Source organism: Streptomyces thioluteus (genome assembly GCF_039535865.1).
The window spans coordinates 1-44,421 of record NZ_BAAAXZ010000048.1 but is presented as its reverse complement, the minus strand read 5'-3'; the positions used below and the strand labels follow the sequence as shown (position 1 = coordinate 44,421).

29 protein-coding genes and 5 pseudogenes are annotated in these 44,421 nt (G+C 74.2%); 15 read left to right on the top strand and 19 right to left on the bottom strand.

Annotated elements, in window-relative coordinates; all coding sequences use genetic code 11:
* Both cofG and ABD794_RS06545 read right to left on the bottom strand, forming a co-directional pair.
* On the bottom strand, positions 1 to 1,606 hold a 1,606-nt coding region (gene cofG / locus ABD794_RS06550; protein WP_344961473.1), incomplete at its 3' end, for a 7,8-didemethyl-8-hydroxy-5-deazariboflavin synthase CofG.
* Between the two features lie 335 nt (positions 1,607 to 1,941).
* Entirely contained in the window at positions 1,942 to 2,799 is an 858-nt protein-coding gene (locus ABD794_RS06545; RefSeq protein ID WP_344961471.1) for a TIGR03619 family F420-dependent LLM class oxidoreductase, read from the bottom strand.
* Positions 2,800 to 3,024: 225 nt separating this feature from the next.
* Here ABD794_RS06545 and ABD794_RS06540 point away from each other — a divergent pair, with 225 nt between their 5' ends.
* From ABD794_RS06540 to ABD794_RS06515, 6 genes are all read left to right on the top strand, one after another.
* Entirely contained in the window at positions 3,025 to 4,497 is a 1,473-nt protein-coding gene (locus ABD794_RS06540) for a CehA/McbA family metallohydrolase (RefSeq protein ID WP_344961469.1), read from the top strand.
* Positions 4,498 to 4,660: 163 nt separating this feature from the next.
* Positions 4,661 to 5,434, top strand: a complete 774-nt coding sequence (locus ABD794_RS06535; protein WP_344961468.1) for a YbaB/EbfC family nucleoid-associated protein — start codon at positions 4,661 to 4,663, stop codon at positions 5,432 to 5,434.
* 19 nt (positions 5,435 to 5,453) lie between these two features.
* Positions 5,454 to 5,759 (top strand): hypothetical protein, encoded by a 306-nt coding sequence (locus ABD794_RS06530; RefSeq protein WP_344961466.1) that lies wholly within the window; start codon positions 5,454 to 5,456, stop codon positions 5,757 to 5,759.
* 25 nt (positions 5,760 to 5,784) lie between these two features.
* Complete coding sequence (locus tag ABD794_RS06525; RefSeq protein ID WP_344961464.1) at positions 5,785 to 6,519, top strand: hypothetical protein; 735 nt, start codon at positions 5,785 to 5,787, stop codon at positions 6,517 to 6,519.
* 25 nt (positions 6,520 to 6,544) lie between these two features.
* Complete coding sequence (locus ABD794_RS06520; RefSeq protein WP_344961462.1) at positions 6,545 to 6,883, top strand: hypothetical protein; 339 nt, start codon at positions 6,545 to 6,547, stop codon at positions 6,881 to 6,883.
* A 122-nt stretch (positions 6,884 to 7,005) separates the two neighbouring features.
* On the top strand, positions 7,006 to 7,290 hold the full coding sequence (locus ABD794_RS06515) for a hypothetical protein (RefSeq protein ID WP_344961460.1): 285 nt from the start codon (positions 7,006 to 7,008) through the stop codon (positions 7,288 to 7,290).
* A gap of 42 nt (positions 7,291 to 7,332) precedes the next feature.
* On the opposite strand, the gene ABD794_RS06510 is transcribed toward ABD794_RS06515, so the two are convergent.
* Positions 7,333 to 8,268 carry a C40 family peptidase gene (locus tag ABD794_RS06510; protein WP_344961458.1) on the bottom strand — a complete coding sequence of 312 codons (936 nt, stop codon included), beginning with the start codon at positions 8,266 to 8,268 and terminating at the stop codon, positions 7,333 to 7,335.
* A gap of 363 nt (positions 8,269 to 8,631) precedes the next feature.
* On the opposite strand from ABD794_RS06510, the gene ABD794_RS06505 reads away from it, so the two are divergent.
* Positions 8,632 to 8,991, top strand: a complete 360-nt coding sequence (locus ABD794_RS06505; RefSeq protein ID WP_344961456.1) for a hypothetical protein — start codon at positions 8,632 to 8,634, stop codon at positions 8,989 to 8,991.
* 49 nt (positions 8,992 to 9,040) lie between these two features.
* On the opposite strand, the gene ABD794_RS06500 is transcribed toward ABD794_RS06505, so the two are convergent.
* Positions 9,041 to 10,543, bottom strand: coding sequence for an APC family permease (locus tag ABD794_RS06500; protein WP_344961454.1), 1,503 nt, complete (start codon positions 10,541 to 10,543; stop codon positions 9,041 to 9,043).
* A 652-nt stretch (positions 10,544 to 11,195) separates the two neighbouring features.
* On the opposite strand from ABD794_RS06500, the pseudogene afsR reads away from it, so the two are divergent.
* The 3 genes and pseudogenes from afsR to ABD794_RS06485 all read left to right on the top strand — a co-directional run bounded on the left by afsR (position 11,196) and on the right by ABD794_RS06485 (position 15,027).
* Positions 11,196 to 14,127 (top strand): annotated as a pseudogene (gene afsR / locus ABD794_RS06495) (SARP-family global regulator AfsR).
* 237 nt (positions 14,128 to 14,364) lie between these two features.
* The gene (locus ABD794_RS06490; protein WP_344961452.1) at positions 14,365 to 14,550 is read left to right on the top strand and encodes a hypothetical protein; all 186 of its coding nucleotides are present in this window, start codon (positions 14,365 to 14,367) and stop codon (positions 14,548 to 14,550) included.
* Positions 14,551 to 14,814: 264 nt separating this feature from the next.
* A complete protein-coding gene (locus ABD794_RS06485) occupies positions 14,815 to 15,027 on the top strand; it encodes a hypothetical protein (protein ID WP_344961450.1) in 213 nt (70 codons plus the stop codon).
* Between the two features lie 76 nt (positions 15,028 to 15,103).
* On the opposite strand, the gene ABD794_RS06480 is transcribed toward ABD794_RS06485, so the two are convergent.
* The 3 genes from ABD794_RS06480 to kbpA form a co-directional block, all read right to left on the bottom strand.
* The gene (locus ABD794_RS06480; protein WP_344961478.1) at positions 15,104 to 18,016 is read right to left on the bottom strand and encodes an AfsR/SARP family transcriptional regulator; all 2,913 of its coding nucleotides are present in this window, start codon (positions 18,014 to 18,016) and stop codon (positions 15,104 to 15,106) included.
* A 574-nt stretch (positions 18,017 to 18,590) separates the two neighbouring features.
* Entirely contained in the window at positions 18,591 to 21,035 is a 2,445-nt protein-coding gene (gene afsK / locus ABD794_RS06475; RefSeq protein WP_344961448.1) for a protein serine/threonine kinase AfsK, read from the bottom strand.
* 184 nt (positions 21,036 to 21,219) lie between these two features.
* Positions 21,220 to 22,059 carry an AfsK-binding protein KbpA gene (kbpA, locus tag ABD794_RS06470; protein ID WP_344961446.1) on the bottom strand — a complete coding sequence of 280 codons (840 nt, stop codon included), beginning with the start codon at positions 22,057 to 22,059 and terminating at the stop codon, positions 21,220 to 21,222.
* A gap of 346 nt (positions 22,060 to 22,405) precedes the next feature.
* On the opposite strand from kbpA, the gene ABD794_RS06465 reads away from it, so the two are divergent.
* Positions 22,406 to 23,053, top strand: coding sequence for a TetR family transcriptional regulator (locus tag ABD794_RS06465; protein ID WP_344961444.1), 648 nt, complete (start codon positions 22,406 to 22,408; stop codon positions 23,051 to 23,053).
* Positions 23,054 to 23,131: 78 nt separating this feature from the next.
* On the opposite strand, the gene ABD794_RS06460 is transcribed toward ABD794_RS06465, so the two are convergent.
* The 5 genes and pseudogenes from ABD794_RS06460 to ABD794_RS06440 all read right to left on the bottom strand — a co-directional run bounded on the left by ABD794_RS06460 (position 23,132) and on the right by ABD794_RS06440 (position 31,552).
* Positions 23,132 to 24,181, bottom strand: a complete 1,050-nt coding sequence (locus ABD794_RS06460) for a hypothetical protein (RefSeq protein ID WP_344961442.1) — start codon at positions 24,179 to 24,181, stop codon at positions 23,132 to 23,134.
* A gap of 536 nt (positions 24,182 to 24,717) precedes the next feature.
* Entirely contained in the window at positions 24,718 to 25,185 is a 468-nt protein-coding gene (locus tag ABD794_RS06455) for an ATP-binding protein (RefSeq protein WP_344961440.1), read from the bottom strand.
* Positions 25,186 to 25,581: 396 nt separating this feature from the next.
* Entirely contained in the window at positions 25,582 to 27,996 is a 2,415-nt protein-coding gene (locus ABD794_RS06450; protein WP_344961438.1) for a protein kinase, read from the bottom strand.
* Positions 27,997 to 28,220: 224 nt separating this feature from the next.
* Positions 28,221 to 29,447, bottom strand: a pseudogene (locus ABD794_RS06445) (serine/threonine-protein kinase); the annotation flags it as partial.
* A gap of 395 nt (positions 29,448 to 29,842) precedes the next feature.
* Positions 29,843 to 31,552 carry a glycerol-3-phosphate dehydrogenase/oxidase gene (locus tag ABD794_RS06440; RefSeq protein ID WP_344961437.1) on the bottom strand — a complete coding sequence of 570 codons (1,710 nt, stop codon included), beginning with the start codon at positions 31,550 to 31,552 and terminating at the stop codon, positions 29,843 to 29,845.
* Positions 31,553 to 31,798: 246 nt separating this feature from the next.
* Here ABD794_RS06440 and ABD794_RS06435 point away from each other — a divergent pair, with 246 nt between their 5' ends.
* A complete protein-coding gene (locus ABD794_RS06435; protein WP_344961436.1) occupies positions 31,799 to 33,070 on the top strand; it encodes a nucleotide sugar dehydrogenase in 1,272 nt (423 codons plus the stop codon).
* 20 nt (positions 33,071 to 33,090) lie between these two features.
* Here ABD794_RS06435 and ABD794_RS06430 read toward each other — a convergent pair whose 3' ends face one another.
* The 5 genes from ABD794_RS06430 to ABD794_RS06410 all read right to left on the bottom strand — a co-directional run bounded on the left by ABD794_RS06430 (position 33,091) and on the right by ABD794_RS06410 (position 39,206).
* Complete coding sequence (locus ABD794_RS06430) at positions 33,091 to 34,245, bottom strand: rod shape-determining protein (RefSeq protein WP_344961434.1); 1,155 nt, start codon at positions 34,243 to 34,245, stop codon at positions 33,091 to 33,093.
* Between the two features lie 109 nt (positions 34,246 to 34,354).
* A complete protein-coding gene (locus ABD794_RS06425; RefSeq protein WP_344961433.1) occupies positions 34,355 to 35,482 on the bottom strand; it encodes a GuaB3 family IMP dehydrogenase-related protein in 1,128 nt (375 codons plus the stop codon).
* A gap of 413 nt (positions 35,483 to 35,895) precedes the next feature.
* Positions 35,896 to 37,398, bottom strand: coding sequence for an IMP dehydrogenase (gene guaB, locus ABD794_RS06420; RefSeq protein WP_344961432.1), 1,503 nt, complete (start codon positions 37,396 to 37,398; stop codon positions 35,896 to 35,898).
* Between the two features lie 177 nt (positions 37,399 to 37,575).
* A complete protein-coding gene (locus ABD794_RS06415) occupies positions 37,576 to 38,178 on the bottom strand; it encodes a sigma-70 family RNA polymerase sigma factor (RefSeq protein WP_199892377.1) in 603 nt (200 codons plus the stop codon).
* Between the two features lie 416 nt (positions 38,179 to 38,594).
* A complete protein-coding gene (locus ABD794_RS06410) occupies positions 38,595 to 39,206 on the bottom strand; it encodes a response regulator transcription factor (RefSeq protein WP_003948568.1) in 612 nt (203 codons plus the stop codon).
* Between the two features lie 392 nt (positions 39,207 to 39,598).
* Here ABD794_RS06410 and ABD794_RS06405 point away from each other — a divergent pair, with 392 nt between their 5' ends.
* Positions 39,599 to 39,916, top strand: coding sequence for a WhiB family transcriptional regulator (locus ABD794_RS06405; RefSeq protein WP_049718716.1), 318 nt, complete (start codon positions 39,599 to 39,601; stop codon positions 39,914 to 39,916).
* Positions 39,917 to 39,933: 17 nt separating this feature from the next.
* Here the strand turns inward: ABD794_RS06405 and ABD794_RS06400 are convergent.
* Together ABD794_RS06400 and ABD794_RS06395 are read right to left on the bottom strand one after the other, a co-directional pair.
* Positions 39,934 to 40,127 (bottom strand): annotated as a pseudogene (locus ABD794_RS06400) (LysR family transcriptional regulator); the annotation flags it as partial.
* Between the two features lie 2,491 nt (positions 40,128 to 42,618).
* A pseudogene (locus ABD794_RS06395) lies at positions 42,619 to 43,384 on the bottom strand (LysR family transcriptional regulator); the annotation flags it as partial.
* A gap of 80 nt (positions 43,385 to 43,464) precedes the next feature.
* Here ABD794_RS06395 and ABD794_RS06390 point away from each other — a divergent pair.
* Together ABD794_RS06390 and ABD794_RS06385 are read left to right on the top strand one after the other, a co-directional pair.
* On the top strand, positions 43,465 to 44,169 hold the full coding sequence (locus tag ABD794_RS06390; protein WP_344961474.1) for an MOSC domain-containing protein: 705 nt from the start codon (positions 43,465 to 43,467) through the stop codon (positions 44,167 to 44,169).
* An 86-nt stretch (positions 44,170 to 44,255) separates the two neighbouring features.
* Positions 44,256 to 44,421 (top strand): annotated as a pseudogene (locus ABD794_RS06385) (SDR family NAD(P)-dependent oxidoreductase); the annotation flags it as partial.

Below are 44,421 nucleotides of genomic sequence, written 5' to 3'. Positions count from 1 at the left end.
GCGTGACGATGTAGGTGACGTCGTCGCCGACCGTCGCGCGCCGCAGGTCGTCCGCGATCCCGCACAGCGCGTCCAGGGCCGGGCCGTCGGCGTGCAGCAGGACGAGCGCCTCGGCGTCCGTCAGCCGCGTCGGGTCGTCGGCCGCCTGCTTGAGCGCCGCGCGGACGTCGCCGTCGAGCCGCTCGGGGACCATGCCCGGCGCCGCGGCCTCCCGCAGCGCCTCCCAGTCGCCGTAGACCTCGTCGAAGTCGTCGCGGCGGTCGGCGGTGCGGCCCTCGGTGTCGATGGTGCGGTGCAGTTCGGTGCGCCCGGAGGGGACGAACACCTCCTCGGGCTCCTGCCAGGGCAGCCCCTTCACCTCGGCGTCCTCGCGGGCGAGCCCGGTCTCCGGATCGGCCAGCGCCCGGACGTGCGGCAGCACGCGCGGGTCGAGCCACGGCTCGCCGCGCCGCACGAACTCCGGATAGATGGCGAGACGTTCCTTCAGGACGAATCCCTCGGCCGCGGACCGCTCGGCGAGCTCGTCGATCCGGGGCCAGGGGCGCTCGGGGTTGACGTGGTCCGGGGTGATCGGGGAGACGCCGCCCCAGTCGTCGATCCCGGCCCGGATGAGCCGCCCGAACTCCGCGTCCACCAGGTTCGGCGGGGCCTGGAGGCAGGCGGACGGGCCCATGATGTGCCGCGCGACGGCGACGGTGGCGACGAGGTCGTCCAGCTCCGCGTCCGGCATGCCGCGCATCGCGGTGTCCGGCTTGGCGCGGAAGTTCTGCAGGATGAGCTCCTGGATGCCGTGGTACGCCCGGGAGACCTTGCGCAGCGCGAACAGCGACTCCGCGCGCTCCTCGTACGTCTCCCCGATGCCCAGCAGCAGTCCGCTGGTCAGCGGCACGGAGCTGCGGCCCGCGTCCTCCAGGTGCCGCAGCCGGACGGCGGGGTCCTTGTCGGGCGAGCCGTAGTGCGGCCCGCCGGGCTCGCTCCACAGCCGGGTGGCGGTGGTCTCCAGCATCAGCCCCATGGACGGCGAGACGGGCTTGAGCCGCTGGAAGTCGGTCCAGGACATGACGCCCGGGTTGAGGTGCGGCAGGAGGCCGGTCTCCTCCAGGATCCGGACGGAGATGGCGCGGACGTACGCGAGGGTGTCGTCGTAGCCGTGCGCGTCCAGCCACTCGCGGGCCTCGGGCCAGCGCTCCTCCGGCTTGTCCCCCAGCGTGATCAGGGCTTCCTTGCAGCCCATTTCGGCCCCGCGGCGGGCGATGTCGAGGACCTCGTCCGGGGACATGAACATCCCCTGGCCGGCCCGGCGGAGCTTGCCGGGGACGGTGACGAAGGTGCAGTAGTGGCACTTGTCGCGGCAGAGGCGGGTGAGCGGGATGAAGACGCTCTTGGAGTAGGTGATGACGCCGGGCCGGCCGGCGGCCTCCAGCCCCGCGTCCCGCACCCGGGCGGCCGAGGCGCAGAGGTCCTCCAGGTCGTCCCCCCGGGCCCGGAGGAGGACGGCCGCCTCCGTGACGTCCAGCGCGACACCGTCCCGGGCCCGTTTGAGGGCCCTCCGCATGGCGTTCGCGGTCGGGGCCTCCGGTACGGGACGTGATGCGCTCGAAGTCATCTCCCGAGCATACGAGCGGGCCGAGGTGATGACAGGGCAGATCACGCCTGGTCGGTGTGCCACTGATCACGTCAAGCGGAGGACCCCTCCGGTGTCACTCCGTCCTGACCGACTGCCCGTCAGTCCCGCACGGCAGGGTCCGGAGCGCAACTCCGAAAGGGGGTCCAGGGGGCGAAGCCCCCATCCAGCCCGTCCGGCGTTTGAGGACAACCGCGCGGAGCGCGGTTTCGGGGGTGCAGGGGGCGCAGCCCCCGCCCCCACCGCGCGCAGCGCGGTGCCGGGCCGAGGGGCGGAGCCCCGGAAGAAATGGAGAAAGGGCGGGCCGGGGGCACACCTCACAGGAACTCCGCCAGCGCGTCCAGCGCCCGCAGCGCCTCCCCCTCACCCGCCGCCGGCAGCCCCACCACCACCTCCTCGATGCCCTGGTCGGCCAGATGCGCCAGCTTCCCCGCCGACGGGTGCACCGCGTACGGGATGACGACCGGTTCGCCCGGCCGCCCCGCCTCCGCCCAGGCGGCCCGCAGCTTCGGCAGCGCCTCCCCCAGCCCGCCCCCGCCGACGGGCAGCCAGCCGTCCGCGTACTCCGCGACGGCGGCGAACAGCCCCGGCCCGGCGGCCCCGCCGATCAGCGTGCGCGGCCCCGCGAGCGGCGGCGCCCCCACCCGCTCGCGCGGCGGGAGCAGCGGCTTGGGATGCGCCCAGCTGGCCCGGACGGACCCGAACTCGCCCTCGTACGCCGTCGGTTCGGCCGCCCACAGGGCCCGCATCAGCGCCATCCGGTCGCGCACCAGGGCGCGCCGGGTGCGCCACTCCACGCCGTGGTCGGCGGCCTCCTCCACGTTCCAGCCGTAGCCGATGCCGAGGGTGAACCTGCCCCCGCTGAGGTGGTCGAGCGTGGCCGCCTGTTTGGCGAGGACGATCGGGTCGTGCTGCGCGACGAGGGCGACGCCGGTGCCGACGGCGATCCGGTGGGTGACGGCCGCGGCCTGGGCGAGCGCGACGAAGGGGTCGTGGGCCCGGCCGTACTCGCGCGGCAGCTCCCCGCCCATCGGGGCGGGGGTGTCCCGGCCGACCGGGATGTGGGTGTGCTGGGGCAGGTAGAGGCCCGAGAAGCCGCGCTGTTCGAGCTCGCGGGCGAGCCGGACCGGGGTGATCGTCTCGTCCGTGAGGAAGGCCGTGGTCGCGATGCGCATGCGGGAACCTCCGTGGCAGGCGGGCGGGTGCGCCGTGCGCGCGTGCGGCGCGCGGTGCGTGCGGTACGGGGCACGTGCGACGCGTGCGGGCGCGGCAGGCTACCCAAGGTAATCCCTGGAGCGTCGCGTGTGACCCATGTCGAACAGCCGACACACAACCGTCAACCGCCGTGCGTTCCGCCGCCCGCCGACCGGGCGTACAACGGTCCCGACGAAGGAGGCCGTATGGACCGCCGGAACGTCCTGAAACTGACCGCTGTCGCCGGGGCGGCGGGTGCCCTTACGCTCGGAGGCGTGACCTCCGCCCGGGCCGGCGGCGCCGCCGGCTCCGACTCCGACGAGGTACGCCGGATCACCGGCCGGCTGCCCGCCGTCGCGCCCGACTACGTCTACCTCCCCGTGGAAGTCCCGCGCGGCGTCCGTGAGATCGCCGTCTCGTACACCTACGACAGACCCGCCGTCCCCGCCGGCGTCCCCGGCAACGCCTGCGACATCGGCGTCTTCGACGAGCGGGGCACCGTGCTGGGCGGCGCCGGGTTCCGGGGCTGGTCGGGCGGGGCCCGCACGGAGTTCTCGATCAGTGCGGAGCGGGCCACGCCGGGCTATCTGGCCGGGCCCGTCCGCCCCGGCACCTGGCACGTCGTCCTCGGCCCGTACACGGTGGCGCCGCAGGGCATGGCGTACGAGGTGACGGTCACCCTGCGGTACGGCCCGCCGGGCACCCCGGTGGCCCCCGTCTTCCCGCCGCAGCGGGCCCGGGGCCGGGGGCGGGCCTGGTACCGGGGCGACGGCCACCTCCACAGCGTCCACTCCGACGGCCGCCGCACGCCCGCCGAGATCGCGGCGGCGGCGCGGGCGGCCGGGCTCGACTGGATCGTCACCACCGAGCACAACACCACGTCCGGGCACGGCGCGTGGCAGGGCCTGTGGGGCGACGACCTGCTCGTCCTCACCGGCGAGGAGGTCACCACCCGCAACGGCCACGTCCTCGCCCTGGGCACCGACCCCGGCGTCTTCGTCGACTGGCGCTACCGCGCCCGCGACGGCGTCCTCCCGCGCTTCGCCCGCACCGTCCGCCGTGCGGGCGGACTGGTCGTCCCCGCCCACCCGTTCGCGACCTGCCCCGCCTGCAACTGGAAGTTCGGCTACGGCGAGGCGGACGCGGTGGAGGTGTGGAACGGCCCGTGGAACGCCGACGACGAGACGGCCGTCGCCGCCTGGGACGCGATGCTGGCCGCGTCCCCCCGCGACTGGCTCCCCGCCATGGGCAACAGCGACGCCCACCGCGAGCCGCAGCCCGTCGGCCTCCCGCAGACGGTCGTCCTCGCCGACGACCTCTCGCGCGCGGCCGTGCTCTCCGCCCTGCGCGCGGGACGCAGCTGGATCGCGGAGTCGTCGGCGGTGCGGCTGTCGTTCGGGGCGACGGGCTCGCGGGGGGCGCACGCGGGCATCGGGGGCCGTCTGACGGACCCGGAGGCGACGGTCCGTCTGGAGGCCGGCGGCGTACCGGCGGGCTGCACGGCCTCGTTGATCACCGACCAGGGGCCGGCGGTGACCGTTCCCCTCCCGGCGGACGGGCGGGTGGAGTGGCGGACGGCTCCGTCGCGCGCGGCGTACGTCCGGGCGGAGGTGCGGCGCGGGGACGGGACGATGGTCGCGCTCACCAATCCGGTTTTCCTGGAAAACGAACGGAGTTGATACACGGACCGCTCCCGGACGACACCGGAGCGTACAACCGGCCCAATAAGGCGTTCCACCATATGCCTTTATCTCCCCCAAGAACCCGGCAAGTCGCGCACAACACCGGGCCGTTAAGGGCGTGTTAACGTGCACCGCACGTCACCACGCGCCAGGGGGAATCATGAACGCGGATCCGCTCGCGGAACTCCGTCAATTCCAGGAGTATGTGCTCGGCGTTCAACGCCTGATGTCGGACATGCAGGAGCGAATACCCCAGGAAGTCACGGGAAGCGATCCCCAGGGCGCCGTCACCGTGCGGCTGGCCCCCGACGGCCTGCCCGTGCACATCGGCGTCGCCACCGACTGGCAGCAGCGCCAGGACCCGGCCGGCCTCGGCTCCGCCGTCGTCGCCGCGTGCGAATCCGCCCTGCGGGAGCGGATGGAGAACTGGTCGCGTTCCCTGGCCGGTTCGGACTGGGAGCGGCGGGCCGAGCAGCTCGACGCCGACTCCCCTTTCACCAACGGGACTTTCGCGAACGGGAAGGACCGCCCCTCGCCGCAGACGCCCACGGAGGAGCCGGACCTCGACCTGCGCCACGTACTCCCGAGGCAGCTCGACGAAGTGGCCGAGGAATTGCTGTCGCTGTTCGGCGTGGACGGGACGACCGACGCGGGCCCCACCGAGTCGCCGGCCGTCACCGGGAAATCCGCCACGGGGACGGTGGCGCTCACCGTCACCCAGGGGTCCCTGGCCGGCTGCTCCGTGGACCCCGCCTGGGCGGACGGCCGGTCGTCCGTGCGGCTGAACCAGGCGTTCGGCGAGGCGCTGGCCGCCGCCCGTGCCGCGCTCGACTCCGCGACCGGGCCCGGTCCCGGAATGTCCGCGCCCGAATTGGACGGCCTGTTCAAGGAAGCCATGGCCATTCTCGGCGACCCCGCGCGTTTCGCGGGCTGAATACCGGAGGTGACAACGCATGGGTGACGCCGACCTCAAGGTCATCACCGACGGCATTCGCAACGACGCCCGGATGTGGGACGCGCAGAGCACCACGCTCGGCGGAATTCACGGCACCGTGGAGGGCCTGCGCATGACCCGCCTGGAGGCGGGCCTGTTCCAGATACTGGTCTCCGCCTACACGGACGCCGTGAACCAGGTCTCCGCGCGGACCGCCGAGGGACGGGACCGCGCGAAGGAAGTGGCCGACGCGCTGGCCGTCAATGCCAAGGCGTACGACAACCACGAAGTGGACACCACGAAGAACGTCTCGCGGGCCTACTGAACCGCACCGATCCACGGGGGAATTCATGGCGTTCAACGCCGCGCAGTACACGGCGACCATCGACAAGCTCAACTCCGGGCTGACCACGATGTCGACGAAGCTCAACCAGGTCGGCCCCAAGGCGGAATCGACCGCGAACAAGTGGTACGTGCCCGGCTTCGTGGCCAAGGCGCTGATCTGGTGCGCCAAGAAGATCATCGAGATCGGCAGCTGGATCCTGAAGAAGATCGGCGAGCTGCTGAAGGGGGCGGCGGTCCCGGTCCTCGCCTTCAAGGACGCCTGGACCTGGCAGTCCACCGTGCGCGGGCAGGCCACCGACGTCGCGGGCAACGTCGCCGCCGACGCGCTCCAGGCCCCCAAGCAGTGGAAGGGCGACGGCGCCACCGCCTACACCTCCGCGGTGAAGCTCCAGCCCACCGCGGCGGCCCAGATCGCCACCAGCGCCGACAAGGTGGCCACGGCGCTGACCCTCTGCGCGGTGGCCGGCCTGGCCTTCTACGTGGCGCTGGGCGTCATCGTGGTCAAGTTCCTCGCCGCCCTCACGGCGGCGCTCGTCGGCCTGGGGTCCGTCGTCTTCTCCTGGGCCGGTGCGGCGATCATCGTGGAGGAGGCGGGCGTCAACACCGCCCTCGTCATCACCGCCGTGACGACGCTGGTCGCGGCGCTCGGCACCCAGGCCCAGCAGATGACCGCGGTGGAGGGCGAGGCGAAGGACAACAAGGCGTTCCCCGGCGGGAAGTGGCCCGTCGCCACCGCCTGACCCCCACCGACCGGAGGAACCGTCCATGCACATGCCCCGCCTGGCGCTGTGGGCAGGCGCCGCCGTCGCCTTCGTCCTGGCGGTCCTGGCCTACCGCGACCGGAGCGTCGTCGTCCTCGCGCTCTGCGTGGTGCTGGGCACCGTCCTCCTCGGAGCCGCCGAGGTGTACGCGGACCGCAGACGCAAACGCGACTGGTACGCCCGCACCTTCACGTCCTTCGAGGAGCTCCGCGCCTCCGTGGACCGTCCCGCCCTGCGCCGCGTGCGCGACGAGCGGGGGGCGGCGGCCGCGGTCCGGGTGCTCCGGGGGACGCACCCGTCCCTCCCGCTCGCCGAGGCCGCGCGGCTGGTCGAGGAGCTCTGAAGCCCGCTGGAGGACCGGGACGGGCGCGGGACCCCGCTCCCGCGCGCCCGGGACACCGGGCTTCCTACGGTGGCCTTCCGAGCCCGCCGTCGGGGCGGGCGTCACACGGGAAGGACGTTCCCATGAGACCGAATCTCTTCGTGTCGGTGGCCACCGCGGGCCTGCTGCTGGCAGGCACGGCGGGGACGGCCGTGGCGGCCACGGCCCAGGAGTCCGCCGGTGCGGCCGGCACCGTCGCCACCCGGCAGACGGGCCAGTGGCACGGCAAGTACGGCCCGTACCGCGACTACCGGTCCTGCTACAAGGCCGGCGAGCGGGGCCAACGGCACGGCGACTGGCGCACGTTCACCTGCGCCCGCGAGTACGACCGGCACCACCACGCCTACTGGTGGCTGTACACCCGGTGAAGGACGGCGGGGGAGCCCCGGGGCCCGGGGCTCCCCCGGCCGTCACCGGACGCGCGGCAGCGGGCCGCCGGGCTTGGCCCCGCCGGCTGGCAGCCGCACCGTCTCCGTCAGCGACGGGCTGCGGAGCAGGTCCCCGGGGGTGACGAAGTCCGGCTCGGCCTCCCTGGCGCGGATCTTCTCCAGGGCCTGCTCCGGAGTGCGGGCGGCCGCACCGGAATCGGCACGGTGCAGCGCGTCGCCGAACGCGACCATGGACGACAGGAGTTGCTCCTCGCCCGGGTCGCCGGGCAGCCCGGGCAGGGGCACCCTGGTGGCGGCCGCGGCGTAGGCGGAGACGAGCGGCGCGAGCGCGGCCTCGGCGGCGGCCGGGTCGAAGGGGCCCGCCGCCGGAAGGGCCGGTACGCGCGGGAGGACGGGCCGGGACCGGGCCCAGGCCAGGAGCGTCCCGTCGGAGCGGGCGCCGCCGCCGTCCGTCTTCACGACGTACGGCTCGGCCGGCTTCGCCTCGTAGTGGCAGCGGTGGACGAACTCCGAGCAGATCATGGGGTGCCGGCCCCTTTCGGCCATCGCGTTGACCGCCGCGGCCGCCTGGTCCAGCACCGTGCGCACGAGCCGCCGCCCGCCCGGCGGCAGCGGGATGCGGCGGGTGACGCAGAGGACGGCCAGCAGCACGATCTGCTGGTGGGCGTACGCGGTGCCGCCTTCCTCGACGTAGCGGCGGGCCACGGCGAGGACGGGCGCCATGTCCGCGGGCGCGGTGAGCGTGCGGCCGACGACGAGGTCGTGGCCCTCCCGGGCCCGGGCGAACGAAATCGTGTGCAGGCCCTCCCCGGTCACCTCGGCGAGGCCGTCCCCGTCGAGGACGAGCGCGGCGTGGCTGACCTCGGAGTCGTCCATGAGGCAGATCGCCTTGGAGACGGCCTCGGTGCCACGGGTGAGGACGACGTCCCCGGGCTTGATCTGCTCGGGCAGGGTCATGGGGGGCTCCCGTCGGTCGGTGGGCGCCACGGTCCGTGGGCGCCACGGGAGCTTGCGATGCCCACGCGGCGGCCCGCCCAAGCGGCCGGGCGGGACGCTTCCGCCGTACGGATGAACCGGCCCCGCGGCCGGGGCCCCGCACCCGGGCACCGCTCACCGCGGCGCACGGTCAGTCCGGACGCCTCGGCGAGGGCGCCCACTTTCCAGGTGGTGTGCATGGATCCCACCCTCCCTCCTCACGCCGCGTGAGGTTCAAGCCCGCCCGCGCGGGGCGGTCCCGGTATCCCGCTCCCGCGCGCCCGTTCCGGGGACGGCGTTCCGCACTCACCATCGGGAGCAGATGCCCAACAGAGAGGGAACCTCATGAAGTCGAGGGCATTCCGCCTCGCGCCGGCGGCGGTGGTCACCGCTGGTCTGCTGTTCGCCGGCACGGCGGGGGTGGCCGTGGCGGCCCCGTCGGACGATTCCCCGAGCCCGTCCAGCAGCGCCACGACCGGCGACCCGAGCAGTCCCCCGAGCGCACAGGAGGAGAAGCAGGCGAAGCAGGAGACCGAGCAGCTCGCCAAGGCCCACTGGGAGAAGCACGGTCCGTACTACGACGAGAAGTCCTGCCGCAAGGCCGGTGAGGAGGGCAAGCGTCAGGGAAAGTGGCATGAGTACAAGTGCAAGAAGTACTGGGACCACGACGAGTACCACTGGTACTGGTGGCTCTACACCCGGTGAGAGACCGAGGGACGGGCGGACGTGCCCTCCGGACCCCGGAGGGCACCTCCTAACGGCCGCTCCGGAAGAACGCCGGGCTCCTGCGCCGCATGATCTCCATCAGCACGCCGCCGAGCACCAGCAGCCCGACCCCGATGACGAAGACCGAGCCGACCCCGAACACCGAACTGCCCGTCCCGTAGGCCGGGTTCCACATGTCGTACAGCGTCTTGCCGAAGACGGCCGTCAGCAGCAGTCCGCCCAGGACCGGCAGGGCGCCCTTGAAGAGCGCGTCGCGCGCCGAGCGGCGCAGCTCCCCGCGGAAGAACCAGGCGCAGGCGAAGGCCGTGATCGCGTAGTAGAAGCAGATCATGAGGCCGAGCGCGTAGATGGTGTCGACGAGGACGTGGGTGCTGAGGAAGCTCATCACCGCGTAGAAGACGCCGGTGGCCGCGCCCGCCGCGACCGTCGCCCGGCCCGGGGAGCGGAAGCGCGGGTGGACGGCGGCGAAGGAGCGCGGGAGCGCGCCGTAGGTGCTCATGGCCAGCACGGTCCGGGCGACGGGCAGGAAGGTGGTCTGGAGGCTGGCCGCGGCGGAGGCGAGGACGGCGACGAAGAGCAGGGCGCCCAGGGCCCGTCCCATGACCGGTTCGGCGAGGGCGGCGAAGACGTTGTCCGAGGTCCGCGGGTCGCCGAGGTCCGTACCGGCGTACCGCTGGGCGGCGACGGCGGTGAGCAGGTACGAGCCGACGAGGACGGCCATGGCGAGCAGGGCGGCCCGGCCGGGCGTCCGGTCGCTGCCCGCCGTCTCCTCGTTGACGGTCAGGCACGCGTCCCAGCCCCAGAACATGAAGATCGAGAGCGAGAGTCCGGCGGTGAAGGAGGCGAACGACGGCACGGCGAAGGGGTTGAGCCAGTCCCAGGAGAAGTCCATGGCATGGCCCCTCGCCAGGGCCATGGCCACGAAGACGGCCAGCACGGCGAGTTGGAGCGCGACGAGCGCGTACTGCACGCCCTTGGTGGCGGTCATGCCGCGGTAACTGACCGCCGTGGCCGCGGCGATGAGGGCGAGGCAGGTGACGACGTGCACGGCCCGGTCGCCGTCGAGGGCCGCGACGGCGTCGCTGCCGGTGAGTTCGCCGAGGAGGAGGTAGAGGAAGGAGGTGGCGACGCCGGCGAGGTTGGAGAGGACGATGATCGTGGCGACGACCAGCCCCCAGCCGCACATCCAGCCGACGCGCGGGCCGAAGGCGCGTACGGACCAGGTGAAGGACGTACCGCAGTCCGGGACGGCCCTGTTGAGCTCGCGGTAGGCGAAGGCGACCAGGAGCATGGGCAGGAAGCCCGCCAGGAAGACGGCGGGCATGTGCACCCCCACCTCACCGGCGGTCGGGCCGAGGGTGGAGGTCAGGCAGTAGACCGGGGCGACGGTCGAGACGCCGATGACCGCGCTGCCGAGCAGGCCGACCGAGCCGCGGCCGAGGCCCTTGGCGCGGACGCCGCCGTTCCCGGCAGGACCCGCGGTCGTCTCCCCGCTTCGCGGAGGGCGCTCGCGCGCCGCTGCATCCGTCATGGCTGGGACGTTAAATCCTGCTGTTTCCGCGACGGGAGGATGACGTTCCCGTGAAGTCGCCTTAACTTGACGGATGTACTCGCCAGTTGGCCTGCCGAACGAAGGAGCAATCGGGGTTACGACAGGTAACAGCCAGGCGGCACACCCGTTTCGGCGGATACGGAATTCGCAGCACCACCCCTTTTGTCCCGGTTCAAAAATTTCCGCGGCCCCGGCCCGCCGGAGAGGCCCACGTCACACCCCGGAGCATCCGACGTCGTAATCCGGCCGCCTCCGCGCACCGCACAAATCGCCATGGACCCACCGGCGGCGCACGCCCGCGGCCGGTTCCGCCGCCGCCCGGAACGACCGCCCCTCGACGTCCCGCCGACGGATCCGGAGTCGTACAATGCCCGGTCCGAATAAGGCGAGTTGTGGCCGGTGGTCCTGTTCAGCCGGACAGGCGGGCTCCGCCGGCCACGGGCGCCGGTCCGGCCCGCCCCGGTGGAAGGCACCGCTCCGGGGAGGCCGGCCGGCGCCCCGCGCGGCATCGCCGTCCCGGGTCCCATACCCCCGGGAGGTGCCCCCGGAGAGGGCCGGACCGGTGCTGACGCCGGGGGCCGGAACAGGGCAGACTGACCGGTGCCACCGAGGGGACGAGCAGGGGGTCACGATGGCCGGGGACACAGGGCACGAGCAGCGGTTGCGCTTCGCCGTGCTCGGACCCGTCCGCGCGTGGCGCGGCGACGAGGCAGTGCGGACCGGCTCGCCCCAGCAGCGGGCCCTGCTCGCGGCCCTGCTGCTGCGCGGCGGGCGGACGGCCACCGCGGCCGAGCTGGTGGACGCGCTGTGGGGCGACGACCCCCCGCACGCGGCCCTGGCCGCGCTGCGCACCTACGCCTCGCGGCTGCGCAAGGCGTTCGGGCCCGACGCGGACGTGCTGGCCAGCGAGGCGGGCGGGTACGCGATGCGGACCGGCGTCGGCAGCCTGGACATCGACACCGCCGAGCGGCTGGCCGCCGAGGCGGACAAGGCCCGGGTGGGCGGCAACCGCGGCGGCGCCCGCGCCCTGATCAACGAGGCGCTGGCCGTCTGGAACGGCGAGCCGCTGGCCGGGCTCCCCGGCCCGTACGCCGAGACGCAGCGGGCCCGGCTGGAGGAGTGGCGCCTCAGCCTGCTGGAGACCCGCCTCGACCTCGACCTGGAGCTCGGCCACCACGCCGAGGCCGTCTCCGAGCTCACCGCCCTCACCGCCGCGCACCCGCTGCGCGAGCGGCTGCGCGAGCTGCTGATGCTCGCGCTCTACCGCAGCGGCCGGCAGGCCGAGGCCCTCGCCGTCTACACCGACACCCGCCGCCTCCTCCTGGACGAACTGGGCGTCGACCCCTGCCCCGAGCTCGCCGAGCTCCAGCAGCGGATCCTCGGCGGCGACGCGGACCTCAACCTGCACCTGCCCCTGGACCGGGGCGCCGCCGGCCCGACGTTCATCCGCCCGGCGCAACTCCCGGCCACCGTCGCCGACTTCACCGGCCGGGCCGCCTTCGTCGACGAACTCAGCCACCAGCTGGCCACCGCCGAGGGGCAGATCATGGCGGTGTCCGCCGTCGCGGGCATCGGGGGCGTCGGCAAGACGACGCTCGCGGTGCACGTCGCGCACGCCGCCCGCAACCACTTCCCGGACGGGCAGCTGTACGTCGACCTCCAGGGCACGGGCCCGGTCGTCGCCGACCCCGAGGCCGTCCTCGGCGCCTTCCTGCGCGCCCTCGGCACCCCGGACTCCGCGATCCCCGAGGGCCTCCAGGAGCGCTCCGCCCTCTTCCGCTCGACGCTCGACGGCCGCCGTATCCTCACGCTGCTCGACAACGCCCGGGACGCCGCCCAGGTCCGCCCGCTGCTGCCCGGGACGGAGGGCTGCGCGGCCCTGGTCACCAGCCGGACGCGGATGGTGGACCTGGCCGGCGCCCACCTCGTCGACCTGGACGTCATGAGCCCGGAAGAGGCGCTGGTCCTCTTCACCCGGATCGTGGGCGAGGAACGCGTCGGCGCCGAACGCGACGCCGCCATGGACGTCGTCGCCGCCTGCGGCTTCCTCCCGCTCGCCATCCGCATCGCCGCCTCCCGCCTGGCGGCCCGCCGCACCTGGACCGTCTCCGTCCTCGCCCGCAAGCTCGGCGACGAACGCCGCCGCCTGGACGAACTCCGGGCCGGCGACCTCGCGGTCAAGGCCACCTTCGAACTCGGCTACGGCCAGCTCGAACCCGCCCAGGCCCGCGCCTTCCGCCTCCTCGGCCTCCCCGACGGCCCCGACATCTCCCTCGCCGCCGCGGCCGCCGTCCTCGACCTGGACCCCGACGACACCGAGGAACTCCTCGAAACCCTCGTCGACACCTCCCTCCTCGAATCCGCCGCCCCCGGCCGCTACCGCTACCACGACCTGGTCCGCCTCTACGCCCGCTCCTGCGCGGAACGCGACGAACACCCGCCGGAGGAGCGGGAGGCGGCGATGTCGCGGCTGCTGGACTTCTATCTGGCGACGGCGGCGGGGGGTGTACGTGCTGGAGCGGCCGGGTGACCAGTTACTGAAACACCTCACGCCGACCCGGCATCCGGGGCTGGCCTTCACCGACCGCACGGCGGGAGCGGACTGGCTGCACACCGAGGCCGGATGCATGCTGGCATGCGCACGACGCCATGCCGCGGACACCGGGGAGCCGCTGAGGAAGGCCGTCGACCTGCTGCAGGCGCTCAACGACCTCATCGAGTCCGGCACCTACTCACGGATGTACGCGACCGCGGCGACCGATCTGCTGGCCGCCACCCGGACAGCGGGGGACGCCCGGGCGGAGGGCCGCGCGCGAACCGTCCTCGCACACGTCCACAGCCTCGCAGGGCGGTTCACGGCGGCGGACGAAGAAGCGGCGGAAGCGGTGCGTCTGGCGCACGAGTGCGGCGACGTACTCCCGCTCTGCATCGCTTCGAATTTCCGCGCCATCGTCGGTATTTACCAGCAACGGTACGAGGAGGCCGAGACGTACTGCGTCCAGGCCCTGAACTCCTTCCGCAACGACGGCAACCACAACGGTGCGGCCAGCGCGCTCAGCAACCTCTCCCGCATCCACGGGCACACCGGACGAACGGAATCCGCGGTGCGCCTTGCCGAGGAGAGCCTCGACATCTACCGCGACCTCAACGTCTCATGGCGGCTGGCCAACGGCCGCTACGCCTACGGCATGGCCCTGGCCAGCGCCGAGCAGCACGAGCGCGCCCTGGCACAGTTCTCGGAGGCCCTGTCCATTTTCCGGAGCAACCGCCAGCGGATGTGGGAAGGATGGAGCCTCTACCGCATGGCGGAGATCCACCACGCCATGGGCGACCACGCCCAGGGCGCTTCCCACGCCGAGCAGGCACTGGCCCGGCTGCGCGGCATCAGCGGAGAATGGCGGAGGGGCGACATCCTCGCCGTGCTGGGTCACTGCCTCGACCGGCTCGGACAGCGGGAGCGCGCCTACGCCTGCTGGACGGACGCGCTGTCCGTGTTCGAGCAGCTGGGGTACGAGAAGGAAGCCGCCGCGGTGCGGGGCCTGTTGAGGCTCGCCAAGGCGTAGGGTCCGCTCCGTCCGCGCCTCCGTCATGCGGTCGTTCATCATTCGTTTATCGGTCCGCGCCATCATGGGATATGTCGATCCGTCGCGTCGGGGGGCAGACGGGTCGTGTGGTGCGCCACCACTAGGGTGAACAGCCCTGAGAACACCCGTCCGGCGACCTTCGGGGGAATCGCCGGGCGGGTGTCGCAATCCCCGTCGTACTGCACGACTCGCACTTTCCGATGGAGTTGAACGACCATGAGCGAAGAGAACCAGCTCAGCCCCACTCTGCCCGCACAGCAGCAGGACGGCCAGATCGCGAACAACGCAGCAGGCATCGGTACCGCGAACGCAACGGGGGTCGGTACCGCGCAGCTGAAGCCCAAGACCCAGCAGCTCACTGATTCTCCGGACGACAACCACGCGGGTTCCGAGCCGGTCTAGCCGACCCGGTCGGCCCGGCCCGCGGGCGACAGGAGCTCCCGGCACACTCCGGGGGCTCCCCAGCCCGGACCGACCTGGCGAAACCCCAAGGCGCGGGGGAACAGGGGGCTTCGCCGACCAGCACGCAGGAAATGCCGGCATCGACGACACGGAGGGGGAGCCGTCGATGCCGGCATTTCTGTTGACCCGGAGATACCGGGCGGCTTCCGAAACGGGAAGCGGCACCGCAAGCCCCCGAACCCCCGAGCAATAAAAGGAGACTCCATGTCCCGCCACACAACAGCCCGCGCCCGGACGGCCTTAGCCGCGCTCGCCCTCACCGGCGCCGCGGTGGCCCTGAGCGCCCTGCCGGCCGCGGCCGACAACCACAGCGGATCCGTACTGAGCGTCGCCCGCGTGACGTCGGTTCCCTCCGGCGACGCCACCAGCACCACCAACGGTGCGGACGACCACCACGTGGGCAGCATGGAGCTCTGACGGTTCCCCATGCGGAGGGGCCTCTCGGGGAGCACCTGAGGGGCCCCTCCGCCGTGCGCAACGGCGTGAACGCGGCTCACTCCCGCCCGAGCATCCCCCGGATCTCGGCGAGTTCAGTGGGGTTCAGCCGACCCGGGTGTGCCAGGGCCTCCTCCCAGCACACCTGGGCCCGCCCCGGATTCCCCAGCCCGTGCAGACCCCGGCCCAGCACGGTGAGGGCGGCGCCGAGGTACACATCACCTCCCAGGTCACGCAGAACGGCCAGGGCCAGCTCCGCGTGGCGCACCGCCTCCAGGGGACGGCCGGCGGACAGGTGCGCGGCGGCAAGTCGCCACTGGGACCAGCCCGTCCACCGGAGCTGGCGGCCCTCCTGGAAGATGGCGAGTGCGTCGGTCAGGTCCCGTACCGCCTCGTCGAAGCGCCCCGACCCGGCCAGCGCCCTGCCGCGCGAATAGAGGCTGTTGGCCTGCCGCCAGGAGGGCGCGTCCGGGTCGCGGTGAATCGTCAGGGCCTGTTCGGCGAGGCGCAGGGCCTCCTCCGGGTTCCCGAGCGCGTGTTGCACTCCTGAGAGGTTGTTCAGCACGCTCGCCTCCCCGGGCCGGTCACCACAGTCCCGGAACGCCTCGAGGGCGAGCAGGAGGCTGCGCACCGCGTCCTCGTACCGGTCCTGGTACGTCGCGATGATGCCCGCGACGTTGGGTCCGTGGCAGCGCACCAGCGGGTCGCCCGAGAGGACACCGAGTCGTATCGCGGCCCCGGCGTGCTCGGCCGCTTCGTCGAGCAGCCCGCTCTGGCCGCAGTTGGTCGCGAGCGCGACCTGGATCCGGCCCTCCGCACTACGGTCCCCTGCGGACCGGGACGCTTCCAGGACCGCCGTGCAGACCTCCCGGTACAGGTGATGGGCGACCCCCGCCTCCGACACGTCCTTGATGACGAGCAACAGATCCGCCGCCCGTCGGAGCATGGCCCCGCGGGCCGCCGCTTGACGGCCCAGCGCCAGGACGCATGACGCCTCCCCGAAGAGCCAGTCCCGCGCCGACGCCCCGTCCGGGAAAGCCAGTCCCGGCACCGACACCGGCGCCAGGTGCCCCACCAACCGATCCCCCGGCCGCTCCACCGCATACGCCCCCGCCGCCGTCGCCAGATAGAAGTCCAGCAGCCGCCCCAGCGCGGCCTCCCGCTCCTCCGCCGCCTCGTCGCGCTCCGCGCGGGCACGGGCGTACAGGCGGACCAGGTCGTGGAAGCGGTAGCGCCCGACCGCCGGGGACTCCAGGAGGGAGACGTCGACCAGGGACTCCAGGAGGGACTCCGTCGCGTCGGCGGGGAGGGACAGCAGCGCCGCGGCGGCCGTGGCGGAGATGTCCGGGCCCTCGGGGAGGCCGAGGAGGCGGAAGGCGCGGGCCTGGGCGGGGTCCAGGCCCGCGTAGCCGAGGTCGAACGTGGCGGTGACGGCGAGGTCGCCGGCGTGCAGTTCGTCGAGGCGGCGGCGCTCGTCGGCCAGGCGGCGGGCCATCGTGGCGACGGACCAGGCGGGCCGCGTCGCCAGCCGGGCGGCCGCGATGCGCAGCGCGAGCGGGAGGAATCCGCAGGCGGCGACCACCTCCCGCGCGGCGCCACGCTCCGCCGCCACCCGCTCCTCCCCCACGATCCGCGCGAAGAGCGCCAGGCCCTCGTCCGGCGTCATCACGTCGAGGTCGACGAGGTGCACGCTCTCCAGGTCGACCAGCCGGTTCCGGCTGGTGACCACGGCCGCGCAGCCCCCCGCCCCCGGCAGCAGCGGCCGCACCTGCGCCGCGTCGCGCGCGTCGTCGAGCAGGACGAGGACGCGGCGGCGGGCGAGCAACGAGCGGAAGAGCGCGGCCCGTTCGCCCGTACCGGCGGGGATCGACGGGTCCGGCGTGCCCAGGGCGCGGAGGAACGCGCCGAGGACCGCCTCCGGCCGCGCGGGGGCGGGGCCCGCGCCCTGGAGGTCGGCGTAGAGCTGCCCGTCCGGGAAGTGACCGGAGACCGCCCGCGCCACGTGCACCGCGAGCGTGGACTTGCCGACGCCGCCGATCCCGGCGACGGCCCCGACGGTGACGGCGTCCCGGTCACCGGCCCCGGCGAGGCACGCGCCGAGGCCGGCGACGAGCGCGGAGCGGCCGGTGAAGTTCGCGGTGTCCGACGGAAGTTGGGCGGGGCGGACGTATTCGCCGGCGACCGGCGTCTCCTCCTCGGTCAGCGAGGGGTCCGCCGCGAGGATGCGCCGGTGCAGCTCCGCGAGCCCGGGGCCGGGGTCGATGCCCAGCTCGTCGGCGAGCAGCCGTCGCATGTCGGTGTGGACGGCGAGCGCCTCGGCCTGCCGGCCGGCGCGGTACAGGGCGAGCATCAGCAGCTCGCGGGGGCGCTCGCGCAGCGGGTGCGCGGCGGTGAGCAGGGTCAGCTCGGGAACGGCCCCGGCGTGCCGGCCGGTGCGGACGTCGAGGTCGAGACGGGTCTCCAGCAATCCCAGCCGCCACTCCTCCAGCCGGGCGCGCTGGGCCTCGGCGTACGGGCCGGGCACCCCGGCCAGGGACTCCCCGGACCATAAACCCAGGGCCTCGTCCAGCAGTTGACGGGCCCGGGGCAGATCGCCGGCGCGGCGGGCCGCCTCCGCCCGGTCGGCGCTCCGCTCGGCGCGGTCGAGGTCGAGGAGGTCGGCACCGCCCCGCAGCGCGTACCCGCCCGACTCGCCGACCAGGGCGACACCCCCCGCACCGAAGAGCCGGCGCAACCGGGACACCCGGGTGCGGACGGCCGCGAGCGCGGCGGGCGGCGGCTCGTCGCCCCACAGGTCGTCGATGATCTCGGGGGCGGTGGCGATACGGCCCCGGCGCAGCAACAGCGCGGCCAGCAAGGCGCGTTGCTGGGGCGAGCCGACGCCCAGCTGCTCGTCCCCGCGCCGGCAGCGCACGGGGCCGAGCACGGAGCAGCGGACGGGCCCGGATAACTCCGGCGCTCTTTCCGGCATTTCACCGGACGACGGAGCCCGTGCAGCACGCACGCACAGTTCCCGGCCCTTCTCCCGGAGAATCCTCCGGGCCTGCGGATCGCGTACGAGATCCTCCACGACCCGGTTCCAGAGATGGAGCGGAATCACCTTCGCCCCGGACCGGTACTCCCCCCAGCTCGTTTTGCCGATCTTGTATCGTGCGGCCAATTCCCTCAGCGTGAAGTCACGGGTGACCTCCCTTGCCAGGGACGCCAGTTCATTGGCCTCCGCACTGCGCCCCCTGGGTCCGCCCTGCGGGCGACCGGCCCTCCCCACCCTCGCCTCCCGGCGTCGTTGTCCACGGACAACCCGCATTGTCCGTCACCGGTAAACGCACCACATGCGCTTTTCCCGAAACGACGTTGATGGACAACAGGAGCGGACGAAGAGTGATCCCCCGTCGTGAGCGATCCCTCGTAGTGAGTGATCCCCCCGTCGTGAAGGAGGCGTTTATGTCCGCTCCGTGGACCGCAGGCCGGAAAAGCGACCGGCGGAGACTCCGGTCGCTCCGCCGGGGCCCCCGCTGGTTATGCGGGGACCCCGTGCGTCCGGCTCACCTGCGGGCCTGGCCCGTCCCCTTCGCCGCGTCCAGGGCGTAGACGCAGCGGTCCTTGCTGCAGGCGTACACGACGCCGCCGACGGCCAGCGGGGTGCCCGTGATCTCGCCGCCCGTGGCGAGCTTCCAGCGGAGCTGGCCGCCCGCCGCGTCCAGGGCGTACAGGCAGTGGTCGGCGGAGCCGAAGTGGACGCGGCCGTCGGCGACGGCCGGGGAGCCGACGATCTCGCCGCCGGCGGCGAAGCGCCAGCGCGGGGTGCCGGTGACGGCGTCCAGGGTGTAGAGCGCTCCCCCGCTGCCCAGGTGCACCAGGCCGTTCGCGACGAGCACGGGCGCGGTGGACTGCCGGGCCTCGGTCGCGATGCGCCAGCGCTCGTGGCCGCTCGCGGCGTCGAGGGCGTAGACGGTGCCGAGGTAGTCGGCCGCGTAGACGCCGCCGGCCGACCAGGCGGGCGGGCCGAGGAAGACCGCCGGGGCCTCGAAGCGCCAGCGCACGTCGCCGCGGGCGGCGTCGACGGCGATCAGCCGGGTGCCGGCGGCGACGTAGACGACGCCGTCGGGGGCCGAGTGCAGGCGCACCGGGACGCCGCCGCAGGACGAGGCGTCCCCCACCGGGTAGTTCCAGCGCTCGGTGCCGCTGCGGGCGTCGAGGGCGCGCAGCCGGCCGTCGGACCAGACGAAGACGGTGCCGTCGTGGACGACGGGCCCGCAGTCGGGGGTCTCGAAGTCGGTCTGCAGGCCGCCGGTCTCCCACAGCAGTTCGCCCGTGGCGGCCTCCCACGCCTGGGCGCCGCCGCCCCGGGTGCCGGTGACGACCGTGCCCCGGTCGGTGCCCAGGGAGTACACCCAGCCGTCGGTGGACAGGCGCCAGCGCTCGGTGCCGTCGGTGGCGTCGAGGGCGTAGAGCGTGGGCCCGTCGGAGGCGTGTATGCGGCCGTCGGCGACGGCCATGGCCCAGGCGACGTCCCGGGTCTTGAACTGCCGCCGCCCGCTGGCCACATCGAGGGCGTGCACCTCGAAGGAGGTGACGTACACCAGGTCGCCGGCGACGACGGGCGTGCCCCAGACGTCGTTGGACATCCGGAACCGCCAGGGGCGCCAACGGGACGGGTCCACCGTGGAGTTGGGGGGCGCCTCGGGTGCGGCGGGGGCCGCGGTGGCGCCCGGCGGGCGCACCCAGGACGCGCCGGGCGCCGTGTACGGCTCGCGGGCGTCCGCGACGCGCGGGCCCGGGCCGATCGGCACCTGGGCGCCGGGCAGCCGCACGGCGCCGCCGTCGTCGGTGACGACGGGCGCCGCGGCGTGCCGTCCCTGGGCGACCGGGGCCGGGGCCCGGTCGGGAGCGGGGGCCGGGGCGGCGATCGGGCCGCCGCGCGGGTCGGGGGTCCCGGTGCGGGGGGCGACGGGGCCGGTGGCCCGGGAGTCGGCCCAGCCGGGACCGGCGGGCGCCCTCGACGGCTCGTAGGACGGGGCGGCCGGGGGCCGCGCGGGGCGCGGCGGGGCCGCCGCGGAGCGGGCGCCGCGGGCGGGGGCGGCCGCGGGCCGGTGCCCGGCCCGGCGGTGCTCGATGAGCGAGACGGCGTCCGGGGGCAGCCAGGCCGAGGCCGTGCCGCTGTCGTCGCCCCCGCCGGAGGCGAACAGGTGCGGGCCGAGCTGCGCCTGGAGGTCCGCGGGGGTGGGCCGGTGCTCGGCCGCCATCTGCATGCAGGAGTCGATGAGCGGCCGCAGCTCGTCCGGCAGGCCGCTCAGGTCGGGGCCCTCGCGCAGCAGCATGAAGACGGTCTCGACCGGGTTGGCGCCGTGGAAGGGGGCGTGGCCGGTGCCCGCGAAGACGAGCGTGGAGCCGAGCGAGAAGACGTCGCTGGCGCCGGTGACGCTGCGGGAGTCCCGGGCCTGTTCGGGGGACATGTACGCGGGCGTGCCGACGGCGACGTTGGTCATCGTCAGCCGGGTGTTGGACACCCCGGAGGCGATACCGAAGTCGATGACGCGCGGCCCGTCCTCGACCACGAGGACGTTGGACGGCTTGAGGTCGCGGTGGACCAGTCCCGCGCTGTGGATCGACTGGAGCGCCTCGGCGATGCCGGCCGCCAGCCAGCGCACGGCCTGGGCCGGGAGCGGCCCGCACTCGTTGATGATCTCTTCCAGCGAGGGCGCCGGGACGTACGCGGTGGCCAGCCAGGGCACGGCCGCGCGCGGATCGGCGTCGACGACGGCGGCCGTGTAGAAGCCGCTGACCGCCCGCGCCGCTTCCACCTCACGGGTGAAGCGGACACGGAAGAGCTGGTCCTCCGCGAGCTCCGTGCGCACCGTCTTGATCGCCACTCGCCGGCCCGATGCCGAGCGGGCGAGATAGACCAGTCCCATGCCGCCGGCTCCGAGCCTGCCGAGCACCTCGAACGGGCCGATCCGTCTCGGGTCGTGCTGCGTAAGCTGCTCCAACTGGCCTGCCACCTCCCCGTGGGGGCTTGAAGGGTCGTTCCAGCCCCGTGCAGCGTCTCACCGCGAATTATCCCGGGGTACGCGCCCTGATTCTCCCTGGCTGGGGCACCGGTTGCGAACCCGGGTCACGCTTCGGCGTGTCCATGTCGAAAGTGCGGGTCCGCTTCCCCCCTCCCGCCGCCGGTCAGCGGCCCGCGGCCGTCCCGCGCCCCGGCGCACGCGCCGGCTCGACGACGGCGAAGTCCGCGCCCTGACTGTCGGTCAGCACCGCGAAACGCCCGTACGGGGCCTCCCGCGGCCCGCGCCGGACGCGTCCGCCCAGCCGCCCGGCGGTCTCGGCCGCGGCGTCGCAGTCGGCGACCGCGAAGTGGACGAGGAAGTGGGCGGGCATCACCTCGGGGAAGCCCTCGCCCATCACGGCCCGCCCGCCGACCGCGTCCCCCGGACCGGGCGGCAGCCCGACGGGCGTCCACAGCGCGTAGTCCGCCGTCGCGTCGCCGCCCGGCGCGTGCGCGACGAGGCCGAACACCCGCTCGTAGAAGGCATCCACGGCCGCCGCGTCCCGGGTGTACACCTCCGTCCACGCGAACGAGCCCGGCGTGCCGCGCTCCTCGAAGCCGCGGTGGCTGCCGGCCTGCCAGACGCCGAGGACGGCGCCGCCCGGGTCGGCGGCGAGCAGCATCGTGCCGAACGGGCCGACGGCGAACGGCCCGGTGACGACCTGTCCGCCCGCCTCCGTGATCCGCCCGGCGGTCGCGGCGGCGTCGGTGGAGGAGAAGTAGACGCACCACGCGGTGGGCATCCGGCCGTCGGGCTTGGGCGCGAGGGCGGCGACGGCGCGGCCGTCCCGGAACGCCTCGGTGCAGGAGCTGTATTCGGGCCCGGCGTCCCGGAAGGTCCAGCCGAAGAGCCCGCCGTAGAAGCGCTTGCCCGCCTCGACGTCCGGCAGCATGACGTCCGCCCAGCACGGTGCGGACCGCGGGCCGGCGACCGCGGCCCCGCCCGTCTCCCTGGCCTCGCCCATGGGCGCCGCCTCCTTCCGCAGCTTCGCGCGGCCGTCCCGCGGACCGGCCGGCCGCACGGGGTGCCGCAGCAGCCACGGTATCGGCGGGCCGGCGATCCCGCCCGGTCGGCGGCAGCCGGCGGAAAGCGCCGGAGAAGGAGTGCGGAAGGCCCCGGAAAGCGGGCCCGGAAAGGGCCCGGCCGAGGCGTTCCGATAAGACAATTCACCGGTACGGGCCAATCCCCGGGCGTTCTCTTTTCCGGCCGCGAAAACCCCGCTGACCTGCACAACAACCCCTTTCGGCACCCCCGTCCCCATTTGCACGCGACCGAATCGCGCTCCGATCACCCCTCGGTAAGCTGACGGCATGACAGGACAAGTACGCACCGTCGACGGCCGGGTGGCCGGCAGGCGTGGTCAGGCGACGCGGCAGAAGCTGCTCGACTGCCTCGGTGAAATGCTCAGCTCCTCTCCCTACCGCGACGTCAAGGTCATCGACGTCGCCCGGCGGGCCGGCACCTCGCCCGCGACCTTTTACCAGTACTTCCCGGACGTCGAGGGCGCCGTCCTGGAGCTCGCCGAGGAGGTGGCGACCGAGGGCGCGGGCCTGACGGAACTGGTCGCCGGGCGCTCCTGGGCCGGAAAGGCGGGCAAACAGGCCGCCGAGGAACTGGTGGACGGCTTCCTCGCCTTCTGGCGGCGCAACGACGCGATCCTGCGCGTCATCGACCTGGGCGCGGCCGAGGGCGACAAACGGTTCTACAAGATCCGCATGAAGATCCTCAACGCCGTCACCAACTCCCTGACGGAATCGGTCAAGGAACTCCAGGCCAAGAACAAGGTGGACAAGGACATCAGTCCCGGCGCCGTGGCGGGCTCGCTGGTCACGATGCTGGCGGCGGTCGCCTCGCACCAGAAGGGCTTCACCACCTGGGGCGTCAGGCAGGCCGACCTCAAGCCGAATCTCGCGCTGCTGGTGCACCTGGGCATCACCGGCAAGAAGCCGGTCAAGTAAGGGGCGGCCGTACGCACGTCCTGTCATCGCGGCGGCGGGCCGCCGGGCACGCGCCCGGCGGCCCGTCCCCGTTCCGCCTCACTTCTTCTTGTGCACGACCTTCGTCAGCACGTACCGCTTGCCGGAGCCCTGCTTCCCTATCTCGTGGAAGAGCCGCGGCTCCTTCGTCGTCCCGGTCACGCTCCAGTTCTTGCGGAACTCGCAGGAGTCGATCTGCAGCGACACCCCGACGATCTTCCCGCCGTCCTTCAGCGGCGACCAGCGGCCCGAACCGTCGCAGTCCTTCGACCGGGGCTTGCCCATGCCGTCCCAGTCGAAGTTGTCCAGGCCCTTGGCGACGGCATGTCCGCCCTTCTCCAGCGCGACGCTGCCGTTCCGGCCGTCGCTCCAGACGCCGGCGATGTCCGACTTGTGGAGCTTCGGCGGCTCGTAGACGTCGACCAGCCCCGTCCCGTAGACCGCCGCGCCCACCGCGCCGACGGCCAGCCAGGCGACGACGCCGTCGCGCGACACCCGGCGGGCGACGCTGCCGGCGCGCCCCTCGCGGACCCGGCGCGCGGCGGCGCGGGCGGCGAGGGCGGGCGGCAGCAGGCCGACGGTGAGCGCGGCCCACCAGACCAGGTACGACAGCGGGCGGGCGAGGGAGAGGCTGCCCAGGGCCGCGACGGCGCCGAAGACGGCCACCGCGGCCGCGGCGACGGCGGGGACGGCCACCACGGGCCTGGCCCCGAGGGCCCCGGCCCGCCCCGGGCGCCGGCCGGCCCGGCGGGCCAGGGCGAGCGCGGGCATGACGGCCGCGGCGGTGATGAAGCCGCTGAGCAGCACGGTCAGCAGCAGCACGCCGAGCGCCACGGCGGCGGCCAGCAGCGGAGCGGTCGGCAGCCCGTCGTGCTCCCGGGCGAGCAGGACGAGGACCCCGGCGGTGGCCGCGATCACGAACTCGGCGCAGAGGGTGGCCATGGAGGCGCAGAAGGCCGCCCCGAATCCGTCGGGGCGGTCGGGGGCGGGAGGCCCGGCGGAGGGCGGGGCGCCGTCGCGCGGCCCGGGCGCGCGTTCCGCTCCCGGCGCGGCCGACGCCGCGGCGGACTGCGCGTCCGGTATCGAGTCCGGCTCAGCTTGCTGTGTCATATCCGCCCCTCTCTCCAAGAATGATTCCCCCGGCGGCCAAGAGGTTCCGTCGGCGAGGGGTTCCGAGACGGCCCTCACGTCGCGGAGGGCGACGAGGATGCCTGGAACGGGTCATTCTTACCGAATGGTGCTTCTCGTCCCGAATGCGGGCACTCGGCGCGAAGCTTCGGCCGGAGGTGCACACGGCCCCGCGAGCGCGGGGCCGCCGCCCGGAGAGACGGAGGCGGACGGTTCCGCGGACGGCACGCGCGAGAAAATGTGGCGCGTCTCACAGATCAGGCCGATCCAGGGGCAGTTACCGGCCATCCACCCGGACCCGTCAGCGGCGGCGTACAGATGCGCACCCCGAGCACGGCACCGCACGCCGCCCACCGACTCCGGCGCCGGAAGCCCCGTCGTCGCGCCGGTTCGCGACCCGCACTCGCCAAGTCGCCCCGGGTCACCCGGACGTCTCGGCGTCCCCTCGCAACGAATCGCTGCATCCAAGAGTGATCACGTGAACACTTCACGTCAACACCTGGTCTGGACTTTGCCGCCTACGCCCCATTTGTGAGTACGCGGTGTGGCTCAAAGACGCCGCCCCACAAGGGCAATGAGGACGCGGCGCCCGGGGCGACGGGCCGGCGGTCGATCTCGCACCAGATGCTCTTGCCCGAGCCCTCGGGCCGCCAGCCCCACCGGTCGGCGAGGCCGTCCACCAGCTCCAGCCCGCGCCCGCCCGTCTCGTCGCCGCCGGCGCACCGCCGACGGGGCGGCCGGGCGCTGAAGTCGGCGACCTCGACGCGGACCGTGCCCCCGGGGAAGAACATCCGCAGCACGGCCGGACACCCCGTGTGCACCACGGCGTTGGTCACCAGCTCGGAGATCAGCAGGATCAGCGTCTCCGCGAGCGGCTCGTCCACCCCTATCCCGCAACCGGCCAGCCGCGACCTCGCCCACCTACGGGCCCGCCCCACTTCCGAGGGGTCGACCCCGACCTCCATCTGCACCTGAAGCACCTGCACCGCTCACACCATCCGAACCGGCGGACACAACGCCTCGCGTCTCCAAGGGCTCACGTCGCGTGACTCCCTTTCCCCACAACCCCGTTGACGCACAACTACCCCAACAAGCGCTTCAGACACATTCCGGAGCAAAGGAGTATGTATGCCACGCGCCATGCGGCACGCGTGCGCTCGCGAGGAGGAAGTCCGAGCCCGCACCTTACTCCGTTGCGTGACGACTTACGCGCAGAACACCACTCAACGGCAACACAGCGTGGTTATTTCCCCGGACCGACCGGGGTAATTCAGGCGAGGCGATTACATTCCGCGATTTTGTCGCTCAGAATTTCGCCCGAGCGAATTTCCGGACGATTACCGAGCGTGCGGGCAGGGATTGATCCCGTGGGTGACGTCCCGTCAATTGCCATCGGCACGATACGTGGCGGCGGCCTGGTCGAAGAACGTGTCCACGGAACGCTGCCCGTCCATCGGCCCGAGCACCTGGAGCACGTGGTACCGACCGCCCATGATCACGGCGGAGTTGCGCACATAGACCTGACGGCCGCTGCCGTCGTTCCAGTTGAACGTGCCCTCCGCGCCCGCCGTCCGCCCGACGTCCACCCGGCGCAGGCCCGAGGCGCCCGACCAGGACGAGGAGCGGTACGCCTCCAGCTCGGGCTCCTTCTCCTGCTGGTAGGCCATCGGGTCGGAGCCGAACCGGGCGACCTCGTCCCGGCCGGGCACGACGATCAACTCGAAGTCGCCGCCCGCGTAGACGACCTGGCCGCGCTCGTTGTCCCCGCGGCGCTGCCACTCACGGGCGACGGCGACGGAGAAGCCCTTCGGGTCGCGGCGCAGGGTGAACCCCTTGGCCGCGCCGCCGCTTTCGACCGTCGGTTCCTCCTGCGGATTCCCTTGCGGGGCGGCGCTCAGCGTGCCCGCCGTGCGGTCGGCGCGGTCGGCGCCCCGGCCGGCACCGGCGCTCTCGGCGGCCCGCGGCATGAACAGCAGCGCGTAGAGCACCGCCCCGACGAGCAGCAGCAGGATCAGGCCCAACAGCAGCCTGCCGAGCCGCGGGGCGGGCTGCGCCCGGACGGCGGCGTGCTGCTCCTGGAGGGGGCCCGTCGCCGCGAAGCCGGCGGCCGGCTCCGCCCTGCGGTGCCGGGCGGGCCCGGCGGGCCGGCCGCGCCGGCGGCGCACCAGCTCGCCGCGGCGGCGGGGGATCGGGAGCCGCGCGGTGCCACGGGCGGCGGTCGTCTCCGCGGAGACTCCCGGGGCGCCGGGGGCGGGGGCGAACGACGGGACCGTGACCGTACGGCTGCCGACGTCCGGCTCCGGAGCGGACCGGATCAGGGACCGCAGCCAGCCGCGCAACTCCTCGAAGTCCGGCCGCTCGTCCGGGTCCTTGCGCATCAGCGACTCGACGACGGGACGCAGCGCGCCGCACTCCTCCGCGTACGCGGGGGGCTCGGAGCAGACGACCTGGACGAGGTCGGTGGTGCTGCCCTCCGGGTACGGCGGGTGGCCCTGCACGACGCGGAACAGCAGGGCGCCCAGGGCCCAGAGGTCGGCGGCGGGGCCGACGGGCGGGGCGAGCCGCCAGTTCTCCTGGACGGGCCAGGCCTGTTCGGGCGCCCAGCGCTCGGTGACGGGGCCGACGACGAGCATGCGGGCCTGGCGCGCGCGTTCGGCGGCGAGGGCGCCGGGGGAATCGTGGGTGGCCCAGCCGGTCCCCTCGGCGGGGGGCCGCGCGGACCTCCCGACGGGGCCCACCGCGGGCGCGGCCGGCGTCGCGCCGCGGACCAGGGCGTCCGCGCTCCAGCTGCCCGGCGCGGGGGCCGTGCCGCTGGCGGCGGTGCCGCCGCCCCAGGGGGAGGAACCGGTCGGAGGGCGGGCGCCGTTGCCGTCGGCCGTGGTGCGGGCGGCCGCGGCGGCCTGGGTGCCGGCGCGATAGGCGGCGATGGCGTTGGCGCGGGGGCCGCGGCGCGGGGGGGAGGATGTGCCCCGGACCCGCCCTCTCACCATCTCCACCGGGGCAAGCCCCGGACCCGGACCGGGGGCTTCGCCCCCCGCGCCCCCACCGGGGCTCCGCCCCTGGACCCCGAAACCGCCCTCCGGGCGGCCGGGTTCGCCCTGCGCGCCGGACGCGGAGACCTCATGAGCACCCTCCGGGTGTGCGGGGCTCCGCCCCTGCGCCCCGAAGCCGGGCTCATCCCTCGCACCCTCGTCGGACGCCGCGCGAGCGGCGGACGGCACCGGGTCGTAGCCGCACAGCGCCTCCTCCGCCGCGCCCGCCGCCAGGCCCGTCAGGACGGCTCGGCCGTCTTCGCAGATCAGGACCGTGCGGGTGGTGATGTTGCGGTGGGTCCAGCCCTGGGCGTGGAGGGCCCGGAGGGCGGTGAGGACGTCGGCGGCGACCTCCGCGGCGCGGTGGGGGGAGAGGGTGCGCTCGGCGAGGACCGCGGCGAGCGGGCGGGCGGAGACCAGTTCGCTGACGATCCACAGGCTGCCCGCCTCGGCGAAGACGTGGAACACCTGGTCCAGGCGCGGATGGTCGGGGATCCGCGCCGCCGCCGTCGCCGCCTCCAGGGCGCGGCGGACCGCCGGGTCCCCGGGCCCGGCGAGCGTGCGCGGGCGGCCGGACCGGGGCCGGTCGCCGTCCTCGTCGACGAGCTCCGCGTCCACGACCTCCGGCAACGGGATCTGCCGGACCAGGACCTCCTGCCCGCTGTAGGTGTCGAACGCCCGCGTCTCCACGAGCTCGAACGCGTCGGAGGGGGGCAGCGGCAGGCGGTACCGGTCGGCGAGCACCCGGCCCGCGTAGTCATCCACGACGCCTCCCCAAAGCGCGCGATATCCCTGCATCCCCCGGGCCGGCCGGCCCGGCCCGAACGACCGTCAACGCCGGTCGCGCGGGCGTCGGTTGTGACTGCGTTCCGTCCCCGACATCTCACGATACGTGCCGGGCGCGGCCCGGAGGGCCCTTACCGCTCAGATCGTCGGACTCGATGACCGTCGGCCGGACTTCGGCGGCCGCGGACCGGCGTCGCTCAGGCTCCCTGCTTCACGGCGATGACGATCACGGTGCCGATGACGGCCAGCACGACGAAGGCGAGCACGGCGAGCAGCACCCGCCGCTGCGCCGGGACCCGCATCCGGACCAGCGTCTCGGTGTACGCGCCGTTCAGCGGCGGCTGCGGCTGGGGCTCCGCCTCGGTGCGCGCCGAGCCCGAGGGGGCGGCGTCGCGCAGCGGACGGAAGGCGGACTGGCCCTCGGTCCTCTTCGGGGCGGCGGGCTTCTGCGCGGCGGCCGCCGGACCGCCCGCCTTCGCGGACCTCGCCGGCTTCGCCGGCCCCGGCTTCTCCGCCGCCTTCGGGACGGCGATGGCCTGCGTGGCCTCCGGGTCCGCGCTCGTCCGGGACGGCGCGGGCCGCCGCTCGTCCGGCGCGTTGACGGCCTCGGTGAGCAGCGCCCGGGCGCCCGCCTCGTCGAGCCGCTTCTGGGGGTCCTTGGCGAGCAGCCCGTACATGACGCCTTCGAGCGGGCCCGCGTTCTTCGGCGGGCCGAGCGGCTCGGTCATGACGGCGGTCAGGGTGGCGATGGCCGAGCCCTTGTCGTACGGCGGCGCGCCCTCGACGGCCGCGTACAGCAGGCCGCCCAGCGACCACAGGTCGGCGGGCGGGCCGGGCTTCTGGCCGCGGGCCCGCTCGGGGGATATGTACGAGGGGGCGCCGACGAGCATGCCGGTCGAGGTGACCGAGGGGTCGCCCTCGACCTGGGCGATGCCGAAGTCGGTGAGGACGACGCGGCCGTCGTCCGCGATGAGCACGTTGGACGGCTTCACGTCGCGGTGCAGGATGCCCTGCAGGTGCGCCGCGCGCAGCACGTCGAGCACGGCCAGGCCCACCTCCGCGGCGCGCCGCCACTTCAGCGGCCCGTCCTCGCGGATGACGTCGGCGAGCGAGCGGCCCTCGATGAGCTCCATGACGATCCACGGACGGTCGTCCTCGTGGACGACGTCGTAGACGGTGACGGCACCGGCGCTGCGGATCCGGGCGATGGCCTTGGCCTCGCGCAGGGTACGGGTGATCAGCCGGCGCTTCTCGTCCTCGTCGATGTTGGCCGGGAAGCGGAGCTCCTTGACCGCGACGACACGCCCCAGGGTCTCGTCGGTGGCACGCCAGACCGTGCCCATGCCGCCCCTGCCGAGCACGTCGCCGAGGCGGTAGCGCCCGGCGAGGAGGCGCCCGGTCGTGCCCTGCGTCTGCTCCGCGTCCGACATGCGTCCCCTCTGGCATTCAGCTCTGCGACCAACCGACCCCGGCAGAGCGACCATTGTCTCTCATCCGCCGACCAGTGGAAGGCCAGGGTCCGACTGACCTTGGATGATGAGCGCATGCCGACGCGCAGTGCCTCTCGCGCGTCACGGCGGCCATGGCCGCGCTGTGCCGCACCGTCACGGCGCTGACGACGGCGTGCGATGGCGACCCTGCCCGCTCTCCTGTTCAGGACATCGTTGCACGAGGCGCGGTTCCCCGGGCCGCCGAGCCGTCACAAGATGCTCACGACGTCGCCGTGCGCCAACTCCTCGCCCACACCGGCGGGCTGTCCTCCGGCATGGATGACGACTCCGGGCATGGCCGTCCGTCAGATCGCGGCGCGTTCGTACCCGGCGGGTCAGCCCAGCGGCTGCACCTCCGGCGCGCCCAGCCGCGCCGCGTCCGCCGTGCGGTCGTCCGGCTGGAGCTGCGACTCGCGTTCCGCCTCCACCCGCTTCTCGTAGTGCTCGACCTCCTTGTCCACCTGCGCGCCGTCCCAGCCCAGCACCGGGGCCATCAGCTCGGCCGCCTCGCGGGCGCTGCGCGTACCGCGGTCGAAGGTCTCGATGGAGATCCGGGTGCGCCGGGTGAGAACGTCGTCGAGGTGGCGCGCGCCCTCGTGCGAGGCCGCGTAGACGACCTCGGCGCGCAGATAGTCCTCGGCGCCGCCGAGCGGGCGGCCCAGCGAGGGGTCGGCCGTGACGAGGTCGAGGACCTCGTCCACCAGCGAGCCGTACCGGTTGAGCAGGTGCTCCACCCGCGCCACGTGCAGCCCGGTGCGCTGCGCGAGCTGCGCCCGGGCGTTCCACAGCGCGCGGTAGCCCTCGGCGCCGACCAGCGGCACGTCCTCGGTGACGCAGTCGGCCACCCGCTGAGCCAGCCCGTGCACGGCCTCGTCCACCGCGTCCTTGGCCATCACCCGGTACGTCGTGTACTTGCCGCCCGCGACGACCACCAGCCCCGGGACCGGGTGCGCCACGGTGTGCTCGCGCGAGAGCTTGCTCGTCGCGTCCGACTCGCCGGCCAGCAGCGGGCGCAGCCCCGCGTAGACGCCCTGGACGTCGTCCCGGGTCAGCGGCACCGCGAGCACGGAGTTGACGTGCTCCAGCAGGTAGTCGATGTCGGCGCTGGACGCGGCCGGGTGCGCCTTGTCCAGGTCCCAGTCGGTGTCCGTCGTCCCGATGATCCAGTGCCGTCCCCAGGGGATGACGAAGAGCACGCTCTTCTCGGTGCGCAGGATCAGCCCGGTCGTGGAGTGGATCCGGTCCTTGGGGACGACGAGGTGGATGCCCTTGGAGGCACGGACGTGGAACTGGCCGCGCTCGGCGATGAGCTGCTGGGTGTCGTCCGTCCACACCCCCGTCGCGTTGACGATCTGCCGGGCGCGGATCTCGATGTCGCGGCCCTGTTCGAGGTCGCGCACCCGGGCGCCGACGACCCGCTCCCCCTCGCGGAGAAAGCCCACGACGCGCGTCCGGTTGGCGGCCTCGGCGCCGTACGCGACGGCGGTGCGCACCAGGGTGGTGACGTAACGGGCGTCGTCCATCTGGGCGTCGTAGTACTGCAGGGCGCCGACCAGCGCGTCCTTGCGCAGGCAGGGGGCGACCCGCAGGGCGTGCCGGCGCGTCAGGTGGCGGTGGAGGGGCAGGCCGCGGCCGTGCCCGGAGCTGACGGACATGGCGTCGTAGAGGGCCACGCCGGAACCCGCGTAGAGCCGTTCCCAGCCGCGGTGTTCGAGCGGGTAGAGGAACGGCACCGGCTTGACCAGGTGCGGGGCCAGCCGCTGGAGCAGCAGGCCGCGCTCCTTGAGCGCCTCGCGGACCAGGGCGAAGTCGAGCATCTCCAGGTACCGCAGCCCGCCGTGGATGAGCTTGCTGGAGCGGCTGGAGGTGCCGGCCGCCCAGTCCCGCGCCTCGACGAGGCCGGTCACCAGGCCGCGCGTGGCGGCGTCCAGCGCGGTTCCGGCGCCGACGACGCCGGCGCCGACCACCAGGACGTCCAGTTCCCGCTCCGCCATCCGGGCGAGCGCCGCGGTGCGCTCGGCCGGCCCGAGTGTCGCTGTCCTCACCAATGCCTCCCGCTGCTCTGCTGCCGCCGGCGGCTCCCCGTCGGGGTCTCCCTCCGATGCTGCCCCAGATCGGGCGGGGCGGCCTCCCGCGGATGAGCCGCGCTCAGGGCAACGCCCGACACGACAATGCCCGAAATATGTCGTATATCCCCTTAACCTGATCTACACCGCTCAGGGATCCCGCTCGGTGATCCCGCTCGGGGATCGGATCGGACCGTCGGTCAAGGGGAAGGACCGCGTCACCTCATGCCCGCAGACCTCGCCGTCATCGGCCTCGGCCACCTCGGCCTGCCCCTGGCCCGGGCCGCCACCGCCGCCTCCGTGGCCACCGTCGGCCACGACCCCGACCCGCGCACCGTCGCCGAGCTGCGCGCCGGGCGGCTGCCCGCCGAGGACGGCCCGGGCACCCTCACCGCCGCCGAGCTGCGCCGGATGCTCTCCGCCGGCTTCCGCCCCACCACCGAGGACGCCGAGCTCGAACGGGTCCGTACGGCCGTGATCTGCGCGCCGACCCGGCTCGACGAGGACGGCGTCCTCGACCTGCGCGCCGTCGGGGCCGCCGCCCGCGCGCTCGCGCCCCGGCTCCGTCCGCGCACCACCGTGATCCTCGAATCGGCCGTACACCCGGGCGCCACCGAGGAGTTCGTACGCCCCCTGCTGGAGGACGGCTCCGGGCTGTGCGCCGGGCGCGACTTCCACCTCGCGTACTCCCCCAGCCGGGCCGACCCCGGCCGCCGGGACCGCGACCTCGGCCGCGCCCCCCGGGTCGTCGGCGGGCTCACCCCCGCCTGCACGGAGGCGGCCGCGGCGTTCTACGGACGCCTCTGCGACAAGATCGTCCGGGCCCGGGGGCCGCGGGAGGCCGAGACGGTCCGGATGTGGGAGACCAACTACCGGCACGTCAACATCGCCCTGGCGAACGAGATGGCGGTCTTCTGCCACGACATCGGCGTCGACCTGTGGGACGTGGTCCGGTGCGCGGAGACCAAGCCGTTCGGCTTCCAGGCCTTCCGGCCCGGGCCGGGCGTCGGGGGGCACGGCACCCCCGTCGACCCCGAGCACCTGACGTACAAGGGCGTCGGACTCGGCTATCCCCTGCGGCTGGTGGGGCTGGCGCGGGACGTCAACGGGCGGATGCCGCTGTACGTCACGCAGCGGAGCGCCGCCCTCCTCAACGAGCACGGGAAGTCGGCACGGGGCGCGCGGGTGCTGCTCCTCGGCGTCGGCTACAAGGCGGACACCGGGGACCTGGAGGGCTCACCCGCCCCCGAGATCGCCTCCCGCCTGATGGAGCTGGGGGCGCAGATCAGCTACCACGATCCGTACGTACCGGGCTGGCGGGCCGGGGGGCGGACGGTGCCGCGGGTGGACTGCCTGTACGAGGCGGCGGCGGAGGCGGACCTGACGGTGCTTCTGCAGCACCACCGGACGTACGACTTGCAGGGGTTGGCGGTGAAGGCACAGCTGCTGCTGGACACGCGGGGGGCGAGCCCGGCCGGCGCGGCGCACCGGCTGTAGGGACCCCCGCGACCCCCCGGCTACAGCCGGCCGCTGGCCGGCAGCCGCGGCTGCGCGTCCAGCAGCGTGCGCAGCTTCGCGAAGTCCTCCACGCACCGCCCGGTGCCCACCGCGACGCAGTCCAGCGGATCGTCCGCGACCAGCACCGGGATGTCGAGCTCCCGGCTCAACCGCACGTCCAGGCCGCGCAGCAGCGCACCGCCGCCCGTGAGGACGATGCCCCGGTCCATGATGTCGCCGGAGAGCTCGGGCGGGGTCTCGTCGAGGGTCTGGCGCACGGCCATGACGATGGCGTCCACCGGCTCGGTCAGCGCGTGCCGGATCTCGTCGGCCGTCAGCTCCAGCGTCTTGGGCAGGCCGCTGACCTGGTCGCGGCCGCGGATCGTGAAGCGGTCGGGGGGCAGCAGCCCCTGCGTCTCCTCGGGGTCCCCGGAGTCGGCACCGGCGAGGCTCTCGTTCTTCGCCAACTGGCCCGCCATGGAGGCGAGTCCGGCGATCGACCACTTCCCCGTCGGCGCGGCCGAGCCGATGCTCAGCTTGATGTCCTCGGCGGTGCGCTCGCCGATCGCCAGCGCGTACTCCTTCTTCACGTAGGAGATGATCGCCGCGTCCATGGCGTCGCCCGCCGTCCGCACCGACCGCGCGGTGACGATGCCGCCCAGCGAGATGACCGCGACCTCGGTGGTGCCGCCGCCGATGTCGACGACCATGCAGCCGGTCGGCTCGCTGACCGGCAGGCCCGCACCGATCGCCGCCGCCATCGGCTCCTCGACCAGGTGCACCGCTCGCGCCCCGGCCTGGGAGGCGGCCTCGATCACGGCCCGGCGCTCGACGCCCGTGATGCCCGACGGCACGCAGACCACCACGCGCGGCCGGGACAGCATCCGCTTGCCGGCGACCTTCTTGATGAAGTGCCGCAGCATCCGCTCGGCCACCTCGAAGTCGGCTATGACGCCGTCGCGCATCGGGCGGATGGCCACGATGTTCGAGGGGGTGCGGCCGATGGTCTCCTTCGCCTCGGAACCCACCGACAGCACGCTGCCGTCCTCGGCGTTGACGGCGACGACCGAGGGCTCGTTGAGCACCACGCCCCTCCCCCGCACGTACACCAGCGTGTTCGCGGTGCCGAGGTCGATGCCCATGTCCCTGCCGGTGAACGACTTGCTTTGCGCCATAAGTCGCAAGTATTCACCATCACCGAACTTTTATGCGGAGTTGACGACCAGGACCGGACACGGCGAAGGCCCGGCTGCCGTGGCAACCGGGCCCGCGTCCGACGAAGCGTCAGCGATTGTCGTGCTGCGACGGCGCGACCGTCACCTCGACCCGCTGGAACTCCTTGAGCTCGCTGTACCCCGTGGTGGCCATCGCCCGGCGCAGGGCACCGAAGAAGTTCATCGACCCGTCGGGGGTGTGCGAGGGGCCGAGGAGGATCTCCTCGGTGCTCCCCACCGCGCCCAGGTTCATGCGCTTGCCGCGCGGCACGTCCTCGTGGACGGCCTCCATGCCCCAGTGGTGGCCGCGGCCCGGCGCGTCGGTGGCGCGGGCGAGCGGGGAGCCCATCATCACGGCGTCGGCACCGCAGGCGATGGCCTTGGGCAGGTCGCCCGACCAGCCCACGCCGCCGTCGGCGATGACGTGCACATAACGACCACCGGACTCGTCCATGTAGTCCCGGCGGGCGGCGGCCACATCGGCCACGGCGGTCGCCATCGGCACCTGGATGCCCAGCGTGTTACGGGTGGTGTGCGCGGCGCCGCCGCCGAAGCCCACGAGGACGCCGGCCGCGCCGGTGCGCATCAGGTGCAGGGCCGCGGTGTAGGTGGCACAGCCGCCCACGATCACCGGGACGTCGAGCTCGTAGATGAACTGCTTGAGGTTCAGCGGCTCGGCGGCACCGGAGACGTGCTCGGCCGACACCGTCGTACCGCGGATGACGAAGATGTCGACGCCCGCGTCCACGACGGCCTTGGAGAACTGCGCGGTGCGCTGCGGCGACAGCGCGGCGGCGGTCACGACACCCGAGTCGCGGACCTCCTTGATGCGCTGCCCGATCAGCTCCTCCTTGATCGGAGCGGCGTAGATCTCCTGCATGCGCTTGGTCGCGGCGTGCTCGTCCAGCTCCGCGATCTCGGCCAGCAGCGGCTCCGGGTCCTCGTAGCGGGTCCAGAGGCCCTCGAGGTTGAGCACGCCGAGACCGCCCAGCTCACCGATGCGGATGGCCGTCTCGGGCGAGACGACGGAGTCCATCGGGGCGGCCAGGAACGGCAGCTCGAAGCGGTAGGCGTCGATCTGCCAGGCGATCGAGACCTCCTTCGGGTCGCGGGTACGGCGACTCGGGACGACGGCGATGTCGTCGAACGCGTACGCCCGGCGGCCGCGCTTGCCGCGCCCGATCTCGATCTCAGTCACGTTTGTGGCCTTTCCTTCTACGTCTGCCGCACTCCAGTATCACCGACTATCACCGACGCGACGGCACGCGTACGCGCGCAGCCGATGAAGGCATGGTCCCCCGCCCCCACCGGAGCCCGGGGGCGGGGCCCCGGAGGGGCCCAGGAGACGAAGCCCTCGGGGCGGGGTGCAGGGGCGAAGCACCGGCGGGGCCAGGGGAGAGCCCCCGGAAGCGGGAGCCAGGCGCGAAACCCCCGAGGGGCCCAGGGGGCGGAGCCCCCGGAGCGGGGCGCAGGGGGCGCAGCCCCCGCCGGGGTGCAGGGGCGAAGCCCCGCCCTGCCCGCGCGGAGCGCGGTGCGGGTCCGGGGCGCAGCCCCGGGGAAACGGAGAAAGGGCGGGGCAGGGAGAAAATCCCCACCCCGCCCACCCCAGCCTCAGCGCCGGTTGTAGTTCGGCGCCTCGACCGTCATCTGAATGTCGTGCGGGTGGCTCTCCTTGAGCCCCGCCGCCGTGATCCGGACGAACGTCCCCTTGTCCTTGAGCTCCTGCACGTTCGCCGAGCCGACATAGCCCATGGACGCCCGCAGACCGCCCACGAGCTGGTGGGCCACCGAGGCCAGCGGACCGCGGTAGGGCACCTGGCCCTCGATGCCCTCGGGCACCAGCTTGTCCTCGGAAAGGACGTTGTCCTGGAAGTAACGGTCCTTGGAGAAGGAGCGCGCCTGACCGCGCGACTGCATCGCGCCCAGCGACCCCATGCCCCGGTAGGACTTGAACTGCTTGCCGTTGATGAAGACCATCTCGCCCGGCGACTCCTCGCACCCGGCCAGCAGCGAGCCCAGCATCACCGTGTCCGCACCGGCGGCGATCGCCTTCGCGATGTCGCCGGAGTACTGCAGGCCGCCGTCGCCGATGAGCGGGACGCCCGCCGCGTGGCACGCCTGCGCGGCCTCGTAGATGGCCGTGACCTGCGGGACGCCGATGCCGGCGACCACCCGCGTGGTGCAGATCGAGCCCGGGCCGACGCCCACCTTGACGCCGTCCACACCCGCGTCGATCAGCGCCTGCGCACCGTCCCGCGTGGCGACGTTGCCGCCGACGACGTCCACGTCGATGTTGGACTTGATCTTGGCGATCATGTCGAGGATGCCCCGGCTGTGGCCGTGGGCGCTGTCCACGACGAGGAAGTCGGCACCGGCCTCGACCAGGGCCTGGGCCCGCTCGTACGCCTCGGCGCCGACGCCCACCGCGGCACCGACGATGAGCCGGCCGTCCGCGTCCTTGGCCGCGTTCGGGTACTGCTCGGCCTTGACGAAGTCCTTGACCGTGATCAGACCCTTGAGCACCCCCGCCTCGTCCACCAGCGGCAGCTTCTCGATCTTGTGGCGGCGCAGCAGCTCCATGGCGTCCTCGCCGGAGATGCCCACCTTGCCGGTGACCAGCGGCATCGGCGTCATGACCTCGCGCACCGAACGCGCGCGGTCGGTCTCGAAGGCCATGTCGCGGTTGGTGACGATGCCCAGCAGCTTGCCCGCCGGGTCGGTGACCGGCACGCCGCTGATGCGGAAGCGGGCGCAGAGCGCGTCCGCCTCGGCCAGGGTGGCGTCGGGGCGGACGGTGATCGGGTCGGAGACCATGCCCGACTCGGAGCGCTTGACGAGGTCGACCTGGTTGGCCTGGTCCTCGACGGACAGGTTGCGGTGCAGCACGCCCGCGCCGCCCTGCCGGGCCATGGCGATCGCCATCCGCGCCTCGGTGACCTTGTCCATGGCGGCGGACAGCAGCGGGATGTTCACCCGGACGTTGCGCGAGACACGGGAGGAGGTGTCGACCGCGTTCGGCAGTACCTCCGAAGCGCCCGGCAGCAGCAGGACGTCGTCGTAGGTCAGACCGAGCATCGCGAACTTCGCGGGCATTCCGTCGGCGTGGTCAGTCATGACACCTTCCCAAATACTCAAGATCTGCCGGGGCCGTCACCACCGGCGGCGTCCGCCGCGGGCCCCGGAACCCCCTTGCCTCAGCGAGGACTCCCATGCTAACGGCCGACGCGGGTGTCCCATTCCACGACCGGTGAGTCCCGCGTCACTTGGAGGTTCCTACGGAGACGGCGTCCCTCACTGTTCGGCGAGGGCCCTCAGCCGGCTGAGGGCCCGGTGCTGGGCGACCCGTACCGCGCCCGGCGACATCCCCAGCATCTGTCCGGTCTCCTCCGCGGTCAGCCCGACGGCGACCCGGAGCAGCACCAGCTCGCGCTGGTTCTCCGGGAGGTTGGCGAGCAGCTTCTTGGCCCACTCCGCGTCGCTGCTGAGCAGCGCCCGCTCCTCGGGGCCGAGCGAGTCGTCGGGCTGCTCCGGCATCTCGTCGGAGGGCACGGCGGTGCTGCCCGGGTGCCGCATGGCGGCCCGCTGGAGATCGGCGACCTTGTGCGCGGCGATGGCCACGACGAACGCCTCGAAGGGCCGCCCGGTGTCCCGGTAGCGGGGCAGCGCGCAGAGCACGGCCAGGCAGACCTCCTGGGCGAGGTCGTCCACGAAGTGCCGCGCGTCGCCCGGCAGTCGCGACAGCCGGGTGCGGCAGTAGCGCAGGGCCAGCGGGTGGACCAGGGCGAGAAGATCGTGGGTGGCGCCCCGGTCGCCCTCGACGGCGCGGGCGACGAGAGCGCCGATCTCCCCGGGTCCGGCGGCCACGGGGTGCCCCGGTGTCTCGTCGTCACGCATCGGTCCATGTGCCTCGGCGTCCGACGATCCACGGCACCGCCTTCATAGTTGTGCGTCGAACCGTTACGCGTCGGTGTCCTCGCACTCACGTCTCGCGTCGCCCCCTTCCGGGTATACCCGCCCCGCGCCCACGACTCCACCGAATAGCTTGTGCCCGTGCCGTGCGACGCGAAGCCGTACGACGACGAGCGGTGCCTGTCCGTCATGAGGTCTCTTCTGGCCGAGCGAGAAGGGTCGGCCTCTGCCGGGGAGGAGTCACACCTCAAGGATGCGGCATCCGTCGGGGTTTCGGCGCCAGACGTCGGCGCGGCGGGGTCGCGGTGCGCATGACCCTCCCCCGCGCCGGAGGGGCGCAGGGGGACTGCCCGAGTCGCCGCGTACCGCTATCGCACCGCACCGCACCACGCTCCGGGCCGCTAGCGGACCAGGCCCCAGCGGAAGCCGAGCGCCACCGCGTGCGCGCGGTCGGAGGCGCCCAGCTTCTTGAAGAGCCGCCGGGCGTGGGTCTTGACCGTGTCCTCGGAGAGGAAGAGCTCGCGGCCGATCTCGGCGTTGGACCGCCCGTGGCTCATGCCCTCCAGGACCTGGATCTCCCGCGCGGTGAGCGTGGGGGCGGCGCCCATCTCGGCCGAGCGCAGCCGGCGCGGGGCGAGCCGCCAGGTCGGGTCGGCCAGCGCCTGGGTCACGGTGGCCCGCAGCTCGGCGCGCGAGGCGTCCTTGTGCAGATAGCCGCGCGCCCCGGCGGCCACCGCGAGCGCGACGCCGTCCAGGTCCTCCGCCACCGTGAGCATGATGATGCGGGCCCCTGGGTCGGCGGACAGCAGCCGGCGGACGGTCTCGACGCCGCCCAGGCCGGGCATGCGGACGTCCATGAGAATGAGATCCGAGCGATCGGCACCCCAGCGGCGGAGGACTTCCTCGCCGTTGGCCGCCGTCGTCACGCGCTCGACGCCGGGCACGGTCGCCACCGCACGACGGAGCGCCTCTCGGGCAAGCGGGGAGTCGTCGCAGACGAGGACGGATGTCATGGCCGCCCTCCGCAGCTGATGCGCGTCACCTTGAGCCTCCAGGCTGGTACTGGTCGTCACCTGTGCGATGGGCGAGACACCTGCTCGGGCAGACCGCCGCGGACCGTCCCGGACACCTGACCGCACGCGCTCGCCAACCGCCTCCGGCACTCTCAACGACGGTCACCCGAAAGAGTTACGGGCTCGGTCGGCCCTGTTCGGCACTCTACGTGAGGGCGCGGACACGGAGCAGGGCGCACGGGGGGCGCTCGTCAGATCGTTCGAGTCGTGCCCCATTTGCCCGCTTGGAGTCGTTTTTCTTCCCATTCAGTGGCAAGTGTGACTAGATTCGCAATGAGTCATATTTTCATCTGCTCAGTTCGCATCGATGCACATCGAGGGGACGACAAGCAATGGCAGATTTCTCCCGGCTCCCCGGCCCCAACGCCGACCTGTGGGACTGGCAGCTGCTCGCCGCCTGCCGCGGGGTCGACAGTTCGCTCTTCTTCCACCCCGAGGGCGAGCGCGGCGCGGCCCGCAGCGCCCGCGAGACCTCGGCGAAGGAAGTGTGCATGCGCTGCCCGGTCCGCGCGGAGTGCGCGGCGCACGCGCTGGCGGTACGGGAGCCGTACGGCGTGTGGGGCGGCCTCACCGAGGACGAGCGCGAGGAACTGATGGGCCGCGCCCGGCACCGCTCCATCACGGCCTCGGGCAGCCCGATGAGCGCCTAGCCGCCGCAGCGCCCCGTTCAGCGACGCGCGGCGGCCGTCAGGTGGTCCAGCATCCGCGCGACGGCGGGCACACGTGCCAGGTCCGGCAGGGTGAGCGCCACGATCTCGCGCTGCACCACGGGCTCGACCGGAACGGTCCGGGACCCCTTGTGCCGGACGGACTCCACCGCCAGCTCCGCATCACCGGCACCCCGCCTCCGCTCCCTAACAACCTCCGGCGCCCCCACTCTACCTCCCCCCCCCCCCGGACGCCCCCCCCCGCCGCTCCGCCCCCCCTGCGACCGAAATCCCCACCCCCCCCCCACCCGACCCCACCCCCGCTCCCCCTCGCCTGCCACCCCGCCGCCCCCACGCCCGGGCTCGCCCGCGCGCCCCCGCCCGCTCCGGGCTCACCACGTAGACCGCCCCCCGCCCCGACCCGCCAATGCTCGCCCCTCCCCACGCCGCTCCCGCCCGCCCCCGCCGACCTCCCGACGCGCCGCGCAGTGGCCCGGGGGTCCCGGCCGGCCCGCCCTGTCCGCCCTAGCGCCCCGGACTCCCCCACACCCCACCCCCCCGCCCCCCCCCCCCCCCCCACCCCACCCCCCCCCGCCCCCTCCCTCCCCTTCTCTTCCTCCCCAGAACGTGGGCACTCACTCTCCCTCGAACCCCCAGACCGCCCCCACCAGACGCCACCGGAACCCGAAACGACCCGCGAAGCCTCCCAGCCGACGCGACCGCCCCACCCCCCTGACCGCCCAGCCCGCCCCCCGAACAGGAGCGCCGCCCAGACGCGCGCCACACGGAACGCGGCCGGCCCCCCGCGGCCCCCGAACCCCCCGACGACCCCCCCCCCCCCCGGGAAGCGCCCCCCCCCCCCCCCCGCGCCCCGCCCGCGCCGGCCCCCCCCCCCGAACCCGACCCCCCCGCCCCGAGAACCCGCCCCACGGACCCCGAACCCCCCGAAGACGACGAACCCCCCCGAACCCCCACCCCCGCGCCGATCGTCCCCCCGCCCGCCGAACCCCCCCCGCCCCGCCCGACCCGCGCCGCCCCGCTCCCCCCCCCCCACCCCCGCACCGAAGCTCCCCCCCGAACGACCCACGCGCCGCCTCCCCCCCCCCACCCGCCGCCCCCCCACGCCCGCCCCGAACCCCCGGCCCACGGCCACCCCCTGCCGCCCCAGTCGACCCCCCCCCCCGAACCGACGCGACCGAATCGCTCCCGACGACGCCCCGCGCGCCCGCCCCGACGACCCCACGACCGCAACCCCGGCCCCCGACCCCCCACCACGGGAATCCCCCCGCCCCCCCCCGCCCCCCGGCCCAGAACCCCCGACGAACCCGACCCCCCCCCGCCCCCCCCGCCGAAACGCCCCGCCCCGCCCCCCTCCCACCCCCGAACCCCCAGCGACCGACACGCCCCCCCCCCCCGAACACCCGAAAAAGACCCGAACCCCCCCTCGCCCCACCGGAACCCGCCCTCCCGCGCCAAGACACACACCTCGCGCCCCGGCCGCCCCGAATTCCGGAGCCGAGAAGAAGCCGAAACGAACCGCCCCCCTCCGGCCGAACCACCCCGCCCCCCCGCCCCCCCCCCCCCGCCCTCGAAGACGTCTACCCTTTTACGACGGACCACGCCCCCCCCCCCCCCCCGCCGGAACTCCCCCCCCCCCCGCCGAAGCCGCCCCCCCGGGCCGCTCCCGGACCCCCCCCACCCCCCCACGACCCGCCGCGCCACCCCACCCCCCCCCCCCCCCCCGCGACCCGCGCCCCCCTCCGCCCCCCCGCGCCCAAGAACACCCCCCGGCCCCGTCCGACCGAAGACACGGCGGCCCCGACCCCGACCCCCCGGCGATCCCGACGCCTCCCACGGGCCCCCCACACCGGGACCCCCGCCACCCCGACGCGCCGCTTCCGGGCCCCGCCCCCCGCCCCCGCCCCGAACCGCGCCCCCCCTCCGACCCACCCCGCGCCCCCACCCCCGAGAACCCCCGAACCGGGGAACCCCCCCCCCCGCCCCCGAACCCGCCCCCGGAGACCCGACCCCGCCCCCCCCTTCGCCCCCCCGACGCCCGCCCCTAAGCCCGCCCGACCGCCCGGAACCCCCCCCCCCCCGACCCCCACCCCCCCCGACCGCCCCCCCCGAACCCCCAGAACCTCCCCGACCCCCGACCCCCGGCACCCCCCCCCCCCCAGCCCCGACCCGCCCCGCCCCCGACCGGGCGCCCCGCCCCGACGAACCCCCCGCCGCCGAGACCGACACCCGCCCCGCTGCCGCCCGAAGCCCCCGCCCGCGCCCCCCCGGGCCCCGCCCCCCACCCCCGCGAAGACGCCGCACCCACGCCCGAAGCCCCCCCCCGGAAACTGTTGTCCCGCCCCCCCCCCCCCGACCCCCCTCCGACCGAACCACCCCCCCCCCCCGAACCCGGGAACTCGTACCCCGCCCCCCCGAAATCCGGCGAATCGAACCACGCCCGCCCCCCACCGCCGCCACTCCCCCCCCGCGACCCCCCGCCGCCGACCCCGGCCCGACCCCCCCGCCGCGCGCCCCCCCCCCCCCCGCCCCCCGAACACCCCGCGCCGCCCCCCCCCGCCCCCCCCCGGCGGCGCCCACCCCACGAAGACGCCCCCGGCCCCCCGACGAACCCCCCGGACCTCCCGCCGACCCGCCCCTCCCCCCCCCCCGGCCCCCGTCCCCCCCCCCTGCCCCCGCCGCACCCCGGGAACCGCGACCGCCCCCGACCCCCCCCATCCCATCCCCCCCCGAAACTGCGCCGAAAAGACGGCCGGGTAGTCGTCCGTCGCGAAGTCGATCCGGGGGGTGAACCCGGCGTTCTCGCAGACCTCCACCAGGTGCCGGCGGCAGCGCGGGCAGCCCGCGATCCAGGGCTCGTCGGCGAACTCCCCGATCGCCACCCGCTCCGCGTCCGCCAGCGGGTGCCCCTCGGGCACGACGCCCACCAGCCGGTCGGTCAGCAGCGGTCGCACCACCAGGTCGTCCCACTCGGCGGCCTGCTCCCCGCCGCGCACCTCGGGGTAGCGGAAGGCCAGCGCCGATGTCGACGTCGCCGGCGCGCAGCATGCCGACCGCGCGCGGGGGTTCGGCCTCGACGAGGGAGACCAGGGTGCCGGGGTGGGCGGCCCGCATCTCGGCGAGGGCCGTGGGCACCAGCGTGGAGGAACCGCTGGAGAACGACACCAGCCGCACCCGGCCCGCGCGCAGCCCGGCGATGGCGGCGATCTCCTCCTCGGCGGCGGTGAGCCCGGCGAGGATCCCGGCGGCGTGCCGGACGAGGGCCTGGCCGGCCTCGGTGAGGCGCATCTCGCGGCCGGTGCGGATCAGCAGCGGGGTCCCGGCGGACTGCTCCAGGGCCTTCATCTGCTGGCTGACCGCGGGCTGGGTGCAGCCCAGTTCACGGGCGGCCGCCGAGAACGAACCGGTGCCGGCGACCGCGCGCAGCACCCTCAGATGACGAGCCTCGATCATTCTTCGAGCATAAGCCCCCCTTGGGGGCACCGGAAGCAAAGTCCTCGACGCTTTGAGCCATGGCCGCCTACCCTCGTGCGATGCACGTCCTCTCCGTGAACCTCGGCCGGGCAACGACGGCCGCCGACCGCTCCGCCCCCGACTCCGCCTTCGCCGCCGGGCTGGGCTCGGGCATCGACAAGCGTCCCGTGCCGGGCCCCGTCGCCGTGGCCGCCCCGGGCCCCAAGGGGGTGGCCGGCAGCGGCCTGGCCGGGGACGCGATCGTCTCGCTCCGGCACCACGGCGGCGACGACCAGGCGGTCTACGCCTTCGCCCGCGAGGACCTCGACGACTGGGAGCGGGCGCTCGGGCGGACGCTGCCGGACGGCTCGTTCGGCGAGAACCTCACCACCGCCGGGGTGGATGTCTCCGGGGCGCGGATCGGGGAGCGCTGGCGGGTGGGCGAGCGGCTGCTGCTGGAGGTGACCTCGCCGCGGATCCCGTGCCGGACGTTCGCCCACGTGGCTGGGCGAGAACGGCTGGGTGTGCGCCGGTTCACCGAGGCCGCCGCCCCGGGCGCGTACCTGCGGGTGCTGGAGCCCGGGGAAGTCCGTGCGGGTGATCCGATCGCCGTCGTCCACCGGCCCGCGCACGAGGTGTCGGTCTCCTTCGCCTTCCGCGCCCGGACGACGGAACGCGCGCTGCTGCCCCGCGTTCTGGCCGCGGGCGACGCTCTGCACCCCGAACTCCTGCGCAAGGCCGAGGAGTCGGCGCGCTCGGCCGAGTCCCGCCCGGGCAGCGGGTGAGGGCCGCCGGGCACCACTGGGTCCGGCCCGCGGCGAAGCTGCTGCGGGGGTGCTGTGACCCCCGGGAAACTCAGTAACGTTCCCCCATGACGACTGCACTGATCACGGGGAGCGACGGCCGGCATCGGCGCGGCCTTCGCGCGCCGGCTCGCCTCCGAAGGTCACAACCTGGTCCTCGTGGCCCGCGACGAGAAGCGGCTGCACGAGCAGGCGACCGAGCTGCACGACCGGCACCGGGTGGAGGCCGAGGTG

Excerpts from the sequence above, each read along its gene's own strand:
- ABD794_RS06545 (WP_344961471.1), bottom strand. The coding sequence starts at position 2,799 with ATGCGCATCGCGACCACGGCCTTCCTCACGGACGAGACGATCACCCCG.
- ABD794_RS06540 (WP_344961469.1), top strand. The coding sequence starts at position 3,025 with ATGGACCGCCGGAACGTCCTGAAACTGACCGCTGTCGCCGGGGCGGCG.
- ABD794_RS06535 (WP_344961468.1), top strand. The coding sequence starts at position 4,661 with ATGAACGCGGATCCGCTCGCGGAACTCCGTCAATTCCAGGAGTATGTG.
- ABD794_RS06530 (WP_344961466.1), top strand. The coding sequence starts at position 5,454 with ATGGGTGACGCCGACCTCAAGGTCATCACCGACGGCATTCGCAACGAC.
- ABD794_RS06525 (WP_344961464.1), top strand. The coding sequence starts at position 5,785 with ATGGCGTTCAACGCCGCGCAGTACACGGCGACCATCGACAAGCTCAAC.
- ABD794_RS06520 (WP_344961462.1), top strand. The coding sequence starts at position 6,545 with ATGCACATGCCCCGCCTGGCGCTGTGGGCAGGCGCCGCCGTCGCCTTC.
- ABD794_RS06515 (WP_344961460.1), top strand. The coding sequence starts at position 7,006 with ATGAGACCGAATCTCTTCGTGTCGGTGGCCACCGCGGGCCTGCTGCTG.
- ABD794_RS06510 (WP_344961458.1), bottom strand. The coding sequence starts at position 8,268 with ATGACCCTGCCCGAGCAGATCAAGCCCGGGGACGTCGTCCTCACCCGT.
- ABD794_RS06505 (WP_344961456.1), top strand. The coding sequence starts at position 8,632 with ATGAAGTCGAGGGCATTCCGCCTCGCGCCGGCGGCGGTGGTCACCGCT.
- ABD794_RS06500 (WP_344961454.1), bottom strand. The coding sequence starts at position 10,543 with ATGACGGATGCAGCGGCGCGCGAGCGCCCTCCGCGAAGCGGGGAGACG.
- ABD794_RS06490 (WP_344961452.1), top strand. The coding sequence starts at position 14,365 with ATGAGCGAAGAGAACCAGCTCAGCCCCACTCTGCCCGCACAGCAGCAG.
- ABD794_RS06485 (WP_344961450.1), top strand. The coding sequence starts at position 14,815 with ATGTCCCGCCACACAACAGCCCGCGCCCGGACGGCCTTAGCCGCGCTC.
- ABD794_RS06480 (WP_344961478.1), bottom strand. The coding sequence starts at position 18,016 with ATGCCGGAAAGAGCGCCGGAGTTATCCGGGCCCGTCCGCTGCTCCGTG.
- kbpA (WP_344961446.1), bottom strand. The coding sequence starts at position 22,059 with ATGGGCGAGGCCAGGGAGACGGGCGGGGCCGCGGTCGCCGGCCCGCGG.
- ABD794_RS06465 (WP_344961444.1), top strand. The coding sequence starts at position 22,406 with ATGACAGGACAAGTACGCACCGTCGACGGCCGGGTGGCCGGCAGGCGT.
- ABD794_RS06460 (WP_344961442.1), bottom strand. The coding sequence starts at position 24,181 with ATGACACAGCAAGCTGAGCCGGACTCGATACCGGACGCGCAGTCCGCC.
- ABD794_RS06435 (WP_344961436.1), top strand. The coding sequence starts at position 31,799 with ATGCCCGCAGACCTCGCCGTCATCGGCCTCGGCCACCTCGGCCTGCCC.
- ABD794_RS06430 (WP_344961434.1), bottom strand. The coding sequence starts at position 34,245 with ATGGCGCAAAGCAAGTCGTTCACCGGCAGGGACATGGGCATCGACCTC.
- guaB (WP_344961432.1), bottom strand. The coding sequence starts at position 37,398 with ATGACTGACCACGCCGACGGAATGCCCGCGAAGTTCGCGATGCTCGGT.
- ABD794_RS06415 (WP_199892377.1), bottom strand. The coding sequence starts at position 38,178 with ATGCGTGACGACGAGACACCGGGGCACCCCGTGGCCGCCGGACCCGGG.
- ABD794_RS06410 (WP_003948568.1), bottom strand. The coding sequence starts at position 39,206 with ATGACATCCGTCCTCGTCTGCGACGACTCCCCGCTTGCCCGAGAGGCG.
- ABD794_RS06405 (WP_049718716.1), top strand. The coding sequence starts at position 39,599 with ATGGCAGATTTCTCCCGGCTCCCCGGCCCCAACGCCGACCTGTGGGAC.
- ABD794_RS06390 (WP_344961474.1), top strand. The coding sequence starts at position 43,465 with ATGCACGTCCTCTCCGTGAACCTCGGCCGGGCAACGACGGCCGCCGAC.